This window comes from Flaviaestuariibacter amylovorans (genome assembly GCF_039541815.1).
Classification (GTDB): Bacteria; Bacteroidota; Bacteroidia; order Chitinophagales; family Chitinophagaceae; genus Flavisolibacter; species Flavisolibacter amylovorans.
This window is the reverse complement of the sequence record NZ_BAABGY010000011.1, coordinates 342,400-393,847: the sequence shown is the minus strand read 5'-3', so window position 1 is coordinate 393,847 and position 51,448 is coordinate 342,400. Positions and strand designations below refer to the sequence as shown.

General features: G+C 49.0%; 53 protein-coding genes (1 of these 53 cut by a window edge). 35 read left to right on the top strand and 18 right to left on the bottom strand.

Translation table 11 applies throughout. The annotated features are described in order from the left end of the window. The first annotated feature begins 478 nt into the window (after positions 1 to 478). The 3 genes from ABD937_RS18545 (at position 479) to ABD937_RS18535 (ending at position 2,377) form a co-directional block, all read left to right on the top strand. The gene (locus tag ABD937_RS18545; protein WP_345257351.1) at positions 479 to 1,351 is read left to right on the top strand and encodes a helix-turn-helix transcriptional regulator; all 873 of its coding nucleotides are present in this window, start codon (positions 479 to 481) and stop codon (positions 1,349 to 1,351) included. Positions 1,352 to 1,493: 142 nt separating this feature from the next. Beyond that, positions 1,494 to 1,955: a MauE/DoxX family redox-associated membrane protein gene (locus ABD937_RS18540; RefSeq protein ID WP_345257350.1), complete on the top strand. Its 462-nt coding sequence runs from the start codon at positions 1,494 to 1,496 to the stop codon at positions 1,953 to 1,955. 101 nt (positions 1,956 to 2,056) lie between these two features. Next, positions 2,057 to 2,377, top strand: coding sequence for a DUF6520 family protein (locus ABD937_RS18535; protein ID WP_345257349.1), 321 nt, complete (start codon positions 2,057 to 2,059; stop codon positions 2,375 to 2,377). A gap of 35 nt (positions 2,378 to 2,412) precedes the next feature. Here ABD937_RS18535 and ABD937_RS18530 read toward each other — a convergent pair whose 3' ends face one another. The 4 genes from ABD937_RS18530 to ABD937_RS18515 all read right to left on the bottom strand — a co-directional run bounded on the left by ABD937_RS18530 (position 2,413) and on the right by ABD937_RS18515 (position 9,645). Further along, on the bottom strand, positions 2,413 to 3,666 hold the full coding sequence (locus ABD937_RS18530) for a TlpA family protein disulfide reductase (RefSeq protein WP_345257348.1): 1,254 nt from the start codon (positions 3,664 to 3,666) through the stop codon (positions 2,413 to 2,415). Positions 3,667 to 3,689: 23 nt separating this feature from the next. Next, a complete protein-coding gene (locus tag ABD937_RS18525) occupies positions 3,690 to 5,045 on the bottom strand; it encodes a RagB/SusD family nutrient uptake outer membrane protein (protein ID WP_345257347.1) in 1,356 nt (451 codons plus the stop codon). 10 nt (positions 5,046 to 5,055) lie between these two features. Further along, entirely contained in the window at positions 5,056 to 8,319 is a 3,264-nt protein-coding gene (locus ABD937_RS18520) for a SusC/RagA family TonB-linked outer membrane protein (protein WP_345257345.1), read from the bottom strand. 150 nt (positions 8,320 to 8,469) lie between these two features. After that, entirely contained in the window at positions 8,470 to 9,645 is a 1,176-nt protein-coding gene (locus ABD937_RS18515; RefSeq protein ID WP_345257344.1) for a FecR family protein, read from the bottom strand. Positions 9,646 to 9,889: 244 nt separating this feature from the next. On the opposite strand from ABD937_RS18515, the gene ABD937_RS18510 reads away from it, so the two are divergent. Both ABD937_RS18510 and ABD937_RS18505 read left to right on the top strand, forming a co-directional pair. Then, a complete protein-coding gene (locus ABD937_RS18510; protein ID WP_345257343.1) occupies positions 9,890 to 10,399 on the top strand; it encodes a hypothetical protein in 510 nt (169 codons plus the stop codon). Continuing rightward, positions 10,383 to 11,072, top strand: coding sequence for a nucleotidyl transferase AbiEii/AbiGii toxin family protein (locus tag ABD937_RS18505; RefSeq protein ID WP_345257341.1), 690 nt, complete (start codon positions 10,383 to 10,385; stop codon positions 11,070 to 11,072). Before ABD937_RS18510 ends, ABD937_RS18505 begins: the two co-directional genes overlap by 17 nt. 682 nt (positions 11,073 to 11,754) lie before the next feature. Here the strand turns inward: ABD937_RS18505 and ABD937_RS18500 are convergent. Together ABD937_RS18500 and ABD937_RS23925 are read right to left on the bottom strand one after the other, a co-directional pair. Then, positions 11,755 to 12,444 (bottom strand): DUF4145 domain-containing protein, encoded by a 690-nt coding sequence (locus ABD937_RS18500; RefSeq protein ID WP_345257340.1) that lies wholly within the window; start codon positions 12,442 to 12,444, stop codon positions 11,755 to 11,757. A gap of 101 nt (positions 12,445 to 12,545) precedes the next feature. Next, entirely contained in the window at positions 12,546 to 12,746 is a 201-nt protein-coding gene (locus ABD937_RS23925) for an RNA polymerase sigma factor (RefSeq protein ID WP_425185814.1), read from the bottom strand. Positions 12,747 to 13,026: 280 nt separating this feature from the next. Between ABD937_RS23925 and ABD937_RS18495 the strand changes: the two genes are divergently transcribed. From ABD937_RS18495 to ABD937_RS18485, 3 genes are read left to right on the top strand one after another with little or no spacing between them, the layout of a single operon-like run. Continuing rightward, positions 13,027 to 13,488 (top strand): hypothetical protein, encoded by a 462-nt coding sequence (locus ABD937_RS18495; RefSeq protein WP_345257339.1) that lies wholly within the window; start codon positions 13,027 to 13,029, stop codon positions 13,486 to 13,488. Between the two features lie 32 nt (positions 13,489 to 13,520). After that, positions 13,521 to 14,405, top strand: coding sequence for a DUF488 domain-containing protein (locus ABD937_RS18490; RefSeq protein WP_345257338.1), 885 nt, complete (start codon positions 13,521 to 13,523; stop codon positions 14,403 to 14,405). Beyond that, complete coding sequence (locus tag ABD937_RS18485) at positions 14,406 to 15,233, top strand: hypothetical protein (protein WP_345257337.1); 828 nt, start codon at positions 14,406 to 14,408, stop codon at positions 15,231 to 15,233. Here ABD937_RS18485 and ABD937_RS18480 read toward each other — a convergent pair. The 3 genes from ABD937_RS18480 to ABD937_RS18470 all read right to left on the bottom strand — a co-directional run bounded on the left by ABD937_RS18480 (position 15,230) and on the right by ABD937_RS18470 (position 16,675). Continuing rightward, complete coding sequence (locus ABD937_RS18480; protein WP_345257336.1) at positions 15,230 to 15,844, bottom strand: hypothetical protein; 615 nt, start codon at positions 15,842 to 15,844, stop codon at positions 15,230 to 15,232. The two genes, ABD937_RS18485 and ABD937_RS18480, sit on opposite strands and share 4 nt — an antisense overlap. 5 nt (positions 15,845 to 15,849) lie before the next feature. Further along, positions 15,850 to 16,011, bottom strand: coding sequence for a hypothetical protein (locus ABD937_RS18475; RefSeq protein WP_345257334.1), 162 nt, complete (start codon positions 16,009 to 16,011; stop codon positions 15,850 to 15,852). A gap of 88 nt (positions 16,012 to 16,099) precedes the next feature. After that, positions 16,100 to 16,675 (bottom strand): RNA polymerase sigma factor, encoded by a 576-nt coding sequence (locus tag ABD937_RS18470; protein ID WP_345257333.1) that lies wholly within the window; start codon positions 16,673 to 16,675, stop codon positions 16,100 to 16,102. A gap of 936 nt (positions 16,676 to 17,611) precedes the next feature. Here ABD937_RS18470 and ABD937_RS18465 point away from each other — a divergent pair. The 8 genes from ABD937_RS18465 to ABD937_RS18430 are packed head-to-tail and all read left to right on the top strand — an operon-like array spanning position 17,612 to position 28,011. Then, entirely contained in the window at positions 17,612 to 17,836 is a 225-nt protein-coding gene (locus ABD937_RS18465) for a helix-turn-helix transcriptional regulator (RefSeq protein ID WP_345257331.1), read from the top strand. Next, positions 17,829 to 19,022 carry a DNA double-strand break repair nuclease NurA gene (locus ABD937_RS18460; RefSeq protein WP_345257330.1) on the top strand — a complete coding sequence of 398 codons (1,194 nt, stop codon included), beginning with the start codon at positions 17,829 to 17,831 and terminating at the stop codon, positions 19,020 to 19,022. Before ABD937_RS18465 ends, ABD937_RS18460 begins: the two co-directional genes overlap by 8 nt. After that, positions 19,022 to 20,680 (top strand): ATP-binding protein, encoded by a 1,659-nt coding sequence (locus ABD937_RS18455; RefSeq protein ID WP_345257329.1) that lies wholly within the window; start codon positions 19,022 to 19,024, stop codon positions 20,678 to 20,680. Before ABD937_RS18460 ends, ABD937_RS18455 begins: the two co-directional genes overlap by 1 nt. After that, entirely contained in the window at positions 20,673 to 22,214 is a 1,542-nt protein-coding gene (locus ABD937_RS18450) for an ATP-binding protein (RefSeq protein WP_345257327.1), read from the top strand. The genes ABD937_RS18455 and ABD937_RS18450 overlap by 8 nt, the downstream gene beginning before the upstream one ends. After that, complete coding sequence (locus ABD937_RS18445; protein ID WP_345257326.1) at positions 22,211 to 23,644, top strand: AAA family ATPase; 1,434 nt, start codon at positions 22,211 to 22,213, stop codon at positions 23,642 to 23,644. Before ABD937_RS18450 ends, ABD937_RS18445 begins: the two co-directional genes overlap by 4 nt. Continuing rightward, entirely contained in the window at positions 23,641 to 24,471 is an 831-nt protein-coding gene (locus ABD937_RS18440) for a hypothetical protein (RefSeq protein WP_345257325.1), read from the top strand. The genes ABD937_RS18445 and ABD937_RS18440 overlap by 4 nt, the downstream gene beginning before the upstream one ends. Then, on the top strand, positions 24,458 to 26,002 hold the full coding sequence (locus ABD937_RS18435) for an ATP-binding protein (RefSeq protein ID WP_345257323.1): 1,545 nt from the start codon (positions 24,458 to 24,460) through the stop codon (positions 26,000 to 26,002). The genes ABD937_RS18440 and ABD937_RS18435 overlap by 14 nt, the downstream gene beginning before the upstream one ends. Further along, positions 26,002 to 28,011 (top strand): radical SAM protein, encoded by a 2,010-nt coding sequence (locus ABD937_RS18430; protein WP_345257322.1) that lies wholly within the window; start codon positions 26,002 to 26,004, stop codon positions 28,009 to 28,011. Before ABD937_RS18435 ends, ABD937_RS18430 begins: the two co-directional genes overlap by 1 nt. A 666-nt stretch (positions 28,012 to 28,677) precedes the next feature. On the opposite strand, the gene ABD937_RS18425 is transcribed toward ABD937_RS18430, so the two are convergent. Continuing rightward, a complete protein-coding gene (locus ABD937_RS18425; RefSeq protein WP_345257321.1) occupies positions 28,678 to 30,303 on the bottom strand; it encodes a sensor histidine kinase in 1,626 nt (541 codons plus the stop codon). 201 nt (positions 30,304 to 30,504) lie between these two features. Next, positions 30,505 to 30,900, bottom strand: a complete 396-nt coding sequence (locus ABD937_RS18420; protein ID WP_345257320.1) for a response regulator — start codon at positions 30,898 to 30,900, stop codon at positions 30,505 to 30,507. Between the two features lie 184 nt (positions 30,901 to 31,084). On the opposite strand from ABD937_RS18420, the gene ABD937_RS18415 reads away from it, so the two are divergent. The 17 genes from ABD937_RS18415 to ABD937_RS18335 all read left to right on the top strand — a co-directional run bounded on the left by ABD937_RS18415 (position 31,085) and on the right by ABD937_RS18335 (position 43,751). Then, a complete protein-coding gene (locus ABD937_RS18415) occupies positions 31,085 to 31,648 on the top strand; it encodes a Crp/Fnr family transcriptional regulator (protein WP_345257319.1) in 564 nt (187 codons plus the stop codon). Between the two features lie 67 nt (positions 31,649 to 31,715). After that, positions 31,716 to 32,234: a hypothetical protein gene (locus tag ABD937_RS18410; RefSeq protein WP_345257318.1), complete on the top strand. Its 519-nt coding sequence runs from the start codon at positions 31,716 to 31,718 to the stop codon at positions 32,232 to 32,234. A gap of 27 nt (positions 32,235 to 32,261) precedes the next feature. After that, the gene (locus ABD937_RS18405; protein WP_345257317.1) at positions 32,262 to 32,753 is read left to right on the top strand and encodes a hypothetical protein; all 492 of its coding nucleotides are present in this window, start codon (positions 32,262 to 32,264) and stop codon (positions 32,751 to 32,753) included. A gap of 94 nt (positions 32,754 to 32,847) precedes the next feature. Then, a complete protein-coding gene (locus ABD937_RS18400; protein ID WP_345257316.1) occupies positions 32,848 to 33,183 on the top strand; it encodes a DUF4134 domain-containing protein in 336 nt (111 codons plus the stop codon). Continuing rightward, complete coding sequence (locus tag ABD937_RS18395; RefSeq protein ID WP_345257315.1) at positions 33,180 to 33,509, top strand: DUF4133 domain-containing protein; 330 nt, start codon at positions 33,180 to 33,182, stop codon at positions 33,507 to 33,509. Before ABD937_RS18400 ends, ABD937_RS18395 begins: the two co-directional genes overlap by 4 nt. A 6-nt stretch (positions 33,510 to 33,515) precedes the next feature. Then, entirely contained in the window at positions 33,516 to 35,987 is a 2,472-nt protein-coding gene (locus ABD937_RS18390; RefSeq protein WP_345257314.1) for a TraG family conjugative transposon ATPase, read from the top strand. Between the two features lie 27 nt (positions 35,988 to 36,014). Continuing rightward, positions 36,015 to 36,689, top strand: a complete 675-nt coding sequence (locus ABD937_RS18385; RefSeq protein ID WP_345257313.1) for a conjugal transfer protein TraI — start codon at positions 36,015 to 36,017, stop codon at positions 36,687 to 36,689. A 9-nt stretch (positions 36,690 to 36,698) separates the two neighbouring features. Continuing rightward, positions 36,699 to 37,337, top strand: a complete 639-nt coding sequence (locus ABD937_RS18380) for a hypothetical protein (RefSeq protein ID WP_345257312.1) — start codon at positions 36,699 to 36,701, stop codon at positions 37,335 to 37,337. A 20-nt stretch (positions 37,338 to 37,357) separates the two neighbouring features. Then, on the top strand, positions 37,358 to 37,981 hold the full coding sequence (locus ABD937_RS18375; RefSeq protein ID WP_345257311.1) for a TerB family tellurite resistance protein: 624 nt from the start codon (positions 37,358 to 37,360) through the stop codon (positions 37,979 to 37,981). 12 nt (positions 37,982 to 37,993) lie between these two features. Continuing rightward, positions 37,994 to 39,190 carry a conjugative transposon protein TraJ gene (traJ, locus tag ABD937_RS18370; protein ID WP_345257310.1) on the top strand — a complete coding sequence of 399 codons (1,197 nt, stop codon included), beginning with the start codon at positions 37,994 to 37,996 and terminating at the stop codon, positions 39,188 to 39,190. Between the two features lie 31 nt (positions 39,191 to 39,221). Further along, positions 39,222 to 39,821 carry a conjugative transposon protein TraK gene (traK, locus tag ABD937_RS18365; RefSeq protein ID WP_345257309.1) on the top strand — a complete coding sequence of 200 codons (600 nt, stop codon included), beginning with the start codon at positions 39,222 to 39,224 and terminating at the stop codon, positions 39,819 to 39,821. Positions 39,822 to 39,833: 12 nt separating this feature from the next. Next, the gene (locus ABD937_RS18360; RefSeq protein WP_345257308.1) at positions 39,834 to 40,295 is read left to right on the top strand and encodes a hypothetical protein; all 462 of its coding nucleotides are present in this window, start codon (positions 39,834 to 39,836) and stop codon (positions 40,293 to 40,295) included. Beyond that, positions 40,270 to 41,523 (top strand): conjugative transposon protein TraM, encoded by a 1,254-nt coding sequence (gene traM, locus ABD937_RS18355; protein WP_345257307.1) that lies wholly within the window; start codon positions 40,270 to 40,272, stop codon positions 41,521 to 41,523. Before ABD937_RS18360 ends, traM begins: the two co-directional genes overlap by 26 nt. A gap of 10 nt (positions 41,524 to 41,533) precedes the next feature. Beyond that, positions 41,534 to 42,298, top strand: a complete 765-nt coding sequence (gene traN / locus ABD937_RS18350) for a conjugative transposon protein TraN (RefSeq protein WP_345257305.1) — start codon at positions 41,534 to 41,536, stop codon at positions 42,296 to 42,298. Positions 42,299 to 42,329: 31 nt separating this feature from the next. Continuing rightward, positions 42,330 to 43,139 carry a hypothetical protein gene (locus ABD937_RS18345; protein ID WP_345257304.1) on the top strand — a complete coding sequence of 270 codons (810 nt, stop codon included), beginning with the start codon at positions 42,330 to 42,332 and terminating at the stop codon, positions 43,137 to 43,139. A gap of 10 nt (positions 43,140 to 43,149) precedes the next feature. Beyond that, on the top strand, positions 43,150 to 43,446 hold the full coding sequence (locus ABD937_RS18340; protein ID WP_345257303.1) for a hypothetical protein: 297 nt from the start codon (positions 43,150 to 43,152) through the stop codon (positions 43,444 to 43,446). Between the two features lie 14 nt (positions 43,447 to 43,460). Then, complete coding sequence (locus tag ABD937_RS18335; RefSeq protein WP_345257302.1) at positions 43,461 to 43,751, top strand: helix-turn-helix domain-containing protein; 291 nt, start codon at positions 43,461 to 43,463, stop codon at positions 43,749 to 43,751. Positions 43,752 to 44,228: 477 nt separating this feature from the next. Here ABD937_RS18335 and ABD937_RS18330 read toward each other — a convergent pair whose 3' ends face one another. The 6 genes from ABD937_RS18330 to ABD937_RS18305 form a co-directional block, all read right to left on the bottom strand. Then, positions 44,229 to 44,885, bottom strand: a complete 657-nt coding sequence (locus ABD937_RS18330) for a hypothetical protein (protein ID WP_345257301.1) — start codon at positions 44,883 to 44,885, stop codon at positions 44,229 to 44,231. Positions 44,886 to 44,894: 9 nt separating this feature from the next. Continuing rightward, complete coding sequence (locus ABD937_RS18325) at positions 44,895 to 45,530, bottom strand: hypothetical protein (RefSeq protein WP_345257299.1); 636 nt, start codon at positions 45,528 to 45,530, stop codon at positions 44,895 to 44,897. A gap of 233 nt (positions 45,531 to 45,763) precedes the next feature. Then, positions 45,764 to 46,987, bottom strand: a complete 1,224-nt coding sequence (locus tag ABD937_RS18320) for a phage integrase SAM-like domain-containing protein (RefSeq protein WP_345257298.1) — start codon at positions 46,985 to 46,987, stop codon at positions 45,764 to 45,766. A gap of 157 nt (positions 46,988 to 47,144) precedes the next feature. Beyond that, positions 47,145 to 48,017, bottom strand: coding sequence for a recombinase zinc beta ribbon domain-containing protein (locus tag ABD937_RS18315; protein ID WP_345257297.1), 873 nt, complete (start codon positions 48,015 to 48,017; stop codon positions 47,145 to 47,147). After that, complete coding sequence (locus tag ABD937_RS18310) at positions 47,972 to 48,694, bottom strand: recombinase family protein (protein ID WP_345257296.1); 723 nt, start codon at positions 48,692 to 48,694, stop codon at positions 47,972 to 47,974. Before ABD937_RS18310 ends, ABD937_RS18315 begins: the two co-directional genes overlap by 46 nt. Then, a complete protein-coding gene (locus tag ABD937_RS18305) occupies positions 48,639 to 48,917 on the bottom strand; it encodes a hypothetical protein (RefSeq protein WP_345257295.1) in 279 nt (92 codons plus the stop codon). The genes ABD937_RS18310 and ABD937_RS18305 overlap by 56 nt, the downstream gene beginning before the upstream one ends. A 678-nt stretch (positions 48,918 to 49,595) precedes the next feature. On the opposite strand from ABD937_RS18305, the gene ABD937_RS18300 reads away from it, so the two are divergent. Together ABD937_RS18300 and ABD937_RS18295 are read left to right on the top strand one after the other, a co-directional pair. Further along, entirely contained in the window at positions 49,596 to 49,817 is a 222-nt protein-coding gene (locus tag ABD937_RS18300) for a hypothetical protein (RefSeq protein WP_345257293.1), read from the top strand. Positions 49,818 to 49,850: 33 nt separating this feature from the next. Then, positions 49,851 to 50,768 carry a hypothetical protein gene (locus tag ABD937_RS18295; protein ID WP_345257292.1) on the top strand — a complete coding sequence of 306 codons (918 nt, stop codon included), beginning with the start codon at positions 49,851 to 49,853 and terminating at the stop codon, positions 50,766 to 50,768. 32 nt (positions 50,769 to 50,800) lie between these two features. Here ABD937_RS18295 and ABD937_RS18290 read toward each other — a convergent pair whose 3' ends face one another. Further along, positions 50,801 to 51,448, bottom strand: the 3' portion of a protein-coding gene (locus ABD937_RS18290) for a GIY-YIG nuclease family protein (protein ID WP_345257291.1). Its footprint extends 294 nt past the window's final position; only the last 648 of its 942 coding nucleotides appear in the window; the start codon falls outside the window, past its right edge — the gene reads right to left on this strand; it ends in the stop codon at positions 50,801 to 50,803.

The window sequence follows — 51,448 nt, the reverse complement described above, 5'->3', positions numbered from 1 at the left end:
CGTCGCAACACGCTATGATAAAACCGACACCTGCTTCCTCGCATTCGTCTATCTCGCCGCAGCGCTCACTAATGCAAAGTAATTGTCAACACGGCCTAGGGCGGGCGTCATGGAGAGTCTTGCGAATTACAGGCCGGTACAAGGAGCCGGATCTTACTTGCCCCAAACATTTGCGAGCCATAAAACTGGCATTTAACGCAGGAATCTTTTTGCTGCAATTGATTCCAATTGGAAGGATCGTTCCTTTCGCATCATTAGCGGCTAAAGAGTTTTACCTATTTGTAAACAATGTTTACCGGATTTTGATGCATTGGGAGCACCCCCGGCAGTGTAGGAAAAGCAAAACGGGCTTAATTTAGAGCCTGTCGCTTAGCATCCTATGCCAACTAACCTTCATTCGTCCTCTTACGGCCCACTCTCACTACTTCCTGGGTGGCCTGCTAACCGCGGTGATGCGCCGCTTCCCAGTGCCCGGACGATGTATGCCGAGCACCCTTTCGGATCGATTTTGCTGCAACAGATTCAGACGGAAGGCTACCGCCTCAACTACTACATCTTTTCTTTTTTACAGCAAGTTTCTTTATTCGGCACCGAGGAGAATGGCGGGTTGCAATCGCTGCTCTCCCTGAAAGGCGGATTACAATTCGGCTTTAAAGGGAGAGCGGCGCAAACACTGGCCGAGGGTCAATTTACCCTGCTGGACGCGCGAACCGCAGATACGGAAACCATTGTCCCGGGAGGGCGAGAGTGCCATTTGATCAACACTTACTATACGGGTTCGGGATACGAGGAATGGCTGCCGCATTTTCCTGCGCTGAAGAAAGCGCTCCGGGATAAGGGCCGCAAGCCGCGTTTTCTCCTGCCATCACCCCGGCCGGCCCGCCACACGCTCTTAGATGCTGTACAAGAAGTGTTACAGGAGCAATACCAGCCAGAACTTCAGCGGATTTTTTGGGAAATGAAAGTTCGCCAGGCCTTGTTTACCCAGCTCGCTCAGGCCTATACAGAACCTGATAATGCACCGGCAACACAACTGGAACTCCAAATGGCCGAGCGTGCGCAGGCCATCATCATGCAAGATATTAGCCGGCACTACCCGAACGATCAACTAGCCCGGATGGTTGGCTGGAGCGAATCGTCGCTGAAGCGTGCCTTCCAAAAGGTTTATGGATCCGGCCTGTATGAATATTTACGAACGGCACGCATGGAGAGGGCGCGCGAACTCCTGCTCCGGGGCGAACAGGTAAAAACTGTGGCTCCGACAGTAGGCATGCGGCCCAGTAATTTCACGATGGAATTCCAAAAGTATTTCGGCTATAAAGCCACATCGCTGCGCAAGGGAACTCGTTGACACGGGCCCTTTCGCAACTTCTTTGAACCTCTATCAAAGCAGGTTCGGACCATGCGTATTGTTATTCTTACAAACTTTACGGTTGCAACGTTTCAAGACAGAAGGAAGCGAAAATCATTCAGCAACCCATAAAGATTGAAGTATGACCTCCAGCACCAAAAATACTGTCAGCGAAATATGTACGGCGCTTATGCTGTTACTGCTGGTGTACACCGGTACGGTCAAGTTGTTCGACTTCCCGGCCTTTCAAATGGTGTTGTCAACTTCGCCCCTGATTGGTCAGCACGCAATAACGGTCGCACGCCTGCTGCCCCTCCTCGAACTCTTGATTGCGGTAATCCTATTTATTCCGCGCACCCGTCTTTCCGGATTAGCGGCAAGCACGATCCTGATGGCGGTTTTCACAGTATATGTTGCCTACATGCTCCTTTTTGAGCCCAAATTACCTTGCTCCTGTGGCGGCGTAATCGCTGCAATGGGATGGCCGGAACATTTGCTTTTCAACTTGTTCTTTACCGGAATCGGGCTATTGGGCTGGTGGACACGGGCCAGCCGATTCGACAAGACGGGTCCCATAGCGGACGTAGCAGCCGCAACATGCTGATCTGAACTTTTTATTCGAATAAACCACCTGCCGGACGGCAGGCAGGCGAAGCCGAAAACCTGGAACCGAGTAGGCGCCATTTTTAGTCAAAACATTTCGTTATGAAAAAGTTGATTTTGCCGCTGGTAGCGGTCGTACTGGCCGTTGCCGGCAGTGCGTTCACAACCGTCCAGAAGAAAGCCGCTATGACCGGGGATCTGGTCTGGTTCCTGGTCGATGCTAATGGTAACGCTGTCAATCCGAGCGGTGGTGTGCAGAGCGACACGCCCCCGTCCCAGTGCGATGACGGATCCCGGCTGTGCGCCGTTTCGCTGAACATCAGCGACAACGAGGTCGTACAAAACGGATCGCTCTACAGCATCGCACCGATGGTCGACGAAACCGACCCGGCGGTCTACGAGCGCCACGCCACCAAGAATTAAAAAATAAGGGGCCGCACTCATGCGGCCCCTTATTTTCAATCCGTCACCAATACCATTTGGATCTCTCTTGGTTCCAGGCGGATATCCAAGCCCGCCTTCGCGAGATCCTTACGGAGCAACTCAACGTCTGAATAATTACGTAACTCGATGTCGATTTTGTCGCTGTCTTCAAAGCGCTCCATCAGAATAGGAGTCCGGGATGAGAATTGGTACTTAACGTAGGCCACTACCGTCTGTGGCCGCTGCGCTTTTAACTTTACGGACTCTTCCCCAACATCCAACAACTTTTCACTGGCTTGCGACTGCTTGAATTCTTTTCCTTTTGAAATGATGTAGCAATTTGTTTTGACGGTTCTGATCTCGCTCCTTAATCCGAAAACGTGGTCTAATTCCCGCTGTGCTTTACGAAGAATTGTCCTGTTACTGACTTTTGACGAATCAAAGCGCATCAGCTGCTCAAAACAATACTTTTTCGGGATCATCGTACCGTCCTCCCGGTCGAAAAAGCGGGTACTATCCCGGAGTTGAAACCGGAACAATCGCGGTACATCCACTGGCTGAAAACGAAGGTCCACGGCATAGGCAAAGGCATACATTGACTCTACGGAGGCATTCAAAGCGAAAGCCGAGCGAAACCCGTTAGGGAAGCGCCGGATGCCCTGTGTCGATGGCAACCCATCGATCATTCCGGCTAGGGAAGCGCCTTGTATCAACTCGTTCTGAAACGCTTCGTGAGAGAAGTAGGGTTCATCGGGATCAAGGTCCCGAAAACTACGCTTCACCGGCAGCGAAACGGTGTTTGTTTCCAGTAGTTTCCGAATGTTCGCCTCGGTCACCTGCTTGCGGTTCGTAAGCGCTTTGATCTTTCCGTCTTTGCCGATCCAGACAAAATACGGCAGGCTGGAATGATGGAAGCGTTCAGCAAGGTTGCCTGCATCGGTAATAAAGCGAAGGTCATACTTCAAAAATTCCGGGCGACGGGCAAAGAAATCCTCCACCTCCTTGCGGGGCTGCGTGGTCACATAGAAATGAACGACATCGCCATTGAACTTCTTCTGCAAGGTGCTCATCTCGGCAAACGTATGGAAGCAGGATAAGCACCGGCTGCTCCAGAAATCCAGAAGGATCACCTTCCCCCTGAGGTCACCCAAAGACGCAAGCTTGCCCGGGTAATTCAGACTCGACGTGATTTTCAGATCACCCACATACTTTCCCAGTTCTTTCTGGTCTTGGGCAACGGATAGCAAGGACATAAGAATCCCGGCTACGAAAAAGAGAACTTTTTTCATAGTAAATAGCTTAAAAAAGATGGTTAATACCCTGGATTCTGCGTCAGGCTGTTATTGGATAGGAGTTCATCGTTCGGCACCGGGTACAGGGTGTCTGTCGCCTGCCAGCCAGTTTTTATCGGGCTTAAAACAGCGGACACCAAGTTCCATCGCTTTAAATCCAACCAGCGGTGCCCCATCTCGGCAAAAAGCTCCCGTCTGCGCTCGGCGACGATAGCAGTGGAAAGATCTGGAGCCGTGGTAGCCAGCGTATTAGGCAACCCAGCCCGCGTGCGCACGATGTTCAGATCTTGCGCGGCGCCATCCAGATCCCCTGTATTGAGTCTTGCTTCCGCCCGGATCAGGTAAACCTCCGCTAGTCGGAAGACCGTATAGTACTCGGTGACGGCAGTAGTGGTATTCCGGTATTTCGCTGGATAGTAATAGCGGGTTCCCTGGTGCGTTACACTATCCACCCACTTCCTGCGGCGAAGGTCTCCGGGCTCGAAAGTGGCCATTGCTGATGACGGCAAGAAATATTGCGGAACAGGTGCTGTGGTTCCGGTGGGCCGAAGCAAGCTCGTTTCACGGAGCGTCCCGGTATTTGGGCTCAATTGCCAGATCGCCTCGCGGCTTGTCTTTAGATAGACGGTTGCTGGATCTACCTGAAGCTGGTAAACACCACTGCCAATAATATTGCTTGCAGCCGCCACTGCTTCGGTCCATTCCTTGTTATACAAATGGGTCCGTGCCAGCAAAGCCACTGCAGTCCACCGGTTGGGACGAATACGCTCACTTCCTACATAAGCCTCCGGAAGCAAATCACGGGCGGCAATAAGATCGGCTCTTATCTGCTGGTATACAGCTGCGGGTTCCGACCGGGGAAGTGTACTATTTACCGCATAGTCGGTACTGGTGACCAAGGGCACCGAGCCAAAGTAATTGACCAGGTAGAAATAATGAAGCGCACGGACAAACCGAGCTTCACCCTCTAACTGTCCTTTTACTCCCGCTGAAAGCGCCTGGGATCTCCGGACACCCTCGAGGATCGCATTTGCGTAATAAATAGATTGGTAAGCGCTTGACCAGAGTGTTCGGAGTGTTGTGTTTGTTGGTGTAAGCGCGTTGTTTAAGAACTCCTGTTCTCCAGCTGATGGGTTGAACTTTTGAAGTTCGTCCGAAGAAAGGCCGCCACTAGTGGTGCCGAATCCATTTATGAAAGAGCCTCCGCCATTGATCAAATTGCCGTATACCGCGGTCATTGCACCAGAGGCTTTGGCATCCGATGAAAAAACATCGTCGCTGACAATGCGATCGTCCGGTGTAGGCACTTCTACAAACTTCTTACAGGAAGCTGCAGCTAGAGAAAGCATGCAAATTATATAGGTCAGATAGCGCATAGCCAGTAGTTTAAAAGTTAAGCTGCACCCCGGCGACCAGTGTCTTGAGCGGGGGAAGCGTGGTTAGAATTTGGGTTTCGGGGTCAGCCCCTTTGTAGGACGTAATGGTGAGCAGGTTGCGCCCCTCGATATACAAGCGGACTTGCTCCATCTTCACCTTCCTCAGCCATTTCTCCGGCAGGGAGTACGCCAGGGAAACGTTTTTCAGACGGATGAAGGACGCGTCTGAAAGTGACGCCGAGGAATTCCGGTAGTTGTTATAGGCTGCGTAAGCAGGCGTACCGGTGGATTGAGTAAAGCGCTCTACCAGGGCGGCGTCTCCCGGAGCCTGCCAACGTTCCAGGACATAAGCCGGCTGGTTACTCTGAAAGCCGGGCCGGGCACCAATCTGGGCGAGGTAGTTCCGGCCGGTTTGATTCACAAATTGGAAAAAGAAATCGGCCTCCCACCCTTTGTAGTGAAACGTGTTTTGCAAGCCGCCCTGGTATTTTACCGCCATGGCGCCGACGGGAATAGCATCTCCGGCGCTGTTGATCAGGTTGTCCTTATTGACGTCGGTAAATACATAAACGCCTGTCTGAGGATCAACCCCTTCATAGTTGAAGCCATGGAGTACCGACAGCGGTTGGTCAATTGCATAGCTGAAACGGTCACTGGAAATCTCAAGGCCCGGATAACGCAGCAACTTGTTTCGTGGGAAAGAGATATTGAACGCTGTATTCCACCGGAAGTTCCCGGCGGTGAAGTTTTTGGATGTGGCCTCAAATTCCAGCCCGGTGTTTTGCACGAGCGCGTCCAGGTTTTTCAATAAGGTTGTGAAGCCCGTTTGGCTGGGAAGCCTGTAATTGATGAGTTGGTTATCGCTGCGGTTCCGGTACCAGGCGGCAGTCAAAGACAAGCGGTTTTGAAACAAAATAAGGTCCGCTGCGACTTCGAGCTTACGGTTGCGCTCCCATTGAAAATAGGGATTGAACAGGCGACTGGGAAGTACGCCCGCGGCGCCGCCATACTGATAAGCCGCCGCGGCGGTCCAGGCATCCAGGTAGAGGTAATCTCCGATCTGGTCATTGCCCGTTACACCGTAACTGCCGCGAATCTTGGCGAAGTTGATCCACGATGGGCGCTTCTGCAAGAAGGGCTCCTCGGAAAGGACCCAGCCGGCACCGACTGCACCAAAATTGGCAAAGCGGTTGGCTGGTCCAAAGCGGGAAGAGCCATCGCGCCGTGCATTCAGGTTGAGGAGATAGCGTTTTGCGTAGCTGTAAGAAAGCCGGCCGAAAACAGCCGTATAGTTGTACTGGGAGCGGTAGTTCGAAGCAGATAGCTGCCCGGCGGCAGCGAGGTTGCCGAGCAGGTCGTCAGAGGTGTACTGGGAGCCGGTAATAGTGTTCCCCTTTTGCCGCCGCTCCTGGAGGGACAAACCCGCCATTGCTTCGAAACGACTTTGCCCGACTGTCCGGTGGTATCCAAGCTGGGGCTCGGCGATCCAGTTGGTAGCGGCAGCATTTCCCATTTGAAGGCTTCCACGGGCCGACGCGGAGGGGCGAAGCGCCTTTATCGGTAACCGGCTTTCCTCATCGCTCGACATGCGACTGAAGCCAAAGCTGGATTTGATCGTCAGGCCTTTCACGATTTCGAATTGGAGGAGCACATTCGAAAGAAAGGTTTGATTTTGGCCGCGGTACTCCTGAAGCCCGATCGCATACGGATTATCAAAGCCAGGAACCCAGGCCAGGTTGCCGGCAGAATCCTTCATGGCAGGAATGTTCGGCGGTAGCAGGATACTAGCCGTCAGGTCTGTAGCAGGCAGGATTTTGTTTTCGAGTGTATAGAGCGCAGAAAAATCTGCGCGAAACCGACCGTTCGTTGACTGGTGCCCCGCGTTCAGGCGCATGGACCCACGAAGTGCCGGTTCATTGCTTGGGAAAACGGTGGTCTCTTTGGAATAGCCGGCACTGAAAAGAATGTTGGATTGCCGCGACCCGCCGCTAAGCGTTGCCTGAATGTTTGAAAACCTTGCTGTACCTCCAATCAGCTCTTTTGTCCAATCCGTATAACGGGTGGAATCCCACACCAACAGGTCAGGAGCAGAAGCTGCCGTAGGCGCGACACCGTCATTGGCGAAGGCTTCGCGGCGCATGGCCAGGTACTGGTCTGTGTTCAGCAGTCGGGCCGTCCGTCCCACGTGGCTAAAGCCGGTATAGGCATTCACACTCAGGCGCGTCTTGTTTCCGGCCCCCTTCTTTGTCGTGATCAAAACGACGCCGTTCGCACCCTGCGATCCGTAAATGGCAGTTGCATCTGCATCCTTCAGGACCTCAATGCTTTCGATGTCGGAAGGATTGATGGCATTGAGCGGGTTGGTAACTGTAGTGGAAATAAAAGGAGACACCTGGGCGAGCGTGCTGTTGAGCATCAGCGGAACCCCGTCGATGATATAAAGCGGCTGGGTCCCTTGCTTGATGCTGTTCTGCCCCCGAATCTGCACATTGAAGTTGGAGCCTGGCAGACCGTTCGCCTGAACGACGCTCAAACCGGCAACGCGTCCCTGCAGGGCCGCCAGCGGATTGGTGACGGGCTGACGGGCAATTTCGGCCGCGGTAATGCGGCTGACGGAGCCGGTACTAAAGCGCCGTGTTGTCGTACCATAGCCGATCACAACCGTTTCATCCAGCATGCTGCTTTGGATGGGCAGAATCACCTCCAGCCGGCTGCGGCCGTTCACGGCAAGCTCGCGGGCTGAGTGACCGATGCTGGTGATCAGGAGCGTTTCCTGGCCGGTCATCCCGGGGATACTGAACCGGCCGGCCGCATCGGTAACTACGGTTCGACCCGACCCTTTTACAGCAACCGTGGCACGTGGAACAGGCTCGCCGCGATCATTGCGTACGATACCGTCCAGGGTCAACTCGGCCGCCGACTTAGCTGGTTTTTCGGGAACGGCTTTGCGGTGAACGCTGATATAGTTTTTGTTCACCGTATAAGAGAGCGGCTGCCCCTCGAAAAGCCGGGCCAGCACCGTCTCCAGTGATGCACCCGAAACTTCCAGGGTTACAGGGCTGGTGGCCTGCAGCACTTCGACGGTGTAGGTGAAGCGGTACGGTGACTGCCGCTCGATCGCCAAAAAAGCGGATTCCAGTGGTACTTTCTTCAGCGAAAGGGTGAGGGTCTGCCCTTGGGCGAACAAGGAAAAAAGGAAAAGGCAGAGGAACAGGGCTCCTCTTTTCAGTGTGGGATGGGGACGTACCCTTTTGCCGTGCACAGTGGTTTGCATAGCTTTGTTTTAGTTTGGGTTAATGAATTCGACGTCTTAGCCGATTGTTGATACTGGGTTAACCTGAACGATCCGCCGGGGGTGGTCTCAACACTCCCGGTTTTTCATTCCTGCGCTTTCCGCAGTTGGTCAACCACTATGGTGATGCCCTCAGGGCGTGATGATCAGTTTATTTCCTTCCAGCCTGAAGCGGACCTGGCGGGTATCCTCCAGTACTTTTAGCAGGTCCTGGAGCGGCTCCTTCCGGTCGATCGTGGCGGTGAAATGGTCGGGAATGTCGCCGCGCACTTCCACTTCCAGGTCGTACCAGCGGCCCAGCTGGGCGGCGATGGTTTGAATGGAAGCACCGCGGAACCGGAACAGCCCGTCTTTCCATGCCGTTGCGGCTACAGGATCTCCTGCCCGCACCTTAAGGTTACCCTCGCCGGAAGCTTCTTCTCCTGGTTTCAGGACTACCGAATGTGGCCCCTCACGGACGCGCACAGAACCCTCCAAGAGCGTGGTGCGCACGCCGCCTTCGTCGCCGTAGCCATTGATGTTGAAGTGGGTGCCCAGTACCTCCACCGTTTGAATGGTACCTGCCCCCACCCGAACCGCGACCAGGAAAGGCCGCCGGGCATCTTTGGCCACTTCGAAATAGGCTTCCCCTTCCAGTTCTACGGTACGCTCACCGTCCGCAAAGGAGGCGGGAAAGCGAAGCTTGGATTGGGCATTGACCCAGATGCGGGAGCCGTCGCTCAGCTGGAGCCGGTACTGGCCGCCACGGGGTATGGATACCGTATGCCAAAGAGTTTCGGCTGTAGTTCCCTGATAAAGTAACTCGCCGGCGGCACCTTTGTTTACGTCAATTCCCCCCTCCGATGCGACGGTGCCGTTGGCGGCGGCATCCAAAATGATGGTGCGTCCGCCGGCCAGGGTCAGCACCGCCTGGTCGCGGCCGGGTGTTCCGGGCGTGCCGGAAAGAGCCACGGGGGAAGGAGCGGAAGCCGTGCGGGTGAAAAGGAAAAGTCCGATGCCAAAGAGCAACACGCAGGCGGCGAGCGCGAAGAGCCAGAGCGGGCGGGTAGGCTTTGGAGCGATCCGCCCTTTGACCTTTTCCAGGGCTGCGTCTTCGTTCAGACGTTCCTGCCAGCGCAAACCGGCTTCGATGGTGGATTCATCGGTGAGCTGCTCAAACAGACGGGTGTTCTCCTCGGAGGCCACCACCCAGGCGTCCAGTTCGTTGTGCTCGGACGTGGTGAGGGTGCCGCGCAGGAAGCCGGCGATGAGGTAGGCGATGCGCTCGGCTACCGGGAGGTCCTTATCAGGGAGGTCATTCCCGTTCATAAAAGCAAGATTAGAGCGGTTTGGGCTATGATAAAATTAGCACGACTATCCTAAGACGGAAAAAAATGATGGAGGACGGAAAATCCGCCCGCTTTTTCTTGCCGGTACGTTTGTTCGTGATTTGCGAACAGCGAACCAAAGCCTTGGGCAGTGCGACCAATAGCGAAATTCTCAATTCGCAATTTGCAAATTGCGAATTATATTCGCATTTGCGAATACAAAAAGTATGCGGAAACACAATGGGATGCGTCCCCAGGACATAGTCATCCTTCTGAAAATCCTTATTCTACATCGGGAGACCTGGCAGTTTAAAGACCTGGCCCAACAGCTCCTGCTCAGCCCGGCGGAGATCAGCGAGTCACTGAACCGGAGCCACCTGGCAGGCCTGGTAGACGAAACCAAACGGCGTGTGAACCGGCTAAATATGGTGGAATTCATCTGCTACGGTCTGCACTATGTATTCCCGCAAGCACCGGGCGCCCTGGTAAATGGCATCCCCACGGCGCATGCGCACCCGCATTTCGAGACCCGCATCCGCGCTGAACTTAAATACGTCTGGCCCGCACCAGAAAGCAAAGCCCGGGGGCTCGCGATCGAGCCCCTTTACCCGTCCCTTCCGAAAGCTGCCGCCCAGGATGAAGAGCTGTACCTGCTCCTTGCCTGCATCGATATGGTCCGCGTAGGGCGGCAGCGCGAGGTAAACATGGCCACCGACCTGATTCAAAAGAAGATTCTCAATGAGCCATCAAAATAATGTGGCCCGCATCCGGGCTGTATATAACGCCTTGGGCGATCTGGCGCAGGAAGTAGTTTTTGTCGGGGGCGCTACCGTCTCTTTATATGCCGACCGGGAGACAACGGAAGTGCGGGAAACCGATGACGTAGACATCCTGGTCGAGCTCTATACCCGTTCGCAATATGCTGCTGTGGAAGAACGGCTGCGCGCTAAAGGCTTCCAGCCGGATATGACTTCAGGGGTGATCTGCCGGTACGTTGTACAAGGCATCACCGTTGATGTGATGCCCATCGAGGAAAGCATCCTGGGCTTTTCCAACCGCTGGTATGCCGAAGGCTATCAAAGTGCCGTCTCCTACCCGATGGCGCCAGAATATGCCATCCGCATTTTCAGCCCGCCTTATTTCATAGCATCCAAGCTGGAGGCCTTCCGGGGCCGCGGGCGGGGCGACGGGCGTACCAGCCATGACTTCGAGGACCTGATCTTCCTGCTCAATAACCGGTCGACGATCTGGGAGGAGCTGGACGCAGCACCGGAGACAGTATGCCGCTTTTTAAAAGAAGAGTTCGCTAAACTGGCCACTAATCCTTACTTGTACGAATGGATTTCCGCAAACCTGGAATTTTCGGAGCAGGCCCGTGCAGGGTTTATACAACACCAATGGGAAGCCTTCGTTGGATCTGCCCGCTGAGCCCGTAATAAGTGCAAGTTGACAGAAGTGTATCAGGTGAACCTTATACGCGCTGCCCGACGGGTGTCACGTATTCATAAACAGGTAGTGCTAACTGCTTTCTGAGCTTTTTGATTTCGTTCCAAAGGCGGGTCAGAAACGCGGGGTCAGCATCGATGATGCATTCGGCATAAGCGTGCTCCAATTCCTGGAGTTGTGCCGGCAGGGGTAGGGATGTGATTTCTGTGAGGTCCATTGCAGCAGAAGAGGCATCGTAAAATTACGACATACGTAAGCACCCGTGGCGTTAAATGTGCAGTAACGACGCATATTTTGAAGAAAAGACGCTTCTCTGAAATCAAAGGACTAAAGCGTTCAACCCGCAACGAATTTTCTCGCTTGGATTGGAACCGCGGCTTAAACAAACTTGGTGGGATGGGTTGTTTCCAACAGGAAATTAGGAAGGTGAAAAGCGCTGCAGGGTAGTCAATGCCGATAAAAGACCGGACATTCCACATCAGGACAGAAATAGGACCGCCAGGCACAGTTGTGGCAACTTCTGAGGCGGAGGCTCCCAGAGCCGAGCTTTTTGGTGCTTAACAACAATTACAGCTTTCTATAATTCTTTCCGTATCTCTATACCAGTTACTTTCAATTAAAACAAAGAGACCAGTCTTTTTGGTCTACTCTAATCTTGAATTGTTTACAGGGTGGATTTATTGCCTTTCGCCGGAGCCTTCTTCTTTCCTAATTTCAACTTCCGGTTAATCTTCGGCATTATGAAAATGCCTTTGAGAATGTGATTGACGATCTCGAGTGCGTGGGTCAGCATATCGATCGGAAAACCCTTGATCTCATGCGCCGATATATTTCCCAATTCCCGGAGATTATGCAGGATGGGCAAATCGTTTTTGGATATAAGCCCCTCACTATGAAGGCTATCGATCTTAGCCTTTAAAGTACTGCCAGGCACTTTTTGATGAAGGCAAATCGCCTCTACCATGAGTCGGAGCCCGATGCCGGCCAAAGTACAAGCTTCGTGCTGAAACGCGATTTCCAACTGGGCGTACAAATCATCAAGCAGCCGTGGGAGTGCCATGCGCTCCTCTCCGTCCAGCAGGCGGATATGCGCAAAATACTTCGTTTCGGGGTAGCTTACGTCATAATAGTCGCGCTCCTCTGCATCGTCATTTGTTTGAGGGAACCCATGGCGCACTAGAAAAGAAACATGGTCGCACCCCATACATTGCAGCGTCATGTATTCATCCTGAACACTCAATTCCTCGTCATCTTCTGCGATTGAGCTTTTTACGGGCTTGACATAAAGCACCGACTGGTTGGTTTCACGGAGGCAGCTATTGCAATGGGAAACGATCACCCTCTTAGGAGGCATTCACTTGAATTTGCCCAAAAAATACGGAATCTTGAACAAGACCTTGGCGGACACGTAAGAAAACGCCGAGTAAATCCGAACGCGGGTCAATGAAGGATTATTTAGCGATAAAGCTGAAGTGCCAGGGAGCCGATAAGCAGGACAAGGTGCGGCAGCTTGCGCCGTAGCAGCTCCAGCGCCCGTGCCTTTTGGCTCTTTATGGTACTGAACGACACCTGCAGCTCCTCCGCAATCTCTTTCAGGCTCTTGTCTTCCAGGTAAAAGAGCCTGAAAGTTGGCGGGGCTGCCCTCGGGCAAGGTATCGAGCGTAGAGAGCACCTGCTGCACTATCTCAATTTCAATCAGGCGGTGAAGGGCCGAGGCTTCGGCTACCTCGCTGGCGGCCTCGAGGCCGGCGCGGCCGATGCGGAGGCGTCGGGTTGTGCAAATAACTTAGCAGGCCATTACGCTCTATACGGTATAGCCAAGCATGGCGGCGCGTGCAAGATTTCAGACTGCTAAAGATTTGCTGAACCTCTATGGTTTACCCCAAGGCCGCCTAATGCCAAAATATTTAGTATTTTGGGCGAAATTGGGCTTAGGATGATAAATATCCGTGCACTATCTATTGCAGAAGACGAAATCCACTACGAAACGACTGTGGAGGAGCTTGACGGTTCAGATCTGAACCAGCTACCCGCAGATTTAGCCCTGCATGTAGCGGCTTCGGCCCTACCAGAGTTTTATGTTTCCCGTAATGGAAGCTATTTCACCATTGAAATTGAAGCATCGATTTATCACGGTATGAATCACAATACAGCTCCGAGTCAGTTGCTGGCTAGTGCAATGAGCAGCCTGAGAATGAATATGTCAATATACGGATTCGAAGACATTGACACCTATCCTGATAAACGGATTGTTAGATGGACATCGTTAATAGGAGGACCGATGACTTTCGACTTGCTGATCAATCATATCCGCCAGGTAACCGAAGGCATTAAAGCGGCCGCAATTTCAATTTTTACGCCGGCGGGTATTGAAGCCCAAGAACCAGGTAACGAATAAGTTTTGTCCCAGCCTTTCGAATAACTTCGCGCATGTTTTACAGGAGAAAACTCATACTTGCTATTCTTGAAATCTTTGGAGGCAAGTTGGGAAAGATCAACTTACAAAAATTACTGTTCATCGTCTCCAAGCGCCAGTCGGAAACGACGTACGATTTTGTACCTTATAAGTTTGGCGCTTACTCCTATTCGGCTAATGCCGATTTAAGTGCCATGGTCAAACACGGCTTCCTAATTGAAGACGAAACCTCTTTTGAGAAAAAGGACAAGCTTTCCTATCTGATGCAGCTGAATGCGAAGGATAAGCAACTGGTCAAGCAAATGCATTTGCTTTTTAAAGACTTCGATGCTGATGCATTGATGAAGTATACGTATCGCACTTACCCCGAATCGGCAATTAACAGCACGACCGCTGATCGGCTGATGACGCCGGCTGAACTCAAAGCGATTCAGGAAAAGAAACCTTTTTCCAGAGGTACGATTCTATATACGATTGGATACGAGGGTATTTCCTTAGAAGGATATTTGAATAAGTTGCTGAAGCACGACATTAAAGTCCTAGTTGATGTAAGACGTAATGCGCTGAGCCAGAAATACGGATTCTCCAAAAACCAGCTTGCTGGCGCCTGCAGAAATATCAATATCGAATACATCCATTTCTCGGATGTTGGCATTCATTCGGATGAGAGGCAGGAGCTGAACACCCAGGACGATTATGACCTGCTATTTGAAAGCTACAGGCAAAGAACGCTTTCTGAGACACTGAGTACCCAGCATGAAATACTTGAGCTTTTGAAGGAAAAAGAAAGAATTGCCTTAACTTGTTTTGAGAAAAATATCTGCCAGTGCCACCGGAAGCATTTAAGTGAAGCAATTATGAGGCTGCCAGGCTGGCAATATGAATTAAAGCATATTTAAATGGCCCGAACTAAAGTCCTGATCACTGTCAAGACGTATCCAACCATATCATCGAAATATGAGGAGCTCGTTTGTACAGCGGGCTTTCGGGAAGACGGCACCTGGATCAGGATATACCCGGTCCAATACAGAAAAAAATCCTACGCTGAGCAATACAGCAAATACCAGTGGATTGAGCTGGACCTGGTGAAAAATACCGAAGATTTCCGACCGGAGAGCTACCGCCCTGCCACACATGAAACGGAAATTTCTATCCTGGAAACCGTCCCCCCTGATGGAGGCAGCTGGGATGCGCGCCGAAAGCTTGTGCTCAAGAACGTTTACACCAACCTAACCGCCCTGATCAGTGACGCCAAGGACAAGAGGAAACTAACATCACTGGCAGTGTTTAAGCCGACAGAAATCCTTGATATTAAAGTGAGGGAAGTGGAACGTGAATGGGACAAGGAGAAGCTCCTTACGTTGAACCAATTGAACATATTTGACGTCTCTTCAAACATTGAGCGCCCGAAAGTTGTAAAGAAGCTACCCTTCGAGTTTTCCTATCATTTTCGTGACGAAGAGGGTAAGGAGTCTAAAATCATGATTGAGGACTGGGAACTTGGGCAGCTTTACTGGAACTGTCTAAGGGACCACGGCGATGAAAAGGTGGCCTGCAGTAAGGTACGGCAGAAGTACTTGGATGATTTTGCAAGGACAAAGGACCTGCACCTTTTCCTGGGTACAGCCAAAACATTTCAGCTCCGGTCGCCCAACCCTTTTCTCATCATCGGGACCTTTCATCCGAAATTTCAAAAGATCATTGCACGACAGGGTAGCCTGTTTTAAGATGTTGGCGATGGCCACTCCACCTCGTTTCTCGGAATGAAAAAGCCTTTGATGCAATTGGGGTTGCGGATACAAATCTGAATATGATTCTTGTCTTTGAAGCCAGCACCTGGATAAAGCTCTTTGCCTTCATCAAACATCCCCCGCACAGAGTCGAATTGGGGATTACCTGCTCTGCTCCGTAGCTTATGAAGCGTTTCTATTACCAGACAGTCCAGATACCGCAGTAGCCGGTCCGAAGAACCTGCAACATTTTTATTGACCGGCAGCTTCGATTCCTCAATATTTTCAAGCGCAGCTTTTGCAGCGTTGTATGAGTGACGCACCAGGAGAATATGTTCTGTTTCCAACAGATCAAGGCATAATCCGAGGTCGATTACCGCACCCAATACCGCGGGCTCCTTGTATTTCTTCCCACCTGGCGGATTTTGGGCAAAATCCCAGGCCCGAGCTAGATTCCCTTCCCAGAAATAGTCTCCGAAGCCCAGCCAATCGTACGCATTGTCTTTGTGGCGCATCGGTTCATGTCCGAATACGATTTTATCGCGCACTTCGCGTTCGCATCCATGAAAGCCCAGAATAAGACCTGATTTAGTGGAATAAATACCCATAAATCTTACATGCGGGCAGGCGGCGTATCGTGTTGCTCCTCTTCCTGTAACATACGGAACAGGCCCAGCTCTTCAAGCCATTGGCGGGCAGCCTCGGGCGACTGGGAAACCTGCTGCGTAAGCTGGTCCAACTGCTCGTGTAATTGCGTGATTTCTTTGCTGCCCATGCCCTAAAGGTACAAGATTCCTGCCATCAGTGCATTTTCCCCCAATAAACATGAGGTTAAAAAACCGTACTTATTGCCCGCGAGATCATTAGAAAAGAAAAAGCAAAGTCAGGCATAAGTGCGGCAGCTTGCGCCGCAATAGCTCCAGCGCCCTCGCCTTCTGGCTCTTAACGGTACTTACGGATACCTGGAGCTCCTCGGCGATCTCTTTAAGATTCTTGTCCTCCAGGTAAAAAAGCCGGAATATCTCCCGGCTGCCATCGGGAAGCGTCTCCAGCTGGATAAGAACTTGCTGCACCATCTCCGTTTCGATCAGGTAGTGGAGGGCGGACGCCCCAGCCGCCTCACTAGCGGCCTCCAGGCCTTCGCGGCCGATGCGGAGCCGTCGGGCGGCGCGCAGGTGATCCAGGCAGGCATTGCGGACGGTGCGGAAAAGCCAGGCTTTGACACCGGCGGCACCGGAAAGGGAAGTGCGGCGCTCCCAAAGCTTTACAAAGGCTTCTGCGGCCATTTCCTCGGCTAGCGAAGCGTCTTCCAGCAACTTATAGGCGAAGTACGACAGGGGCCGGTAATGAGCCCGGAAATAATGATCCAGCCCCTCTTCGCGACCCTGTTGGAGGTAGCGGAAGGCATCTTCAGCGTCGATATCGTGCTTTCGGGGCAAGGCCGGCTCATTTTGCTTGGTTTATTGGAGCCAGGAGAGCACAAAAAAGGCGCGGAACTCCACTTATCGTCTTGGGGCCCTAGGAAGCCTGACCACGAATAAGGGAGCCCACGCCGGAACGTGAGCCCTTGCTTATCATCTCGTGGTCTTAAAATTTCCTAGGTTTCAAGACGAGACTCCAAGCGAAAGCTTCAATTACTTAAAAGAAGATTCGCAAAAATGTCCTTGCAATATAATAAAATTCCTTAGACATGTCTAAGGAAGGCGCTGATTTTATTTCAAGTCCTTGCGGACGGTCATGTCCAGCAAAAACTTAAAGTCTAAGATTGATTGGTTTATCATCTCCCAAGTAAAGGAGATGAGGCTTCAACTTGCACTGGAACAGGATGATCTGGCGATCCATTTGGGGGTGTCGAATGGCTTCATTGGACAAATTGAAAGCCCGAACTTCAGAGCCAAATACAACAACAACCACCTTAACGAGCTGGCTAAGCTATTTATGTGTTCGCCGAGGGACTTTTTTCCTGAGAAGCCGCTTTGAAAATTCTGTTGTACAAAACATTATTATGCGAGTGTTTGTCTGACAAACACTATCCACTTCCAAGATAAGGTTGATCTTGTTTTTATATAAAGGGGTAGAATCGTTAGTACCAGATTTTTATTTCTAACTCTCGAAGTAGAACCAATTAATTATATTGGGCGAAACCTAAACTACAATGCTATGGCTCAAAACCAATTATCAAGTTTCTCCCTAATGGATGCTACTTCCATTTTGGTTTGCAATACAAATTAGTATTCAACACAAATCATCATTCTCTCTGTTACTAGATCTGTCACTAAAGTTTAAACAAAATCTTTGATGATGATCTTGAATGACTACCTGAATTTCCAAAGTTTGGCTATTTTGCTAACAAATTAGCTTCAAAAGCAAACAAGTTGAAAGAAAGGGCTATTTACAATCGAATTAAGGCTGCTCTCGCTGAGAACGGTAAAACCAATTTATGGCTAGCCACAGCTTTGAGAAAGAATAAGGTAACCGTTTCCAAATGGTGCACAAACGAGTCACAGCCAACATTAGAAACCTTGTATCAGATTGCGAGTATCTTAAATATTGATGTAAGGACATTATTGGTATCTAATACTTCTAAGACAAATGGGTAATATTCTGTCATTACTTGCCCATGCCACTAACGGGAATTGCTACAAATCATATAAGTATTGTGCAGATACGGATATTACCATACCAACAATAAAATATGAGGAAACGAAAGACTTGGTACCTGTAAAAGGCAAGTATGGCGAGACTGACACTTCGTTAAAAAAGCCAAAAGACCTTTTCGAATTTTCGCGAAAGATTTCTCAGAGCGAGCCATTATTTCGTTTTTTCTTGGATGGCTCTAGAAGAACCTATAAGGTTGATGACCTTGAGCTCAATCGTCGAATATTTCCTATTATGGCGGGACAAGTTGGGGTGGCTTGTTGCGAGCGAAAAGGTCCTGACGAGTTCAAATGTTTGGAGCTCGAAAAGAGTCTTGTAATTGCGCTTCCATCGGAAGCAAATCCAGATCTTAAAAACTCTGATCTTTTTTTCAATAATCTGACAGACAAAATTAACAATGTTGAAAGGGTACAAAACGCCGGTACAAAGTTTACCAAAATCTTAGATTACCCTTCAAAGCGCTTGGAAACACTTGAAGACATCGAAAGTAGAAAGTATGAACACCTCGGAATCGCTATGATTCAAGATGAGATGATTGATTGCGAGAAGAGGATTGTGTCAAAGCTCACAAATCGAAATGTCTTAAATGAAAGTAGTTACCTGATGAAAGACGGCTCTCTGCAGTACAAACCCATGAAAACTGGGGAATACAAGGAGCTTGCAAAAATCAAGAATAACTATCGTCGCGTTGTTGGTGTTTCAAAACTTTTCAACCCCGAACTTTTTAAAGACAAGTCGAATAAAAGTAATGCCGCCGCGATAGCAGAGCTTCCGCTTTTTTCTCGGACTCCAGCATTTCTTTTTCATCATGACCTAGAAAAGCAATCATATCTAGGAGATTTCAAATTTGCGATCTGGTATGTTCGAATTCGCCATCGCGAAAGAACTGAGAGTCCTTTCGCGGGTGTTGTAAAGGTTGAGAAAATTCTTATTACTGAAAAAGAGAACGAGGAAGGGTTAGAAAGTGATTTAGTTGATATTATCACTGCAAATATTATTAACGAACGCAATCCAGTATGCTATGGGCAGGATAAACGTTGGGCTAACCACCTGTATCCCATATACCTAACAGAACAATTTTTAAAAAGTCATTATTTAAGTGACACGCATTTCCTCAATTTATTTTGATGAAACAAATTGGAAAAATAATAGCGACAGAAAAGGTGCCTACAACGGTAGATGAGTTCTATTTCTGGACTGATAAAAAACTTATCATTAAGCCATTCGACGTAGTTAAAGTTCAACATATTAAAGACTCGATAACCTTTGGTGTTGTTGAAGAAATCTCACATTTCACAGACAACTCTAGCTTTCTAGCTGGGTATATTTCGAGTGACTTTGGCGATGTAAACTACAAAACCCCAACGGACCGTATTGGAATGAATTACGTTCGAGCAAGAGTTGTTGGCAACAACTTGGGTATTTACACGCCAGTATTAGATGGGTACCCTGTCAGTTTAGCGAGCGCCGACGATGTCTTGGAAGCCCTGGGATTAAAGGACGTCAAAAACCCCTTGCCCTGTGGTTATATTAAGATGTATTCAGAACCAGAAAGCATTACGGTACCGGTCCATTTTAACTCCCAATTCTTAATTGGCCCCGAGGGAGCACATTTGAATATTTCGGGGATTTCCGGCCTTGCTTCTAAAACATCCTACGCGATGTTCCTTCTCAAAGCTATCCAGGAAAAATACATGACTGAGAGTTCAGATGAGTCCATCGCGTTTGTTATTCTAAACGTGAAGGGTAGGGATTTACTTGCAATTGATGAACCTGCTGATGAAATGCCGATTGACCAAAAAGGCATCTATGATATGTTAGGGCTAAAAATGGAGCCTTTTCATCAAGTCAAATATTACTATCCATTCTCTGACGATTTGGTTTCTTCAACCTATGGGAAGAAGGCTGACATTCAAAGCCAGATGAAACTTGGAAAAGCATTTACCTATAAATATGTATTTGATGAGGATAAAGAAAATTTAGATCTTCTGTTCTCTAATATAGATGACCCAAATCAGACTATGGAAAGTATCGTAAATCACATAGTTACAGGTCAAGGTGAATTCAGGAGAATTACCAATTGGAATGATCTTCTTAAAGAAATTTACGAGCATACTCAAGCTGGCAAGACTGGCAAAGACAAAGAAATTACTGTATTAAGTTGGAGAAAATTCTACCGATTATTCAGGAAAACGATAGAAGGTACGAACTTCTTCCAAAATAGTATCAACAAAGCTAAGCATGAAACAAGGCTCGCTAATGCAATTAAATCGATAGAGAAGAATGACATAATGGTGATAGACATCGCAAAACTTGACGAAGAGTCCCAAGGATTTGTATTTGGCGACGTCATGAGACATATTTACGAACTAAAGCTAGGCCACAACCCCGATCGAGCGGAGTCAGAAATACCATCAAAAATCGTGGTTTTTATTGACGAGCTTAATAAATATGCATCTAAGGATGTCCCCAAAAGCTCCCCCATCTTACGCCAGCTCTTGGATATAACAGAACGCGGGAGGTCTTTAGGAATTATTCTCTTTTCGGCAGAACAATTCAAGAACGATATACATGATCGAATAAAAGGCAACTGTGCGACTCATGCATATGGACGGACAAATGCCATTGAGATCTCTAAACCAGATTATCAGTATATACCTTCTGTCTATAAGTCTATGTTAACCAGGTTACAACAAGGAGAATATATTGTCCAAAATCCAGTATTTAGATCTCTCCTAAACTTAAGATTCCCCCTCCCACCTTACAAGCAATACAAAAATGGCTAATGAACCAATGCCAGTTATAGGAAAAGACGTCATTGAGTCTTTAACATTAGGAATGTATGAAGATTCACGCTTCGTCTTCCGTGAGTATATTCAAAACTCCGCCGACCAAATAGATAAGGGGGTCTTAGTAGGGCTACTTTCAAAAGATCAAGGCGAAATACATATTAATATTGATACTGAAGGCAGAAGCATCACGATTGATGACAATGCAACTGGGATACCAGAAAAAGATGTTATACCCATCCTCAAAAACATTGCTCAATCGACAAAAGAACGCGGCGTTCACAAAGGATTTAGGGGTATTGGCAGACTTGGAGGCTTAGCTTATTGCAGCAGATTGATATTTGAAACATCCTACGCCGGTGAGCCTGTTCGGAGCATCTTGTCTTGGGACGCCTCGATGCTAAAACGTATCATAAATGATAGAAGCGAAAAGGAAGATGCAGCGAGTGTGATAAGCAAGGTCACGTCTTTCAAAAGTGAAAAGGAAGAGGTAGGCAAACACTATTTCCGTGTAATTATGGAAGGAGTGAGTGCAGACGAGCTACTTAATGTAGGTGATGTTCACGACTACCTCTCAATGGTAGCACCACTACCATTTCCAACGAGGTTCATATTCAAGTCGAAAATTTATGAAGAGGCAAAGGTGATGGGAGTATCGATAGATGAATATCGAATATTTCTAAATACGGATCAAGTATTCAAAGGCTATTCGACATATATCAAAAAAGATGAGTCTCAGTCCCCTTATGACCAAGTAATTGATTTGGTATTTTTCAAATCGTTCGCGAAGGACGGAAAATTGTTGTATTGGGGTTGGCACTCACTCTCCGAAAAGAACCAGTCGCTAAACCAAGTTAACTATATGCGCGGTTTTAGACTGAGGAAATCAAACATTCAGGTTGGCGATGAGTATTCTCTTTTAAAACTGCATCGGGATAGAAGGTTTCATTTTTACTTCTTTGGGGAAGTGTATGGTGTTCACCCCGGGTTGATACCAAATTCTAGGAGAGATTACTTTATTGAGAATGACATAGAACAGGAATTCGAAAACAGTTTGAGAGGCTATTTTCATGTGGATGTATACAGGCTATGCTATATGGCATCAGAAATCAATAGCTCCGTTAAAAAGCTTCAAGAATTGCGCGAGTTTGAAAAAGTATTTCAAGAAAAATCGGCGTTAGGGTTTACTGATAGAAGCGAACACCAAGAATATAAAGAGCGCTTTGAAAGAAAGAAAGAAGAAGCACTTAAAGCAAAGAGTAAGATAGAAAAATTAGAGCGTGATGATTCTGGCGCGGAACCAATAAAGAAGATTTTAAAAAGAGTCGTCCAGCCGGGAAAAACGTCAGAGGTGGATTTAGTTATGCTACCACTGGATAATGCAAAGCCGAAGTTTCGCACTGACAATTTGACGAGCTTGTCAAAGGAGGAGCGTAAATTTCTTAGCCGAATTTTCACAATAATTAGAAATGTCCTGGATAAACAGACCGCAGAAAACGTTATTCAAAAGATTGAAGAAGAAATAAGATGAGAATAAGAGCCAAAAATTTTAAGAGCCTGGTCAACATACCCTATACTACTATCAAACCATTAACTGTACTATCTGGCACCAACAGTTCTGGCAAGTCGTCATTTATTCAAATGATATTATTGATAAAGCAGACTATCGATCTAGATTCTTCATCTTACCCAATTTATAAGGATGGGAAATACTACTCAATTAGAGATTATGTAGATATTATTTCTGGTAAGGACAAATCAAAGGCACTCGAATTTGCGTTCCTATTATCCAAAGCCGACTTTGTCCGTTTCGCACCCGTTGTAGAGAAGTCCATCTTCGATAGCTTCGATGATTACGAGTGCGAGGTTATTGTCAATTTCAGATACTCCCAGGGTGCTATGGAGGTCGAAAGGTTTTCACTAAAATACAAATCAGATTCTCTTGAAAACTTCATTACAATCACTAACAATGCAGATGGGCAATTGTCAGTTGAATCAAATAACGAGTATTTTGTAAAAGGTTTTTTTGAGTTCTCAGATTCAAGTTTTTCCAACCTAAAATTCCTTTCATTCTTCCCCAGCTCTTTCGATGCAGAAACGGTCGAAGTAACTGAAGGGGAGCAAACGGAACTCTCACTAGTAAATCAGAACAAGACTACGCTTTACGTTAACCTATCCGCTCTTAGATCTTTCTTCAAAGCTTTTGCCAAGAATCTTTATTATCTAGGACCTCTCCGGGTAGAGCCTAAGGACGTCTATTCTGGGTCAAATGATCCATATAATGTTGGTAATAGAGGCGAAAATGTAGCTGAATCCCTTGAAAAGATGAAGGACGAGCCAGTTATTTCATTTTGGCCAACATTTACAGATGAAGGAGTATCATTTAATGAAGTCAGTTCCAGCCTTCTTGAAGTTGTGAACTTTTGGATTTGTGATGTCTTTGGATTCGGCAAGCGACTGTATTCCAAATCAGACGGTGATAACTACTCAATATTTCTGGAAAATCACAATGGAGTCCCGATATCCATTCGTCATGTGGGGTTTGGAGTAAGTCAAGTCCTTCCTATAATAGTTCAAGGACTTTTGATGAGTAAAGGGGGGATTCTAGTCCTCGAGCAGCCAGAAATCCATCTCCACCCCCGAATTCAGAGTTATCTGTTTGACTTTGCTTTCTCTCTAATGCTCGCAGGAAAAACTATACTAGTCGAAACTCATAGTGACCATTTTGTAACTAGAATGCGGAGACGGATAGCCGAAAGCGACTCAGATGACTTAAGGCAATTGATTAATCTTTCTTTTATTAAGCTAAAAGAAGAAGGTGTAGACATTGAGCCTCTAGACCTAAACGAACTCGGTGCATTAACACACTTTCCTGATGAATTTATCGAACGACCGGAGGTTGAGTTGAAGGCTATAGTGAAGGCACAAATGGTAAAGCGTATTAAAAAAGCAAAGAAATGACAACAAGGTACGCTTTGCTAGATACATCTCTATTAATATGGGATAAGGAAAGTTTTGAAGCAAACAGGCCTTCATATTATAGACTAATGTCAACTCTTCCTTCTCTTTTTGATGGCTTGATAAAGTACAATGTACCTATCTTATTGAAGGGAGAACTTGGTGTGGAGGTCTTCACCAGCTTCCCTTACGATAAGATTCCAAACGAACATATTTCATTTCAAACCGCCACCCTCAACTTCTTATCAAAAGCAAACTTTGTTGACTTTACTAGAGTTAATGGACATACTATAACTTCTGACCCTAATCAGATAAAGGGTCACTTTAATGATAATGTAAAGGAAGAAGTACAAGCTTTGATTACGTACATACATGCTGATAATCAGCCTAACAAGTGGATAATTACTCATGAAGAGTTTTGGCCGCCAGAGAAAGAGTCTCTACTTCTTCGAAACTCATACGACTGTTTAGTAGAACGATTCGAAGCCGAAAGTGAAAAGGATTTGTATAACCGGCTGGGCGTTTTTAAACGGTTATTTGATCACCATAACAAACATGATGCATTTAACTCAGGCGGAAAAGATTCAAGAGGGGAAGAGGTATCCGGTTTAAGTTGCTACAATGAACGAGATAGAGATACAACGTCTGCTCAAGATATCCTCGATAAAGCATTCGAGTTTGAGGGCATGCTCCTGGGGTATGATAGAAAGAATGGAACATACGTTGAATTTCGTCATACAACAGCTAACTTATACCATGCGCACGATGTAAAATTAGATAAGTTGATGATTCAAAGGATCAAAAAGCAATATCCCAATGTCGAAGGCTAATAATTTACCAAAGATTGGCAAAACCGTACTGGAAACACTGACTTCTGGTATGTATGATGATCCACGCTTCATCTATCGTGAATATATTCAAAATGCGGTTGATCAAATCGACGAAGCCGTCGATCTTAAAATATTGAAACGCCGGTCTGAAGGGGAGGTGCTAATAAATATCGATTCCCAGGCGGGATATGTTGTAATAGAAGACAATGCTACAGGAATTAAAGCTTCAATGATGCGCCGATTTCTTAGTGATGTAGCAAACTCTGAAAAAGACCCAACTAAAAGGAAAGGGTTTCGAGGCATTGGCAGACTTGGTGGACTTGGATATTCCGAAAAATTGATTTTCGAGACTTCCTACAAAGGGGAATTGGTAAAAAGCATTATGACTCTTGACTCGGCAAATTTAGGCAAGATCATAGCTAATCGCCAAGATGACTCAGATGCTGCCCAAGTTATCAGTATAATTACAACTGTTACAACAAATAGCGAGAAGGCAGATGCGCATTATTTTCGAGTGATATTGTCCGGGGTAAAAAATGAAGCAATACTCAATATTGATTCTGTATACAGCTACTTGTCAATAGTAGCTCCCGTGCCATTCGACAGTGACTTCGCTTTCAGAGATAGAATTCTGTCCCATTTTGAAAGCAGGGGTTTAAAGCTCGATGAGTACAAGGTTCGCCTGAACAAGAAGATAATAACAAAAGCCTATAAAAATAACCTCCTAGATTCTAGCGGTCAAGTTTATGCCCATATTACCAGTATAGGATTCTTCGATGTTAAAGATCAAGAAGATTATTTGCTAGCGTTAGGCTGGTATGGAATACCAGATCTAGTTAACAAAGTCATTGAAAAAGAAAATATTGAGAGAGGCATAAGAATTAGAAGTGGAAATATCGGGGTCGGTGATGAGAAAACTTTGATGGCGCGCTTTAAAGTTGAAAGGACCAACCTTCGGTATATCGGTGAAGTTCATATTGTCGGAGAAGGCTTTACCCCAAATGCAAGACGCGATTATTTTAATGACAACCGGACCGTGAGTGAATTCCAAAGTTCGCTCGAATCAATATTTACAGACTTCGAAAATCGACTGCCGCATAGGGCCTCGGACCTTCATAACCGCTCGAAAGAGATTAAAGTTTTTCGATCGTCAGTTGAGTCTTTCAGAAAAGAATTGCCAGCATTCAAAACTGCAGTTGAGCGTGACCAAAGGTTTGAGGAGTTAGAGAAAGCACTTTCAGTAGCAAAAAAAGCTTCGAAAAAAATCCAGAAAATTAAAGAAGAAGCCCAGACAAGTCCTCCATTGAACGATCTTTTCAAAAGTATAATCCACGATTTCGACTTCGACGTAACCGATAAAGAGATATCTGAATTTAAATCGGCTCCTGTATACCCGCCTCTAAAATTTCGGAGAGTAACTGCAGATCAGTCTAAAATCTTGAATGAGGTTGTGATTTTTTTACAACAGGAACTAGGCCATTCTGGTGCAAACAAATTGATTCAAAAATTACAAAAAAAGTACGATAAGTAATGGCGCGCAAGAGACGTATATTATTAATTGAACCTAACTACAAGAACAAATATCCTCCAATAGGATTGATGAAAATTTCTTCTTACCATCGGCAGCTCGGTGACAGAGTGAAATTTTACAAAGGCGACCTCAAAGACTTGGTTGTTGAAGAACTTGCTGTTAAGTGTATTCGTAAGTTAAAAAAGATAGACTCGACGATTAATTGGGAAAAAACTAAAGACCTAATTGAATTATTTATCAGGAAAAAGAATACGGGTACCTTAAACGACTTGAATTTTAAAAAATCGAAGTATTCAAAGCTGATTGAATGTTGCTTGATTGAATTCGCTGATGTATTTAGGAAGCGACAATATGACTTGTTCCCAAAGTGGGACAGGATTTATGTTACCACGTTGTTTACCTTTTATTGGAAAATAACCGTAGAGACAATCAAGTATGCGAAAAACTTAATAGTGGACGAAAATCAGCTATTAGTTGGAGGGGTACTTGCGTCTTTACTTCACAAAGAGTTAGAAGCAGAAGTTGGAATAACGCCGATGCGTGGGCTTTTGGACAAGCCAGGCATGCTTGATCCAGACAATGAAAAAGCGAAGCAAATTATCATCGACAATCTTCCTCTAGACTATTCTATTCTAGATGAAATCGAATACAAATATCCGACTGGTAGTGCATATTTCACTTTTATGACAAAAGGGTGCACACGTAAATGTGCATTCTGTTCTGTTCCAATCCTGGAGCCTACTTATAAGCCGAAAATTGATACTGTCGATAAGTTTGAAGATATCAAAAGGATGTATGGGGAGCAGCAAAACCTATTGTTAATGGATAACAATGTACTTGCGTCCCCAAACTTCCCAGAAATAATAGCCGAGATTAAGCAGATGGGCTTTTACAAAGGCGCAACTTTTTCTGAACCAAACCAGCTTGCGATTTCCATTCGCAATCTAAAAAAAGGCATAAATGACCATGCCTATATCAAAAGGTCCTTTTACCTTTTCAATGAACATTTGAAAAGATTACGCGGTTCGGTGAGACAAACTTACTATAATAGTTTAGTTGAGTATGAGTTGCTTCACCTTGAAACTGCGACAAAAGAAAATCTTATAGCTGCTTATGATGCCCTGAAAGATATTTATGATAAATATCGTAAAAGCAAACCCCAATTGAGGTATGTGGACTTTAACCAAGGAACAGATGCTAGGTATGTCAACGATGAGATGATGAAGTTGATGAGCGAAATACCAATACGTCCTCTTCGTATTGCATTCGACTATTGGGGTATACGTGATAAATACGAAAACGCCGTTAGGCTAGCAGCAAAATATGGATTGAAAGAATTATCAAATTATATTCTTTATAATTTCAATGATAGTCCAGAAGAACTTTATAGACGTCTTGAAATTAACGTCCGGCTAAATGAAGAACTAGGTACTCATATTTTCTCTTTTCCAATGAAGTATATACCACTTTTCGGGGAGGACGCCAAATCCCGGGACTACATTGGAAAAAAGTGGAACCGAAAGTTTATCCGGGCCATCCAATCGATTCTAAATGTAACAAAAGGCATTGTGGCACCCGGAAGGTCTTTCTTTGAGAAAGCGTTCGGAAGTAATGAAGATATATTTTTTGAAATCCTATATATGCCAGAAGCATATATAGTCTATCGATACTTTTTCGATGGACTAGGATTCACTGACGAATGGCGCAAACTGTATAATTCGCTTCAGCCTGACGAGCTTACAGAGGCGCAGGAAATCATTAAGAGTAACGACTTCAAGGAAGTTGAAAGAAAGACCTCAAATAAGAAGATCATCGCTTTATTGAGACATTACAACATAAAAAAAGAGTCAGTTGAAAACATCAAGCTAAAAGACTTGAAATACAAAGAGACCAAGAAGAAATTTGATCTTCTTGTAAAAGAAGACAATGCTATCAATTTGACTCTCACATATGATTTTGAAGCGGAGTCGGCTACCTCAAAAAAGAAAAAGAGAGCCATTCCAAGATAGTGTTCAGATTGGTGGAAAAGTAATCTGTGGGCTGAATTGAACTGAGTTAAATCCGGGAAATATTGGGAAGCGTTTTTTTAATGCTAGACGATATTTACCGGATTTTGTTTTATGCATTTTCATTGTAAGTAGCAACCTGACTGCAGTATCATGCTGCTGGTAAAATGCCTATTTGTGTCAAATCTAGATTGGCCGAGCCATCCGACTCCTTCATATTGATGGCTATATACTCAATTTTGTGAAGTCGATAACCGCTCTCAGTAGGCTTAGTGGATCGACTCTGCTTTACTCGAAAATTCGGAATCTTCGCAAAAACTTTCCACCCCCGGGCCGACGCCACCAGCCCCGGTCATTGGCTTTATCAAAAGCGGCCTGCTGCGCTGTTTTACCTAAGCGATGACCACGAAGTCTGTTCTTGGTTTATAAAAGAGAACAATGTCATTATCTCCATCAAAGCTTTTACCAGCAGAAAGCAAGCTAAGAGTCCATCCAGGCCATGGAAGGCTTCATACTTTTTGACATTGATGACACCGAGCTGCAGGACATCTATCACCGCTTGCCGAATTTAGATGCTGCTTGTCAAGAATTCATCAAGAACAGCTATAGATAAAACCGTCAGACATTCGCGTTACTTAGCACCCCTTGGGGCGGGTTATTCTAGCTACATTATTCTGATACAGGCAACAGCACCTTGAATTTTGCCCCTTTCCCGGGCTCCCCCTCTGCCCAGATCGCTCCGCCGTGATTCTCCACCACCTTCCGCACGATGGCCAGGCCGACGCCGGTGCCGCTATACTCCTCTTTGCCGTGCAGGCGGTGGAAGATCTTGAAGATCTTCTCCGATTGATCCTGCTCAAAGCCAATACCGTTATCCGCTACCTCAATGAGGTGAAAGCGCGTTCCTTGGGGCAGATGCTCAGCCGGTAAGCCGGAGTCGCCGGCCGCAACTTCACGGGATGTGATGGATATCTCAGGAGCAACGCCGGGTTTGGCGTATTTGAGCGCGTTGCTTACCAGGTTCTGAAAGAGCTGCTGGATCTGCCGCCGCTTACCCTGTACTACGGGCAGGTGGCCTACTTCAATACGGGCGCCTTTCTCTTCAATCAGCAGCTCCAGGTCGGAAAGCACCCGGTGCAGCTTCTCGTTCAAGTCGATGCGCTCCGGGGCATGACCTTCAAAGCTCACATGGGAGTACTCCAAAAGGTCGTCGATCAACAGGCGCATGCGCTCGGCACCCGACTGAATGCGTTCCAGAAGGCGTGCTTCCGCTTCCGTGAGCCTGCCGGCCATCTCAGCCTGCAGGCGGCTCGCAAAAGTCGTGATCTTTCGGACCGGTTCCTTGAGGTCGTGCGAGGCAGCATAGGTAAAGTCCTCCAGATTGGCGTTGGAGCGCTGGAGGGCGGCAACGGAATTTTGCAGGGCACCGTTACTGGCTGCCAGTTCCCGGGTACGCATGTTCACTACTTCCTCGATCTGCTGACGCGCTTCTACCTGGGGCGTCACATCTACGGAGATGGCCATCACACCCAGTATCGATCCGTTGGGATCCATATAGGGCACATAGGCGAAGTTCTGGTAAACGGTATCGCGCCGTCCATCCCGCAGCAACTCTACAGGTCGCTCTGCGGCGTAAAAGGGCTCGCCGGTCCGGTACACTTGGCCGATTAGCTCTTCCAGCCCTTGCGCGCGGGCATCGGGGAGCCCCTCAAATATGGGCCGGTTCATGACAGCTTCCCTGGGCTTACCCCATAACCGGATCATTTCCTCATTCGCAATGTCAACGACGTGATCCTGTCCCATCATGATGCACATGGCCACCGGTGCCTGCAGGATGATGTTACGCAGGTTTTGCTCGCTTTGCTCCAGCTGCCGGCGGCTTTCAAGTAGTTGCTCCTCCGCGAGCTTGATGTCCGTGATATCCCTGGTCGTGCCGGCCACGGCCTCTACTTCTCCCCTTTCATTCAGCACCGGCACTAAAATATAATCGTAATAGCGTTTCCCCTTCTCCGCGTGCGGGAAATGCACCGCGCCGCGGATCGGCTGCCGGGTGGCAACTACCTGGTCGATTTCCCGCTCGTGCATCTCTGCATGCCAGGGCTCATAGCCATTCTCCAGCAACCCCTTCCCAATCGATTGCGCCCAGGTTTTCCCCCACATTTGCAACAGTGCCGCATTGGCATAGATGAACCTGTATTTCAAGTCAAATACATAGATCAGGTCGGGAGTACTGCTTGTAATTGCTTCGTAAAGCCGGAGTTGCCGCTCCGGTGTCAAGACGTCTTCTGCAAACATGGTCAAGGATTGATCGGAAAATTAAGCATTAAAGCGGTACCGGGCCGCTTGCCGCGGCCGGATCTCACGTGGCATCCTGTTAACGGGCGTGGTCCTGCGCGATGCAGAGCAGGTGGTCGATGCGAGATCAAAGCAGAAGCTAAAGTTTCTTGAAGGATACGGGCCGGTTACGCCATTCGGCGAAAAAACCATCTAAGCGTCTCACTCCCCGGTGCAAAGAGCCAACATTTTCTGTCCGACTTCTGCTATTTCCGCGAGGCTGTTTGGCTTTGTAAAAACCGATGCGCCCAATGACTCTGCGCTGATTCTGTCGCCCGGGCTGCTGGATGTAGTAAACACGATAACCGGCAGGTCAACCAGTTGGATATCCTGACGCAGTTGCCTCAGGGTTTCGATTCCCCCTAAACGGGGCATATTGATGTCTAGAACGATCAGACAAATTTGATTCTTTTCCCCGCCGTCTATATAGTCGAGAAGCGCCTGTCCGTCCGGGAAGGTGCGAAACCGGTAACCGGAATGGGATGAAAAGATGCTTTCGAGCATATCCCGGTCATCCCCATCATCATCTGCGTACAATATCAGGTTCTTAGCTTCCAATCTGCCTGTCCTTAATCTGCCTCCAAGATAGCGACTTCAAGGGCACTTTGGCCTATTTCTGAACAAAAGTGGTCCTCCAGGCAACATTTTTACCTGCCATCCATACTCCTGAAATCGGGTGGCGCTACTAGCTTAGCGGTAGCCATCCTCCACCACCATACTGAGGGCATTAAAACCTAACCGTATGGAACAATTACTCAACTACCTCAGCGCCATCCACCCTCTATCTGATGGCCTAAAAGAGCACCTGCGCTCCATCCTCAAAACCCGGGAGCTGCATAAGAAAGATTTTCTGCTGCGCGCCGGCCACACCTGCCGCCACATCTGTTTCATTGAAAAGGGTCTCTTGCGCTGCTTCTATCTCAAGGACGACCTGGAAGTTTCTTCCTGGTTCATGAAGGAGGGCGACGTCATTATCTCCGTGGAAAGCTTCTACCAGCAAAAGGCAAGCTATGAGTCGATCCAAGCCCTGGAAGACTGCGTGCTGCATTACATCGACTACAACGAGCTGCAAAACATCTACCGGCGCTTCCCGGAATTTAATTTCATCGGGCGGGTAATAACAGAGAAATACTATGGGCTGAGTGAGAAGCGACTTTATGCAATCCGCATGCAGCGGTCACAAGAACGCTACGACTTCCTGATGAAGAATGACTCCGAGTTAGTGTTGCGCGTTCCGGCCAAGTACCTTGCTTCTTATCTTGGGATTACGGAAGTGACCATGAGTAAAGTGAAAGCGCGCGCCTGATTTCTTAGTTTTTTTTAAGCGGTGTCCGAGATTGAGGATGCTATTTTTATGTTGTCAACGCGAAACAATGAAACGTCCGCTCACCCTTATCCTCCTTGTCGTCCTGCTGTTCTCCGTTTCCTCGGAACAGCGATTTGAAAGTAGATTCACATGGGCCACATTAATCTCTGTTTACGCGTTCTTATTAATCCTTATCAGCGGGGAGGATTTCGGAGGGCCATATATTCTTTACTTACTACTAGGCGCACCGCATGGCGCAACCTATGCGATGAGCGGCATCGTCGGATTGCTGCTGGCAACCTACTCCGTGGTACCAAAGCGGATAGGACTAATGCCACTCGCCGGTAGTATTACGGGGCACTCGCTCATGATCTGGTCACTGTTCCTTTTCTTTTCCGGTGAACGATTGGCGTACAATATGCCGACCTTTTCACAGGTGCTGCCGTTGATTTCGTTCATTGCTTTCGCACTTTGCGCCGTAGGCGTGCTCACATTATTTTTCGTGCGCCTATACGGGCTCTACTCCCGATTCCGACGAAGGTATCCCTCACTCAACTCCTGCGCCAAGGGCGCTCCGGCATCCTGATTATGTGACGTTTGAAAATTGTGTGTTATGCTGAATTCGATTAGCTGGCAAGGCTACTGGACTTTCCTTGCCCTGTCTACAGGCCTGTACTATGCCTTTGTCTACCTGCGGTTCTTCCGCGGAACCCTCCGCCTCGGCCGGAACCGCCCCGGACTTGCTGATCCCGGACCGTCTCCCAATCCTGTATCCTATGGTTTTCGGCCGTCCGACACCCCTCTCCCTGACCGGCCTGGCGCCCCGCGCCGGCCGGCAGCTGAGGGACCGGTTGAGGAAGTAGATGAAACGGTCCTGAACACCTGCCTGGATGAACTCTCCGCCTTTTTCGAGGCATCGGGAAAGGCCGGCCACGAGCGCCCCGAGTTGCTGGCCTGCCTGCAGGCGGTGCTCGCCAAGTATCCTGCTCTTTCTCACTCCACCTATAAGGATGCGGTGACGGGTCTCCTTGTCACCCAATGCAAGCACTACTGCGGCCACGACCTGGATGAAAGTGATCTGAGGCGTGTGTGGTCGGCCCGCTAGTGTTGCGACGCTTCCCGGGCCTCCTGCCGGCGGGCAGGGGGCCAAAGGGAGCGCACTTAAAGCCCTTTATTCCCTTAACCATAAACATGTGTGTATGAAAAACGTGCGTGGGAGCTACTCCCGTTTCTATCGTCGTGCGCGCAAAGTAGCCTTGCTCTGCCTTTTGCTCGCCATTGAGGTCGCCGTATATGCCCAGGACGGCAACGCCGGCATCAACGAAGCCAACCAGAAGGTTCGTTCCTATTTTGCCTCCGGCACCAACCTGATGTACGCCGTGGGTGCGCTCCTTGGCCTTATCGGCGCCGTCAAAGTCTATCAGAAATGGAACAGCGGTGATCATGACACCGGCAAGGTGGCTGCCGCCTGGTTCGGCTCCTGTGTGTTCCTCGTGGTGGTCGCCACCGTCATCCGTTCATTCTTCGGGGTATGAGCAGCGTGTACAGCATCAATAAAGGCGTCGGCCGGCCGGTGGAATTCAAAGGCTTTAAGGCCCAATACATCTGGTACCTGGGTAGTGGCCTGCTCGGGCTGCTGATCTTCTTTGCGGTGCTGTACATCTGTGGGGTCAACCCATTTATTTGCCTGGGAATCATCCTCTTTTCCGGTGCCGGTCTTTTTATCCATGTGGGGCGGATGAGCCGCAGGTATGGTGCGTATGGCTGGATGAAAAAGATCGCCCGGAAAGGGGTTCCCACGGTTGTCCGAAGCAATTCCCGAAAGCATTTTCTACCCATTCACCCTTCGCAGATCAATTAACACCTCATGGAACGAGACCTGACAGAGATCCTGCCTATCCTGGGCGTGGAGCACGATTGCCTGCTCTCCAAAAGCGGGGACATCACGGTAGCCTTCCAAATGGAGTTGCCTGAACTGTTCACACTTTCCGATCGCGATTACGAGGCCTTTCACCATGCCTGGATCAAGGCCGTGAAAGTGCTGCCGGCAGGAAGCATCTTCCACAAGCAGGACTGGTTCATTGCGTCGCAGGTAAAGGCCGACTTCTCATCCGAAGAGCAGACCTTCCTAAGCCGCTCCAGCGAACGCTTCTTCCACGAGCGTCCCTTTCTCAATCATGAATGTTTCGTCTACCTGACCAGGCGCCCGTCTGGTCGAAAACCCTCCAGCTCGCTGCTGTCCAGCCTCCTGCGAAAAAGTATTGTTCCCGAACAGGCACTTAATCCCCAGGCCTTACAGGACTTCCTGGATGCGACCAGCCAGTTCCAGCGGATCCTGGAGGACAGCGGCTTTGCCCGCCTGAAGCGCCTGGAGGAAAAAGACTTGCTCAGCGGACCACAGCGGGCCGGGCTCCTGGAGCGCTATTGCTACTTGCTGGAACGGACCGAAGAGCCGCTGATCAAGGACATCAGCTTCGGTGGAGACCTGCGCATTGGCGACGCCTACCTGCAGCTCTATACGCTCGGCGATACTGAAGACTTGCCGGCCCTGTGCGGATCCCGGATCAACTACGACAAGTATTCCACCGACAAGACCAAGTTTAGTGTCGGCTTTGCGGCGCCGCTCGGCCTGTTACTCCCTTGCAGCCATATATACAACCAGTATTTCTTCATCGAAGACCCGCAGCTGACACTGAAACGACTCGAAAGCAAGCGCCTGCGCCTGCAGTCGCTCTCCGCTTACTCGCGGGAAAATGCGATCAGCCGCGAAGCCGTAAACGATTTCCTGAACGAAGCGATCGGGCAGCAGCGCCTGCCGATCAAAGCGCACTTCAACGTGCTGGTATGGGCGAGTGAAAAAGAAGGGTTGAAAGAACTTAAGAATCTGGTCGGCTCGGCCCTGGCCCAGATGGACGCAGCACCCAAGCTCGAAGTACCAGGGGCCCCGCAGATCCTGTGGGCCGGCATGCCAGGCAACGAGGCCGACTTCCCGATGAACGACACCTTTGACACCTTTGCAGAGCAAGGCTGCTGCTTCCTGAACCTGGAAACCGCTTACCAGAGCTCCCTCAGTCCGACGGGACTGCGCCTGGGCGATCGCCTGACCGGGCGCCCCCTGCACGTTGACCTGAGCGATGAGCCGATGCAGCGCGGCATCTGCACCAACCGCAACAAGTTCATCCTGGGGCCCTCCGGAAGCGGGAAGTCGTTTTTCACCAATCATATGGTGCGCAGCTACTATGAGCAGGGTACACACATAGTGCTGGTGGATGTCGGCCACTCGTACAAAGGGCTCTGCGACCTGGTCGGCGGGTACTATTTCACCTACCAGGAAACGTTGCCTATCCGGTTCAACCCGTTCTATATTGGTGAAGGCGACCTGCTCGACACTGAGAAGAAAGAAAGCATCAAGACGCTCCTGCTTGCCCTTTGGAAGAAAGACACAGAGAGTTTCTCCCGCAGCGAATACGTGGCTCTTAGCAACGCCTTACAGCAGTATTACGAGCACCTGGAGCGCAACCGGGAGATTTTTCCAGGTTTCAACAGCTTCTATGAATTCCTGGAGGGGCCCTTTGCTACCCGTCTGGCACAGGAAAAGGTGAAAGAAAAGGACTTTGACCTCTCGAACCTGCTCTATGTACTGCGACCCTATTACCGCGGCGGAGAGTTCGATTATCTCCTGAACGCAACGGAGAACCTGGACCTCCTCCAGCAACGGTTCATCGTCTTTGAGCTGGACAACATCAAGGATCACCCCATCCTGTTCCCGGTAGTCACGCTGATCATCATGGAGGTATTCATTTCGAAGATGCGCAAGCTGAAGGGCGTCCGGAAGATGATCCTGATCGAAGAGGCCTGGAAAGCTATCGCCAAAGAGGGCATGGCGGAATACATCAAGTACCTGTTTAAGACCGTGCGCAAGTTTTTTGGCGAGGCCATCGTAGTGACGCAGGAAGTAGAAGATATCATCTCCTCGCCAGTGGTAAAACAGGCGATCATCAATAACAGCGATTGCAAGATCCTGCTGGACCAATCGAAATACCAGAACAAGTTCGATGCGATCCAGGAGCTGCTGGGTCTGACCGAAAAGGAAAAAGCGCTGATCCTGTCGCTGAACAAAGCCAACGATCCTACGAAGAAATACAAAGAGGTCTTTATTTCCCTTGGCGGCACCCTATCTAAGGTCTACCGGACGGAAGTATCCCTGGAAGAGTACTTGACCTACACGACTGAGGAAACTGAAAAAGTCAAAGTGCAGCAGTACGCTGCCCGGTATGGCGGCATCCGCGAGGGCATCGCAGCACTTGCCCGCGAGCTCCGTGAAGTACGTACCCGCTGATCTAGTAACACGTAAAAGCAACTATAGATGAAAAAGCACCTGATTTGCCTGCTGCTCGCCGTCTTCACAGCCCTTGCCCGCCCTGCAGCCGCGCAGGACCCCATTACCCTCATCATCAAAGAGGGCATTAAAAAAGTGATTGTTGCGGTGGACCTGAAGATTCAACGCATCCAGACAAAGACGATCTGGCTGCAGAATGCACAGAAGGCAGTTGAAAACACGATGTCGAAGCTGAAGCTCGATGAGATCTCGGAATGGACGGAGCGGCAGCGCAAGCTGTACAGCGATTATTTCGAAGAGCTGCGAAAGGTTAAGGACGCGCTGGCGTATTACCACCGGCTGAAAAGCTTGATCGACAAGCAGCGCCTGCTTGTGGAAGCTTACGGGCGCGCCTGGAGCGGGGTACGGCGGGACCGGCATTTCACCCCGGAGGAGGTAGCGTATATGGGCAACGTATACAGCGGCATCCTCGCAGAAAGCGTCCGGAACCTGGAAGGTCTTCAGCTCATTGTCCGGTCGTTCACGACCCAGATGAGCGACGGGGAGCGGCTTGCACTGATCGATAAAACTGCAGCGGCAATTGAGGCGAACTACGCCGATCTGCGGGCCTTCACCAATGGCAACGTTCAACTGTCCCTGCAGCGCTCCAGAGACCTCAAAGAAACGGCAGTTGTTCGTAACCTCTACGGCCTTCACTTCTAAAGCTAACCTATGAAAAAGATCCTCACCCTTTGCCTTTCCTTCTTTCTGCTCAACACCCTTCACGCACAAACTTTTAATGAATGGTTCCGGCAGAAGAAAACCAAGATCCGCTACCTCGTAGAGCAGATCGCAGCCCTGAAAGCCTACACCGGCGTTGTAGACAAAGGGTATTCGCTTGCCCAAACCGGCCTAACCACCATTTCCTCCATCAAAAAGGGTGACCTGGCCCTGCACGAGGATCACTTTGCATCACTACGTGCCGTATCGCCCGCCGTACGAAGCTATTGGAAGGTCGGGGCCTGCCGGACGCTGGAGCAAGACATTTTGAGTATCGTTCACAATACCGAGCGGTTTCTTGGCCAGTCTTCTCTATTGAAGCCGAAAGAGAAAGCCTTCGCCCGCATCGTACTACAGCGGATGATGGAGCACAAGACCCAACTCATGGATGACCTGCTGCAGGTGACAACAGATGGCCGCACGACACGAAGCGATGCCGAGCGGATCGCTCAGGTCGACAGCTACTACCATTCGCTTACCGAGCTAAAAGAGGCGGTCCTTGAGTTTGGGAACACCCTTCGCACGCTTCAGGCGCAGCGAACGCAAGACCAGAGGAACACGCAGGCAGCAAGCCGGCTGCACGGCAGGTAAACTGAATAAATCGCAAGTGTATGAAAACGTGTGTTTGGATCCTCCTCTTGCTTCTGCCATTTGGCGCCGTGCGCGCGCAGTCGGCAGAGGCGCAGCAGCTGCTGCTCAATGTTGAAAAGCTGGCGCAGCTTAAAACCATGCTCTCCCAGCTAAAAAAAGGCTACACCGTTCTTGCTGACGGCTACAACCGGATCAAGGGACTGACCGAAGGCAATTTCGACCTGCACCAGACTTTTCTGGATGCCCTCTTCCAGGTGAGTCCGGCGGTACGTAATTACTCAAAAATCCCGGTCATCCTTAACCAGCAAGTAGCACTTGTAAAAGAATATAAAGCCGCAAGCAGGCAGTTTACGGCGAGCGGCCTCTATACACCTGAAGAACTGAGCTACTTCAGCAAGGTGTATGGCAACCTCGTAAGCGCCTCGCTCAAAAACCTGGAAACCCTTTCTACCGTGCTGACTTCCGGACGGCTCCGGATGTCGGACCAAGAGCGGCTCGCGGCGATCGACCGCGTTGCGGCTGAAATGGAAGATGCACTTTCTTTTCTGAGGCACTTTAATTCCGGCAGCCGGATGCTTGGGCTGCAGCGTGCGAAGGAACGAAATGACGTTCGCGCACTCCAGGGGCTTTACGGCATAAAATAATAAACGAAGTATATGAAACGGTGTGTAGGTATCGTGCTGATCACGGTAGTGGGAACCCTTTTGCCCCTGGCTGGCGGAGCACAGGGCATCTCCGGAGAGATTATGGGCCTGCAGAAGGTGCTGGAGCAACTCTATGAAGAGATGCTGCCCCTATGCAGCCAGTTAATAGGTGTCGGTCGTGGCATCGCCGGCTTTGCGGCCACCTGGTACATTGCCACCCGTGTATGGGGACATATCAGCCGTGCCGAACCGGTTGACTTCTACCCGCTCTTCCGACCTTTTGTGATTGGGTTCGCTGTCCTGATCTTTCCCTCGGTGATCGCCCTCATCAATGGTGTGATGAAGCCCACGGTAACGGCCACTTCGGCTATGGTGGCAAACTCAGACAAGGCTGTCGATGTGCTGCTCAAACAAAAAGAGGAAGCCATCAAGAAATCGACGGTCTGGCAGATTTATGTAGGGGAGAACGGCAGCGGCGACCGCGATAAGTGGTACAAGTATACGCACCCCGGCGAGTCGCCCGAGGATGAGGGGTTTTTCGAAGGGATCGGCAACGACATCAAGTTTGCCATGGCCAAAGCCTCCTACAACTTCCGCAATGCGATTAAGGAGTGGATGAGCGAGGTATTGCATGTGCTTTACCTGGCGGCAGGGCTTTGCATCAATACCATACGCACCTTTTACCTGATTGTACTGGCCATCCTGGGCCCGCTGGTTTTCGGCCTTGCCGTCTTCGATGGGTTCGGCCACACCCTGACGGTCTGGATTGCGCGCTACATCAATGTGTTCCTGTGGCTGCCCGTGGCGAACATCTTCGGCAGCATCATCGGCAAGATCCAGGAAAAAATGATCGCGCTAGACATCCAGCAGATTGGCCAATCTGGCGATACGTTCTTTTCCTCGGCTGACACGGCTTACCTCATCTTTCTCATCATTGGCATCATCGGGTATTTCACAGTGCCATCTGTGGCCAACTACATTGTACATGCAGGCGGAGGCAATGCATTGCTGCAGAAAGTGACCAACGTTTTCAGCTCCTCAACCACTTCAGCCGTGCAGACGGTAAGCAGCGGCGCCGGCATGGTCGCCGACAGCCTGGGAGGAGCCGCCAACCGCCTTTCCGGCAGCATGAGCGCAGCCGGCACCTCGGGTGGCTATTTCCGGGATGGAGCCAACCAGCATACAAAAGACAAACTAAGCGGACTTTAAAGCGAACCCTATGTTTCAGAAAGCAAAGAATATGGATACAGCCTTCCGGCAAGTACGGCTCTTCTGCTTAAGCGTGGTGATTGCGTGCACCCTCATTTGCGGAGCTGTTATTTACAGCAACTACAAATCGACCGCATACCGGGAGTCCCGGATCTATGTGCTGGCGAGTGGAAAGGCGATCGAAGCTTTCGCCGGCGATCGGAAGGAAAACCTGCCGGTAGAGGCCCGGGATCATGTGCGCACCTTTCACAAGTACTTTTTCACCCTTGACCCGGACGATAAGGTCATTCAAAGCAACATTACCAGCGCCCTTTACCTGGCCGATGGCTCTGCCCGCTCACTCTATGAGAGCCTAAAAGAAAACAACTACTACACTGGGCTCATCTCCGGCAACATCAGCCAGGAAATAGAGGTAGACAGCGTGGCGCTGGACATGAACGCGTATCCCTACCACTTCCGGTGCTGGGCGACGCAGCAAATCATTCGCCCGAGTTCCATCACGCAGCGCAACCTGATCACGGAAGGATGGTTACGCAATGTCTCCCGCTCAGACAACAATCCGCACGGTTTTCTGATCGAAAAGTGGAATACGCTGGAGAACCGTGATCTCAAAACCGAACCGCGGCATTGAAAGACAGGAAATATGAAAATGATTGAAAATAACGAGACCGTAGGGAGCGGGGGCTTTTGGAATGGGCTTCGAAACCAAGTGCAGCGCTTCAGGAGTGGAGCAGCCGAAACGCTGGGCGGATGGTTCAACGGCTATACGCCAGGGGGGCAGAAGATCGTCCTGCTTGGCTTCGTAGTGCTTTGTGCAACAGCCAGTGCCATAGTTCTGGCTCGAAGCTTCTTCCACCCATATGAGCCTACTGTGCATGTTGACAGCATCAGACAGCCCTACATTTCCCCCAAAGCTCACACAGAACCTGTCTTGGCGCAACGGGAATACGAACGGCTTCACTCCTACCGGCTGCATTTGGACAGCCTCATTGCCGGAGGAGACACCTTACAAAGGGGGCTGCGCGACACGCTCCTCTACCTCGAAGTTCTTTATCATCAGCAACTAAAAAACAAACGTCATGAACAACCAAAATCCTCTCGATGAAAGAAAGCGCAAGGCGCTCCTGCTGCTTCCTTTACTGGTCATCCCATTTCTCACGATGGCTTTCTGGGCACTAGGTGGCGGCAAGGGAACTACACAAGCTACAGAAGCGGCGAGTACTGGCCTGAACATGCACCTCCCGCCGGCCCAGCTCAAAGAAGACGGCAGCGAAAACAAAATGAGCTTCTACGAGGCAGCGGAGCGCAAAGCCGCCGGCCTCGATAGAACAGACAGTGTTGCCCTTCAGCCGCTTGGAACAAGGACCGATACGAGCCTGCCTGCGCCGTCCGACTATCCGTTTGCCACACCGCCAGGCGTTTCTGCGCATGCGCCGTACCGAGACCCGAATGAAGAACGGATCTACCGGAAGCTAGACGAATTGAACCGCCAGTTGACCCCGGCCGCGTCTGGAGCGAACATGCAACACGTGAACCCATCCCGTGCCGCCAATGCAACAGCCGGAGGCGGCAATAGAAGCGTCGATGAGCTGGAAGGAATGATACCCACGCCTACTTCAGGAGGTTCGGAGCCCGACCCTGAATTGGAGAGCCTCAACGGCATGATGGACAAGATCCTCGACATCCAGCATCCGGAACGGGTGCGCGAGCGACTGAAGGCCATCGAAGAAAAAAAGCGAAAGGAAGCTTTGACCGTTACGGCTCACCGTGGCGAGGCCCATACGTCTCTACTCGGCTCTGGGATCAGCGAGGGGTCAGAAAATGGCTTTTATGGAATTGAAGAAGTGGAGCAAGAAACAAAAGAAGAGGGAACGATTGAAGCCGTGGTTCACGGTACGCAAACGCTGATCAATGGAAGTGTGGCCAAGCTACGCCTGCTCCAGGACCTCACCGTAGGTAGCCGCACCGTTCCAAAAGGGGCTTTTGTTTACGGAGTAATTAATCTTAATGGCGAGCGTGCTGAAATGAACATACCGTCCATTCATTACGGCGGATCGCTCCTTCCGGTGCAGCTCGAAGTATATGACATCGATGGGCTACCCGGACTGTACATACCCGGCGCCATCACACGCGAAACAGTGAAGTCTTCGGCAGATGCTTCTGTGCAGACAGTTGATATCGGAATGATGGACCCCTCACTGAAAGCACAGGCCGCCAGCGCCGGATTGAGCACCGTAAAAAGCTTTCTGGGCAAGAAAACTAAGATGGTCCGTATCACGGTCAAAGCCGGCTACCGTGTTTTTCTGAAAAACAAAACCAATTCTTCAAACTAAATACAAAACCATGAAACCTTTTGCTATTCTGCTATTCGTTATTAGCTGTTTTGCAGAGGCAATGGCGCAACACCCAGCCATTCAACTTACGACCGACAAAACAACCAGCCTCGTATTCTCTGCCCCTATTGTCCATGTCGACCGTGGCTCTAAGGACGTGCTGGTTCAACGGGTTAAAGAAGCGACGCACATCCTTCTGGCAAAGGCTGCCTCTTCCGCCCTGCCGCAGACCAATTTAAGTGTCGTGACTGCCGATGGCAGCTTGTACAGTTTTTCAGTCTCCTTCGACAGCCTTCCCAAGGAATGGGTCTACACGGTTCCGCCGAAAGGCGCGGCATCCGTAGAAGCTACGGCCAAGAGCTTACTACAGGCGCCCCGGCTGTTGCGCACACTTAAAGAAACGAGTGGTGGCATCCGGATGGAAGTTCGCAGCATTTACGTACGGGGCAGTATTCTCTTCTATCAACTTCATCTGAAAAATGAAACAGCAATTGATTACGATGTAGATGCCCTTCGCTTTTATATCCGCGACCGGAAGAAGGCCAAGCGGACCGCCCAGCAAGAGCTGATGCTCGCTCCGGTGGGCTGGGCACTACCGGTTCAAAAGATTCCCGGGCACAGCGAATTAACTACGGTAGTCGCGCTCGAAAAATTCACGGCTCCGGACGCCAAATATTTCGGTATAGAGCTCCTGGAAAAATCGGGCGGAAGGCACCTCCTCTTGAAGGTCAGTAACCGCTACTTATTCCGGGCGCGGTCGCTACCAGCCCAGTAAACCAGCCTTTTCACCCTTAAACATAATAGCCATGAACGAAAAAAATTATGAGTTCCTCGCGAACCAAATCAAATACACCGGCTTTGGCGAGGGGCTGGCAGAAGTTCTCAAAGAGAAACTGGCGCAGGGAGCCCCGGAGTTTACATTACGTCATGAAGCGGCTTTCGGCACCGACAAAACCGAGGCAACACTCCATTTCCGGCGCTCCAATGAAAGCGATATGTACTTCTTTAACCGCTATAACCTGGCGCTGAAGAACGACAAGCTGCAAGAGCCGCTGCAGCAGTCGTTTTACATTAACGGCAAGCAAGATAACATCACGCTCAAGGAAGGGTATAATCTGCTTTCCGGCCGCGCTGTCCACAAGGACCTGACCACAAAGGAAGGCGAATCCTACCGGGCCTGGGTGCAGCTGGATTTCAAGCAGTCGGAAGCAAATGGCAACTTCAAGACGAAGCAATTCCGCGAGGCCTATGGCTTTGACCTAGAGCAGGCACTGAACAAGCATAACATCAAGGAACTGCAGACGCCGGAAGACCGGGACAGCCTGGTCCGGTCGCTGGAACGCGGCAACCGGCAGGCTGTAACCCTCGAAGCTGAAGGAGGACCCAAACAGATCTTTATCGAAGCCGCCCCTCAGTTCAAGTCCCTCAACCTCTACGAGCCCAACGGCCGACGCATCATCAATGGGAAAGAGATCGGCCAGGATAGTACGAAGGAAGGAGTCCGGCTGGAGCAGGGCAAGGGCCAGTCGAAGGGGCAAAAGTTGAAGGCAGGTTCTGATGGCGAGGGCAGCACCCAAAAAAAGGCATCCCGAAAATCCAGAAACTCTATTTCCTAAACCGATTTCTATGGAATCGCTGTTTGTCCAGTTTTTTAAAGCGGTCCGGGAAGACCCCCGGATCGCTCCCGTGCACATCAGTCTATATACTGCTTTATACGGCCTGTGGGCAGAAAAAGGGTTTCAGAACCCCGTTTCCGTCTTTAGTAAGGAAGTGATGCCACTTTGTAAGATCTCCGGCAGCGCCACCTATCATCGAAGCATGCGGGAGCTCCACCAATACGGCTATATCCAGTATGTGCCCTCCTACAACCACTTCCTGGGAAGCCTAATCTATTTCATTGAGGTTAGCGGTAAAGAAAACTAAATAATAACGTGTGTATGGAACCTGTGCGGCATGATTTAGAAGGGCGTGAAATTGACCCGCGCCTCTATCTGTTACAAAAAGAAGTATTAAGCCTGTCGGAGGCGTGCACCTACCTATGCATCAGTCAATCGCATATGTATAAATTGACCAGCGGCCGGGTGATACCCCATTATTCGCCGACAGGAAAATTGATTTATTTCAAACGAACTGAGCTCGATGCCTGGGTACTGAAGCATAAGCGCTGCGACAGCGACGAACTAGCCGCAAAAACGGATCAATTTCTTTCAAATAGAAAACATCATTGACGGAATAGATTGGAAATGTTAGCACCTACCACCCGACAATGAGCTAAACCTTTGCATTCATTCTGATAAGGCCGTTTGATTTTGTAGCGATTGTCAATAAGGATCAGCCACCACCGCCCTAGGCTTCCTATGCCAAACAACAACTCACAGCAACTATTATTGGCAACCATCATCCCCTCAATGTGGACTGAAAGACCTGATACTAAAAAAGGGGAGATTTCGATCACGTTTCTGTATAAGCAGATCTTGCCTTGTGCAACGCCGGTATAAATGCCTAATCGCTGCGTAAGCCCCAAACCGTACTTGTGATTATTTGCCTACCTACTGTAACGCGGAGAGACGTAGATCAGAGGCAATAAGTTTCAGAGTACGCCGGTTTACCGAAAGGTGTCCGGGGGTCCGAATCCCTCTTCCTCCGCCTACGCACAAAGCCGCTCTGTGAGCGGCTTTGTTTAACGAAGAATCCCTTCATATTGATTACTTCCCAAATCCACGGCTAATTCGTATCCCAACCGAGAATGGATTGAAGCTTCTATTGCTGCTGTACGAGCTGAGCGAATAATCCGAGAACAGCTCATATCGCCAGGACGACGACGTTGATACTGGCAAACTGATTAACGCACCCAAACCGAAAAAAAGGCTATTATTAAGATCAAACGGTTCATTCTTAAGATCTGATCCCACTTTAAAATTTCGATCGATCCGGCCGACATAGGAAGTTTGGAAGTCGACTCCCAGAACTATTTTGGGTCCCACCGACCTCCTATAACCTGTAATAATGGAAACTGGTGTAAACTCAAGACGATTCACTTTTACGTTATCGGGAGTCCGAAGAAACAAATCATCGCTGTTCTGCCTTTCGAAATATCCCTCGACATGGTAGCTGTTGTTTCGTGCAGTCAATCCAACTACAAAACAGTTTCCGTTGCCTAAGCTGAAATTGCGTCGGACGCCCACTTCCGCTCCGAAGCCGGTGCTTGAATAAATATCTTTAGAGATATTAAGTGCACGTCCGGCAAGAAGACCCGCGAACCCGTCGAACTTCGGCAGAGTTGACTGCGCCCTGCTTGCCTGGATATTGACGCCCCAAATTACCAGAAAACTTAGAAAATACACCGGTCCATTCTTGTACATAAATTCAAATTAGTCATAACCGAAAGCGATACCATATGCTACCGAAAAGCCGATTGCACCCCAGATGATACTTCCTCCAAGAGTTAACGTAAGGCCAATACTCACTCCCGCGAGAATGGGACCAACAACCAGAATACAGACTGCAGCACTGACGGCACAAGCTAACCACTTCCAAAATGACCCCTTAGCGGTTGAGGAACCCGGAGCCTCCCCCTTAAATCGCTCCATCCAATACAATGCTCCATATCGCATCATAGACGACGCAGAGAAAAGACTGACCAGATCCTCCTTGGAAAAATCGCTTTGCTTTTGGAGTAAGTCGCCTTCCCATTGTACGATAATACCTTTGATCTCATTGAAATCGGTAGTCGAAGCGACTTCGATCAGTGAATTAATCAAAGTAGTCAATTCGGTTTTACCACCCGTACTTAGCTCAATAGACTCCAACTGTAACGCATTAACGAAATAATTCTGTTCATCTGCAGCAATAGCCTTAAATTCTTTGTAAGGAATGTTTCCGCCTATACGCTCTCCTTTACTCATTTCTTCGATAGAGGTGTATCGATTCAGAAGAGTGATATACGCATCGCCAGTGAATTCGCAAGGATTGTTTTGATTGATTGCTAAAGTGTAATCGACTGTCATAGCTTTGGTTTAGGTTTACTTGAGACTGTCTAGCGAAGGTATAGCAGGCGATTTCACTGAGAATAGTAGAAATACCAAATTTTCCGGCTAATTTTTTTAGCAGCTCGCACTTCTCGGCGGCTACACTCCGGGATAGACTGCGGCTGCCTACATATTATTGAACAACGGCGAATACCGAATGAACTTACTCAAAACCTATACTATTCGTAGTGGGGATATTATAATTACTATCATTACTTGAATTCCGTAAGCATGTTGGCAAAATCCAATTTAACATCATCTGCAAAATCGCCTAAGTAATTCTCCGTTACCGCTACGCTACTGTGCCCCAGGCTCTCTTTGATCAGCTGACTACTCGCTCCCTTTCGCATCAGTCGCGTAGAAAAGCTATGGCGGCAAGCATAGGTCGTGCACTTCTGGTCAATCTCTAACTTGACCCTTATTTGCTCCATGCCTTCGTTGACTTGCTTGATAAATTTCTGAACGCGGTGCTTTACCGTCTTGGGTGATATATCGGCGTCAAGCACAGGAAACAAATAGGGGGTCTCATTAAGCTTTGCCCGCCACTTCTCAATGATCATTTTCGCTTTGGGGTGCAGCGGTACCTTAATGGGTCGTAAGTCTTTCTTACGGGTGCGGATGGTTTTCTGCCTGATGTAGTAAAGAAAGGTACGGTCGATATTCTCAGGCTTAAGGTGGAGAATATCTGTCATATTCATTCCGTTGCACAGGTAGCTCAAGATCCAGAAGTCGAGCGCTTTCTCTTCATTAGCCGAAGCGGGCGCATAGCTCAGTATCTTCTGCAATTGTTCGTCGGAAAGTGCCTTCTTTACGTTTCTGGCTCCAGGGATGTCATAGCTTTTAAAGGGATACTGCTCCGCCTTAAGTGCTCCTTGCTCAATTGCCTGGTTGATGATAGCCCGGAGTTGGCGCAGGTAAATCCCAATCGTAGAGGGTGACTTGCCCTGCCGCTTCATGGCCGTCTCGTACCCTACCAGGAACTCTTTAGTGATGTCAGTTAGTTTGAGGTTCGACCAGTAGTTCAAAAGAGAGTTGAGCGTCGTACGATAGGATATCCGGGTTCCTTCCCGTCCTTCCTGCTCCAGCTTGGAAACATATTGGTCGAACCAATGCTTTAGGGTTAAATCTAATTTCCCGACAGCTTGTTTGAAGAAAGCAGCTTCGAAGGCGAAAAACGAAAAAGGTTCCAATTTCTCTATTATGCTCTCGGCCTTGGTGACCAGGATCTGCGTCTTGATCTTTTTTTCTTTGAGGCTTTCATCCTTCAAACGGGCCCCGTTTAGCTTCTCCCATTCCTCTTTCGTAAAGTCGAGCCCTGTGCTGTAACGCTTCTTTTCAGGCCGGCAGTAGACAACCAACTTCAGGGGAAAGGTTCCATCGAGCTTCTCCTTCCGGGTATCTAGAAGGAAGGAAACAGAAGGTTTATAGACTTGCATAGTTGCACCAAATTTGCACCACAAAGATATCGATAAAGAGAAACCAATTGATGATATATACAAAATTTGATCCTTATATAACACTATTTTTCAATCACTTATGAAATCATCGGAAAGAAAAAGCAATCAGGAAATGTTTTCAAAATTTGACTGTTAATCAGAGGGTCTCAGGTTCAAGTCCTGAAGGGGGAGCCTCACTAGACAAGCCCACATATTGTGGGCTTTTTTTATGTGTTCGTCGCCCGAAACCCGCGCCCCGCTTGCTTATCAGCGCGAAGAGGGGGTTCGACCCTATGGTTTGAAAAGTTTTTTTCGAATAGATCAATTTTTCGGGGAACATCAAACCAATGAGCTGTTGCTTCAGGAGCAGGTTGCTCTCCACGTAGAGCTTGTCCAGGTTGGTAAAAAACTTCCCGGCAAAGGCCAGCAGGTCGGCCAGGTCGCTGTTCTCCCGCGACAGGCTCCGCAGCTGGCTCTCCAGCTGGCTCACGATCGGCTCGTAGCGGTTTTTGATGGCTTTGTAGTCGGCCGGATCAATGGTGCCGTCCAGCAGGAGTTGCTGGGCCTGGTTGAGGCGCTCCTTATTTTTCTCGATCTCCCCTTTCAGCTTCGCCCGCTCCTTTTCGGCACTTTGCCCGTCGCTGCCGTACAGCGAAGTGGCGAAGTATTCGATGGCATTATGGGCCACTACATTCAGCTTGATGTTCTGCAGCATTTTGGCAAAGGCAGCATTGGCCTCTTCGGCATGGAATCGCTCGCCGCACTTGGGGGTGCAGTGGTAGTAATAGTACATACCGCCATTCCCTTTCGAGGTGCTGCCCGTCAATTTGCGGCCGCAACGCGCGCAAATCAGGTGCCCCCGCAGCGGAAACTCTTCACGCGGCCGATGCGACACGGGCCAGTTGCGTCGCTTCTTCGCCATGACGATTTGTACTTCGTCAAACAGTTCTTCGCTAATCAGGGGTTCATGGAGGCCCTTGACGACTATCTCCGGCTCGTCTTTGTAGGAGGGATCACCATCCGGCCGCAAAAGGTCGGGTTCTTGATCATCAGGTAAAAGTTCCCGCGCGAGATGCCGAGCCCTCTGCGCATGGCCTCCTTGCGCACCACCTCGCCGCTGGAGATGCCCTTGCAGATCTCTTCGAAGACCCATTGGACGATCGGTGCCTTTTCGGAGGGAACGATGACCGGCTGGTTGCGCTCGTTGCGGGTATTTCGATAGCCCACGGGTGCACCACCCATCCAGCGGCCTTCTTTCCGTGCCCGGCGCATGCCGGCCACGGTGTTCAACGCCCGCCGGTCGTTCTCCACCTCCGGCGCGGCCAGGTAAAAGGCGAGCATGATCTTGTTTTCGGGAATGTTCAGGTCGAGCGGCTGCTCGATGGCCTGGGGCTCGATGCCCAGCTTGTTGAGGGTATTGATCATGCCGTAGGCATCGCCGGCATTGCGGGAGAAGCGGTCCCATTTGAGAAACAGGAGCAGGTTGGCGAGCTTCTTTTCCTTTTTGAGGCGGCCCAGGAGCTTTTGGAATTGCGGCCGCTCGAAGGTCTTGGCCGAGTGGTCTTCGCGGTAGAAGTCCACGACTTCAATTTGCTGCAGGGCGCAATATTGCCGCAGGCGTTCTTCCTGGTGCTGTAGGCTGAAGCCGCGGTCAGCTTGCTCGTCGGTACTTACGCGGACGTAGAGAATGGCTTTCTTCTGTACCATGGGTAGCATTGTTTAAGTTCACAACCGGGACGCGGTGCCGGAAATCCTGCATGTAGAACTCGTAGTAGATTCGGGTCAGCTTGTACAGGAAGTCGCGCAGCTGCAGCAGTTCTTCATCGGTGTAGTCGTACTCCTTTGCTTTGAACAACTTGCGGCATTGCTCTACGCTGGGCAGGCTTTCATACAGGTCTTTGGATTTCGAGGCACCGGCTGCGGTTGTCATATTGTTTACAGATCTAAGTTACAAAAGGTTGATTATCAATTAGTATTGTATTTTGGGGAGGGTTAGTCTCGTCCCCTTCTGCACAACAACTAAATGAAAAGGCAAACCTAGAATAGTTGGAAAACTTGCTTTCCAGTTTTGGTCAGTTTTTGCAGATTAATGCCAGAAATTGTCAGTTTGGGAACGATTTTTCCGTGTTTTTCCCGATGTCAAGTGCGCCAGAGACGATTGCCACAAGTACTTGAAAGTTCGTACACTATGGACGTCAATACGGAGCTGCCATGTAGCAGGAATTTAGGATGAATTACGGAGCAATTGGGGAGGTATTGAAAATGGTTAGAGAGGGTTACGGGAGCATAGAATAATCAATACACAAAACAACGCCACCTTTAATCCGCTCGTATTTCTTAGCGTGCAACTTTTACACGATTCAAAAGCGCCATGTTATTTGATGTTCTGAAAATTAGCTACTTTGGCCTGCTACCAAGCCAAATCCTTTCACACGAAACAAACTGACTGCTTCCTTGGCGGTCCTGTCCTCGGCCACAACGAATACAGCAAGCCGGCATTGGCCCACCTCGCGCTCAAAGACAGCTTGGCGACAACCGCATCATCCAGACATTCAATGAGCGTTGGTGGGGCGACTGGCAAGGTACGCCCGATGAAAAGAAAGTAAAGTTGGTAAACATCGTGGCCGGCATGCGGGTCCACCCTAGCTTCCAGGAGAAGTATCAAAACAACCCCGACGTTCAGAATCGCGATCTTGCCTTGAAGGCCATTTTCGAAGATGTGATGCGGGGTGAACGGAAGAAGGAACTGGACCTTTATCGTCTATTGGCTAGTGATGATGCGTTCAAACAGGCGATGCTGGATACATTGAAGCGGATGCTGGCGGCATAACTTCGCAATACCACCTTCACTAATCTAACTGCTATGCTATCAACTGCACATCAAAACGCAATTTCAAATTTCCAAGCGAGCACTTCTTTATGCGATTTCTTTCAACTTCTTGCTGTAGAAACTTGGGAACGAATAAAGTTTTCCCGAACAAGGAAGGGCATGCGTATCTATGAAACTACGCTAACCCAAAACATCCTTTTCGAATTGATCCGTGCGAAAGAGCAAGTGAATTCATGGGGAAGGGTCCGCTGGAACATTCACATCTTCGAATCCAATAATGAAAAAACAAACGGTAATGACATTGAGCTTTTTGTTCAATTCGGTGGCGGTTATCTATACTTTCCGACTCAGGCTAAAATCATCTATAACAAAAGCCTGAATCGAGTGAAGTTGGGAGGGGGTAATTATCCACCTATGGATCATTTCGTACCTACGATGGCGACACAGCAAATTAACTCTCTGCTTTCATATGCATCTGCACGACGAGGTATACCTATCTATCTTCTCTACAACTTTGTCAATGATACTTTCCCAGTTGCAACCAGGTGCGGGATACGGTACGGGATTGAGCAGTTTGGTTGTTCTATTGTTGACGCCCAACATTTGTTCAGCAAATATGTTTCTGGTGGGTCTTGGACAATCCCAACTTTCCATAACCTTCAACCCCGAAAGGCTTTCCCTTGGTTTGTCTTGGTCTGCTGCTTCAACCAATACAGGGATATAAATTTATTGATGGCAGAGTTCTTCCCTGATAGTCACAGTTCATTAAAAGAAAGCCTAAAGATCTACTCGGAAACTGATGTTTTCCAGGATAGGGGGTGGAGAGATATTGATTTCTATAATAAAGATGTAACCACTGAATTCAGCAGAGGTTTTGAAGATAACAACTTCACTTTCAACCCCAGATTTAGAATCGTTCTTGGTAGTGATACTCCCGTGTTCAGAAAGTAATTTATGTGCTCTGCTGGAGAATAGCGGGAAAGTTATAAGGCTGAAGCTCGCTCCTGCCGCTTCTCCATCCGAACTCTTGCATTCTCTATCTCTTTTAAGGTCTTGCCCTTTTCATTCTTCCAGTTTAGTGGGCCGCTCGTATTATACCCTAAAATTACGGCACCCGCCGCCGATGAGGAATTGAATAGACTGTTGTTTTGGAAGACATATTTATCGCTTTCCATTGCCAACGTGCCGTTTTGAATGAGACGATCACGTAGTTCACGATAACCGGAGCCGAGGCTATTTGTTGTGGTGGGTGCCGCTTCCGACCCTTTTAGTACAACGATGCCTTCATCGGTCTGCACGGCCTTGGCTTTGACCATACCTGTCGTCAGAAATAGCTCTAAGCTAAAGGTGATCTCAGCGGCGGCACTAGCTCCCGAATAGTCCCCCGCAGGCAAAACAATTCGCTGAGGTACAGCCGTCACCTCCTCCAATAACTTATGCCCCATTACCCCGATCAGCAACTTGATATATGTCAGAAACTCCTCCATCGCATCCCGGTCAGCTAACGGTAGGGAAGATTGCTGAGGCAGGTTTTGATTCTCGACCTTGTAGCGTTTTGTAGAAAAGGCCAGCTGAATGAGACGACTCTCTAAATATTTCACATGGCTCTTAGTGAGATTTTCGTCCTTGCT

What these genes read in the sequence shown, in the direction of transcription:
- ABD937_RS18545 (WP_345257351.1), top strand. Translation starts at nt 479, where the DNA reads ATGTATGCCGAGCACCCTTTCGGATCGATTTTGCTGCAACAGATTCAG.
- ABD937_RS18540 (WP_345257350.1), top strand. Translation starts at nt 1,494, where the DNA reads ATGACCTCCAGCACCAAAAATACTGTCAGCGAAATATGTACGGCGCTT.
- ABD937_RS18535 (WP_345257349.1), top strand. Translation starts at nt 2,057, where the DNA reads ATGAAAAAGTTGATTTTGCCGCTGGTAGCGGTCGTACTGGCCGTTGCC.
- ABD937_RS18530 (WP_345257348.1), bottom strand. Translation starts at nt 3,666, where the DNA reads ATGAAAAAAGTTCTCTTTTTCGTAGCCGGGATTCTTATGTCCTTGCTA.
- ABD937_RS18525 (WP_345257347.1), bottom strand. Translation starts at nt 5,045, where the DNA reads ATGCGCTATCTGACCTATATAATTTGCATGCTTTCTCTAGCTGCAGCT.
- ABD937_RS18520 (WP_345257345.1), bottom strand. Translation starts at nt 8,319, where the DNA reads ATGCAAACCACTGTGCACGGCAAAAGGGTACGTCCCCATCCCACACTG.
- ABD937_RS18515 (WP_345257344.1), bottom strand. Translation starts at nt 9,645, where the DNA reads ATGAACGGGAATGACCTCCCTGATAAGGACCTCCCGGTAGCCGAGCGC.
- ABD937_RS18510 (WP_345257343.1), top strand. Translation starts at nt 9,890, where the DNA reads ATGCGTCCCCAGGACATAGTCATCCTTCTGAAAATCCTTATTCTACAT.
- ABD937_RS18505 (WP_345257341.1), top strand. Translation starts at nt 10,383, where the DNA reads ATGAGCCATCAAAATAATGTGGCCCGCATCCGGGCTGTATATAACGCC.
- ABD937_RS18500 (WP_345257340.1), bottom strand. Translation starts at nt 12,444, where the DNA reads ATGCCTCCTAAGAGGGTGATCGTTTCCCATTGCAATAGCTGCCTCCGT.
- ABD937_RS18495 (WP_345257339.1), top strand. Translation starts at nt 13,027, where the DNA reads ATGATAAATATCCGTGCACTATCTATTGCAGAAGACGAAATCCACTAC.
- ABD937_RS18490 (WP_345257338.1), top strand. Translation starts at nt 13,521, where the DNA reads ATGTTTTACAGGAGAAAACTCATACTTGCTATTCTTGAAATCTTTGGA.
- ABD937_RS18485 (WP_345257337.1), top strand. Translation starts at nt 14,406, where the DNA reads ATGGCCCGAACTAAAGTCCTGATCACTGTCAAGACGTATCCAACCATA.
- ABD937_RS18480 (WP_345257336.1), bottom strand. Translation starts at nt 15,844, where the DNA reads ATGGGTATTTATTCCACTAAATCAGGTCTTATTCTGGGCTTTCATGGA.
- ABD937_RS18475 (WP_345257334.1), bottom strand. Translation starts at nt 16,011, where the DNA reads ATGGGCAGCAAAGAAATCACGCAATTACACGAGCAGTTGGACCAGCTT.
- ABD937_RS18460 (WP_345257330.1), top strand. Translation starts at nt 17,829, where the DNA reads ATGGGTAATATTCTGTCATTACTTGCCCATGCCACTAACGGGAATTGC.
- ABD937_RS18455 (WP_345257329.1), top strand. Translation starts at nt 19,022, where the DNA reads ATGAAACAAATTGGAAAAATAATAGCGACAGAAAAGGTGCCTACAACG.
- ABD937_RS18450 (WP_345257327.1), top strand. Translation starts at nt 20,673, where the DNA reads ATGGCTAATGAACCAATGCCAGTTATAGGAAAAGACGTCATTGAGTCT.
- ABD937_RS18445 (WP_345257326.1), top strand. Translation starts at nt 22,211, where the DNA reads ATGAGAATAAGAGCCAAAAATTTTAAGAGCCTGGTCAACATACCCTAT.
- ABD937_RS18440 (WP_345257325.1), top strand. Translation starts at nt 23,641, where the DNA reads ATGACAACAAGGTACGCTTTGCTAGATACATCTCTATTAATATGGGAT.
- ABD937_RS18435 (WP_345257323.1), top strand. Translation starts at nt 24,458, where the DNA reads ATGTCGAAGGCTAATAATTTACCAAAGATTGGCAAAACCGTACTGGAA.
- ABD937_RS18430 (WP_345257322.1), top strand. Translation starts at nt 26,002, where the DNA reads ATGGCGCGCAAGAGACGTATATTATTAATTGAACCTAACTACAAGAAC.
- ABD937_RS18425 (WP_345257321.1), bottom strand. Translation starts at nt 30,303, where the DNA reads ATGTTTGCAGAAGACGTCTTGACACCGGAGCGGCAACTCCGGCTTTAC.
- ABD937_RS18415 (WP_345257319.1), top strand. Translation starts at nt 31,085, where the DNA reads ATGGAACAATTACTCAACTACCTCAGCGCCATCCACCCTCTATCTGAT.
- ABD937_RS18410 (WP_345257318.1), top strand. Translation starts at nt 31,716, where the DNA reads ATGAAACGTCCGCTCACCCTTATCCTCCTTGTCGTCCTGCTGTTCTCC.
- ABD937_RS18405 (WP_345257317.1), top strand. Translation starts at nt 32,262, where the DNA reads ATGCTGAATTCGATTAGCTGGCAAGGCTACTGGACTTTCCTTGCCCTG.
- ABD937_RS18400 (WP_345257316.1), top strand. Translation starts at nt 32,848, where the DNA reads ATGAAAAACGTGCGTGGGAGCTACTCCCGTTTCTATCGTCGTGCGCGC.
- ABD937_RS18395 (WP_345257315.1), top strand. Translation starts at nt 33,180, where the DNA reads ATGAGCAGCGTGTACAGCATCAATAAAGGCGTCGGCCGGCCGGTGGAA.
- ABD937_RS18390 (WP_345257314.1), top strand. Translation starts at nt 33,516, where the DNA reads ATGGAACGAGACCTGACAGAGATCCTGCCTATCCTGGGCGTGGAGCAC.
- ABD937_RS18385 (WP_345257313.1), top strand. Translation starts at nt 36,015, where the DNA reads ATGAAAAAGCACCTGATTTGCCTGCTGCTCGCCGTCTTCACAGCCCTT.
- ABD937_RS18380 (WP_345257312.1), top strand. Translation starts at nt 36,699, where the DNA reads ATGAAAAAGATCCTCACCCTTTGCCTTTCCTTCTTTCTGCTCAACACC.
- ABD937_RS18375 (WP_345257311.1), top strand. Translation starts at nt 37,358, where the DNA reads ATGAAAACGTGTGTTTGGATCCTCCTCTTGCTTCTGCCATTTGGCGCC.
- traJ (WP_345257310.1), top strand. Translation starts at nt 37,994, where the DNA reads ATGAAACGGTGTGTAGGTATCGTGCTGATCACGGTAGTGGGAACCCTT.
- traK (WP_345257309.1), top strand. Translation starts at nt 39,222, where the DNA reads ATGGATACAGCCTTCCGGCAAGTACGGCTCTTCTGCTTAAGCGTGGTG.
- ABD937_RS18360 (WP_345257308.1), top strand. Translation starts at nt 39,834, where the DNA reads ATGAAAATGATTGAAAATAACGAGACCGTAGGGAGCGGGGGCTTTTGG.
- traM (WP_345257307.1), top strand. Translation starts at nt 40,270, where the DNA reads ATGAACAACCAAAATCCTCTCGATGAAAGAAAGCGCAAGGCGCTCCTG.
- traN (WP_345257305.1), top strand. Translation starts at nt 41,534, where the DNA reads ATGAAACCTTTTGCTATTCTGCTATTCGTTATTAGCTGTTTTGCAGAG.
- ABD937_RS18345 (WP_345257304.1), top strand. Translation starts at nt 42,330, where the DNA reads ATGAACGAAAAAAATTATGAGTTCCTCGCGAACCAAATCAAATACACC.
- ABD937_RS18340 (WP_345257303.1), top strand. Translation starts at nt 43,150, where the DNA reads ATGGAATCGCTGTTTGTCCAGTTTTTTAAAGCGGTCCGGGAAGACCCC.
- ABD937_RS18335 (WP_345257302.1), top strand. Translation starts at nt 43,461, where the DNA reads ATGGAACCTGTGCGGCATGATTTAGAAGGGCGTGAAATTGACCCGCGC.
- ABD937_RS18330 (WP_345257301.1), bottom strand. Translation starts at nt 44,885, where the DNA reads ATGTACAAGAATGGACCGGTGTATTTTCTAAGTTTTCTGGTAATTTGG.
- ABD937_RS18325 (WP_345257299.1), bottom strand. Translation starts at nt 45,530, where the DNA reads ATGACAGTCGATTACACTTTAGCAATCAATCAAAACAATCCTTGCGAA.
- ABD937_RS18320 (WP_345257298.1), bottom strand. Translation starts at nt 46,987, where the DNA reads ATGCAAGTCTATAAACCTTCTGTTTCCTTCCTTCTAGATACCCGGAAG.
- ABD937_RS18310 (WP_345257296.1), bottom strand. Translation starts at nt 48,694, where the DNA reads ATGGTACAGAAGAAAGCCATTCTCTACGTCCGCGTAAGTACCGACGAG.
- ABD937_RS18305 (WP_345257295.1), bottom strand. Translation starts at nt 48,917, where the DNA reads ATGACAACCGCAGCCGGTGCCTCGAAATCCAAAGACCTGTATGAAAGC.
- ABD937_RS18295 (WP_345257292.1), top strand. Translation starts at nt 49,851, where the DNA reads ATGCTATCAACTGCACATCAAAACGCAATTTCAAATTTCCAAGCGAGC.